Origin of the sequence: Aeromonas sp. R7-1, assembly GCF_040908115.1 — a bacterium.
Classification (GTDB): Bacteria; Pseudomonadota; Gammaproteobacteria; order Enterobacterales; family Aeromonadaceae; genus Aeromonas; species Aeromonas caviae.
In genome coordinates this window covers 1-55,979 of record NZ_JBFODD010000049.1, presented here as the reverse complement: position 1 = coordinate 55,979, position 55,979 = coordinate 1, and the positions used below count along the sequence as shown (strand labels likewise).

49 protein-coding genes and 5 tRNA genes (1 of these 54 running past the window's edge) are annotated in these 55,979 nt (G+C 62.4%); 28 read left to right on the top strand and 26 right to left on the bottom strand.

Features of this window, described 5'->3' with window-relative positions:
• Window positions 1-276, top strand: partial view of a monofunctional biosynthetic peptidoglycan transglycosylase gene (gene mtgA, locus AB5Y51_RS13225; protein ID WP_080767838.1) — the final stretch only. 432 nt of this gene lie to the left of the window's left edge; 276 of the gene's 708 nt are visible here — the last part of the coding sequence; its start codon lies off the left edge, out of view; the stop codon is at window positions 274-276.
• A gap of 284 nt (window positions 277-560) precedes the next feature.
• Window positions 561-884 carry an HI1450 family dsDNA-mimic protein gene (locus AB5Y51_RS13220; protein ID WP_010674643.1) on the top strand — a complete coding sequence of 108 codons (324 nt, stop codon included), beginning with the start codon at window positions 561-563 and terminating at the stop codon, window positions 882-884.
• A gap of 45 nt (window positions 885-929) precedes the next feature.
• Here the strand turns inward: AB5Y51_RS13220 and AB5Y51_RS13215 are convergent, their stop codons facing one another.
• A complete protein-coding gene (locus tag AB5Y51_RS13215; RefSeq protein WP_125117254.1) occupies window positions 930-1,241 on the bottom strand; it encodes a DUF1289 domain-containing protein in 312 nt (103 codons plus the stop codon).
• A gap of 1 nt (window position 1,242) precedes the next feature.
• Complete coding sequence (locus AB5Y51_RS13210; protein WP_042014378.1) at window positions 1,243-2,112, bottom strand: S1 RNA-binding domain-containing protein; 870 nt, start codon at window positions 2,110-2,112, stop codon at window positions 1,243-1,245.
• A gap of 271 nt (window positions 2,113-2,383) precedes the next feature.
• On the opposite strand from AB5Y51_RS13210, the gene AB5Y51_RS13205 reads away from it, so the two are divergent.
• From AB5Y51_RS13205 to AB5Y51_RS13190, 4 genes are all read left to right on the top strand, one after another.
• Complete coding sequence (locus tag AB5Y51_RS13205; RefSeq protein ID WP_039039097.1) at window positions 2,384-3,616, top strand: UPF0149 family protein; 1,233 nt, start codon at window positions 2,384-2,386, stop codon at window positions 3,614-3,616.
• 150 nt (window positions 3,617-3,766) lie between these two features.
• Window positions 3,767-4,237, top strand: a complete 471-nt coding sequence (locus tag AB5Y51_RS13200) for a MarR family winged helix-turn-helix transcriptional regulator (protein WP_010674639.1) — start codon at window positions 3,767-3,769, stop codon at window positions 4,235-4,237.
• Window positions 4,234-4,422, top strand: coding sequence for a DUF4250 domain-containing protein (locus AB5Y51_RS13195; protein WP_010674638.1), 189 nt, complete (start codon window positions 4,234-4,236; stop codon window positions 4,420-4,422). The genes AB5Y51_RS13200 and AB5Y51_RS13195 overlap by 4 nt, the downstream gene beginning before the upstream one ends.
• Window positions 4,423-4,583: 161 nt before the next feature.
• Window positions 4,584-4,763 (top strand): hypothetical protein, encoded by a 180-nt coding sequence (locus AB5Y51_RS13190; protein WP_041215220.1) that lies wholly within the window; start codon window positions 4,584-4,586, stop codon window positions 4,761-4,763.
• 95 nt (window positions 4,764-4,858) lie between these two features.
• Here AB5Y51_RS13190 and AB5Y51_RS13185 read toward each other — a convergent pair whose 3' ends face one another.
• On the bottom strand, window positions 4,859-5,446 hold the full coding sequence (locus tag AB5Y51_RS13185) for an FMN-dependent NADH-azoreductase (protein WP_039039094.1): 588 nt from the start codon (window positions 5,444-5,446) through the stop codon (window positions 4,859-4,861).
• Between the two features lie 226 nt (window positions 5,447-5,672).
• On the opposite strand from AB5Y51_RS13185, the gene AB5Y51_RS13180 reads away from it, so the two are divergent.
• From AB5Y51_RS13180 to AB5Y51_RS13165, 4 genes are all read left to right on the top strand, one after another.
• Window positions 5,673-6,563, top strand: coding sequence for a DMT family transporter (locus AB5Y51_RS13180; RefSeq protein WP_323890629.1), 891 nt, complete (start codon window positions 5,673-5,675; stop codon window positions 6,561-6,563).
• Between the two features lie 73 nt (window positions 6,564-6,636).
• The gene (purT, locus tag AB5Y51_RS13175; protein ID WP_368178569.1) at window positions 6,637-7,815 is read left to right on the top strand and encodes a formate-dependent phosphoribosylglycinamide formyltransferase; all 1,179 of its coding nucleotides are present in this window, start codon (window positions 6,637-6,639) and stop codon (window positions 7,813-7,815) included.
• Between the two features lie 128 nt (window positions 7,816-7,943).
• Entirely contained in the window at window positions 7,944-8,603 is a 660-nt protein-coding gene (gene hxpB, locus AB5Y51_RS13170; protein WP_010674632.1) for a hexitol phosphatase HxpB, read from the top strand.
• A 130-nt stretch (window positions 8,604-8,733) separates the two neighbouring features.
• Window positions 8,734-8,937: a CPXCG motif-containing cysteine-rich protein gene (locus AB5Y51_RS13165; RefSeq protein ID WP_005336871.1), complete on the top strand. Its 204-nt coding sequence runs from the start codon at window positions 8,734-8,736 to the stop codon at window positions 8,935-8,937.
• 78 nt (window positions 8,938-9,015) lie between these two features.
• On the opposite strand, the gene AB5Y51_RS13160 is transcribed toward AB5Y51_RS13165, so the two are convergent.
• Both AB5Y51_RS13160 and AB5Y51_RS13155 read right to left on the bottom strand, forming a co-directional pair.
• Entirely contained in the window at window positions 9,016-9,306 is a 291-nt protein-coding gene (locus AB5Y51_RS13160) for a YciI family protein (RefSeq protein WP_324033570.1), read from the bottom strand.
• A gap of 104 nt (window positions 9,307-9,410) precedes the next feature.
• Window positions 9,411-10,022 carry a riboflavin synthase subunit alpha gene (locus tag AB5Y51_RS13155; protein WP_368178568.1) on the bottom strand — a complete coding sequence of 204 codons (612 nt, stop codon included), beginning with the start codon at window positions 10,020-10,022 and terminating at the stop codon, window positions 9,411-9,413.
• 133 nt (window positions 10,023-10,155) lie between these two features.
• Between AB5Y51_RS13155 and AB5Y51_RS13150 the strand changes: the two genes are divergently transcribed.
• From AB5Y51_RS13150 to AB5Y51_RS13120, 7 genes are all read left to right on the top strand, one after another.
• A complete protein-coding gene (locus AB5Y51_RS13150; RefSeq protein WP_010674629.1) occupies window positions 10,156-10,362 on the top strand; it encodes a YaeP family protein in 207 nt (68 codons plus the stop codon).
• Window positions 10,363-10,513: 151 nt separating this feature from the next.
• Complete coding sequence (locus AB5Y51_RS13145; protein WP_029314480.1) at window positions 10,514-11,893, top strand: MATE family efflux transporter; 1,380 nt, start codon at window positions 10,514-10,516, stop codon at window positions 11,891-11,893.
• 194 nt (window positions 11,894-12,087) lie between these two features.
• Window positions 12,088-12,164 (top strand) — tRNA-Val (locus tag AB5Y51_RS13140).
• A gap of 11 nt (window positions 12,165-12,175) precedes the next feature.
• Window positions 12,176-12,252 (top strand) — tRNA-Val (locus AB5Y51_RS13135).
• A gap of 17 nt (window positions 12,253-12,269) precedes the next feature.
• A tRNA-Val gene (locus AB5Y51_RS13130) sits at window positions 12,270-12,346 on the top strand.
• A gap of 121 nt (window positions 12,347-12,467) precedes the next feature.
• Window positions 12,468-12,544, top strand: a tRNA-Val gene (locus tag AB5Y51_RS13125).
• Between the two features lie 39 nt (window positions 12,545-12,583).
• Window positions 12,584-12,660: transfer RNA gene (locus tag AB5Y51_RS13120), tRNA-Val, on the top strand.
• Between the two features lie 140 nt (window positions 12,661-12,800).
• On the opposite strand, the gene AB5Y51_RS13115 is transcribed toward AB5Y51_RS13120, so the two are convergent.
• Window positions 12,801-15,203, bottom strand: coding sequence for a DNA polymerase II (locus AB5Y51_RS13115; protein WP_368178567.1), 2,403 nt, complete (start codon window positions 15,201-15,203; stop codon window positions 12,801-12,803).
• A 243-nt stretch (window positions 15,204-15,446) separates the two neighbouring features.
• Here AB5Y51_RS13115 and AB5Y51_RS13110 point away from each other — a divergent pair, with 243 nt between their 5' ends.
• Window positions 15,447-16,325: a pirin family protein gene (locus AB5Y51_RS13110; RefSeq protein WP_201901598.1), complete on the top strand. Its 879-nt coding sequence runs from the start codon at window positions 15,447-15,449 to the stop codon at window positions 16,323-16,325.
• Between the two features lie 60 nt (window positions 16,326-16,385).
• Here the strand turns inward: AB5Y51_RS13110 and AB5Y51_RS13105 are convergent, their stop codons facing one another.
• The 4 genes from AB5Y51_RS13105 to AB5Y51_RS13090 form a co-directional block, all read right to left on the bottom strand.
• Window positions 16,386-17,246: a PA4780 family RIO1-like protein kinase gene (locus AB5Y51_RS13105; RefSeq protein ID WP_029314478.1), complete on the bottom strand. Its 861-nt coding sequence runs from the start codon at window positions 17,244-17,246 to the stop codon at window positions 16,386-16,388.
• 93 nt (window positions 17,247-17,339) lie between these two features.
• Complete coding sequence (locus tag AB5Y51_RS13100; protein ID WP_368178595.1) at window positions 17,340-18,335, bottom strand: lauroyl-Kdo(2)-lipid IV(A) myristoyltransferase; 996 nt, start codon at window positions 18,333-18,335, stop codon at window positions 17,340-17,342.
• A gap of 154 nt (window positions 18,336-18,489) precedes the next feature.
• Window positions 18,490-19,479: a lipid A biosynthesis (KDO)2-(lauroyl)-lipid IVA acyltransferase gene (locus tag AB5Y51_RS13095; protein ID WP_048207605.1), complete on the bottom strand. Its 990-nt coding sequence runs from the start codon at window positions 19,477-19,479 to the stop codon at window positions 18,490-18,492.
• Window positions 19,480-19,698: 219 nt separating this feature from the next.
• Complete coding sequence (locus AB5Y51_RS13090) at window positions 19,699-20,679, bottom strand: TDT family transporter (RefSeq protein WP_368178566.1); 981 nt, start codon at window positions 20,677-20,679, stop codon at window positions 19,699-19,701.
• A gap of 103 nt (window positions 20,680-20,782) precedes the next feature.
• On the opposite strand from AB5Y51_RS13090, the gene AB5Y51_RS13085 reads away from it, so the two are divergent.
• Window positions 20,783-21,667 (top strand): LysR substrate-binding domain-containing protein, encoded by an 885-nt coding sequence (locus tag AB5Y51_RS13085; RefSeq protein ID WP_039039086.1) that lies wholly within the window; start codon window positions 20,783-20,785, stop codon window positions 21,665-21,667.
• Between the two features lie 85 nt (window positions 21,668-21,752).
• On the opposite strand, the gene AB5Y51_RS13080 is transcribed toward AB5Y51_RS13085, so the two are convergent.
• The 4 genes from AB5Y51_RS13080 to AB5Y51_RS13065 form a co-directional block, all read right to left on the bottom strand.
• Window positions 21,753-22,730, bottom strand: a complete 978-nt coding sequence (locus tag AB5Y51_RS13080; protein WP_368178565.1) for a Gfo/Idh/MocA family protein — start codon at window positions 22,728-22,730, stop codon at window positions 21,753-21,755.
• 35 nt (window positions 22,731-22,765) lie between these two features.
• Window positions 22,766-23,623, bottom strand: coding sequence for a deoxyribonuclease IV (nfo, locus tag AB5Y51_RS13075; RefSeq protein WP_042880583.1), 858 nt, complete (start codon window positions 23,621-23,623; stop codon window positions 22,766-22,768).
• Window positions 23,624-23,803: 180 nt separating this feature from the next.
• On the bottom strand, window positions 23,804-24,853 hold the full coding sequence (locus AB5Y51_RS13070; RefSeq protein WP_323941443.1) for a sensor domain-containing diguanylate cyclase: 1,050 nt from the start codon (window positions 24,851-24,853) through the stop codon (window positions 23,804-23,806).
• Between the two features lie 254 nt (window positions 24,854-25,107).
• Window positions 25,108-27,144 (bottom strand): glycoside hydrolase family 3 protein, encoded by a 2,037-nt coding sequence (locus AB5Y51_RS13065; protein WP_368178564.1) that lies wholly within the window; start codon window positions 27,142-27,144, stop codon window positions 25,108-25,110.
• 231 nt (window positions 27,145-27,375) lie between these two features.
• On the opposite strand from AB5Y51_RS13065, the gene AB5Y51_RS13060 reads away from it, so the two are divergent.
• Complete coding sequence (locus AB5Y51_RS13060) at window positions 27,376-28,386, top strand: helix-turn-helix domain-containing protein (RefSeq protein ID WP_323931509.1); 1,011 nt, start codon at window positions 27,376-27,378, stop codon at window positions 28,384-28,386.
• Here the strand turns inward: AB5Y51_RS13060 and AB5Y51_RS13055 are convergent.
• Window positions 28,366-29,301, bottom strand: a complete 936-nt coding sequence (locus tag AB5Y51_RS13055) for a LysR family transcriptional regulator (RefSeq protein WP_048207600.1) — start codon at window positions 29,299-29,301, stop codon at window positions 28,366-28,368. The two genes, AB5Y51_RS13060 and AB5Y51_RS13055, sit on opposite strands and share 21 nt — an antisense overlap.
• A 130-nt stretch (window positions 29,302-29,431) precedes the next feature.
• Here AB5Y51_RS13055 and AB5Y51_RS13050 point away from each other — a divergent pair, with 130 nt between their 5' ends.
• A complete protein-coding gene (locus AB5Y51_RS13050) occupies window positions 29,432-30,190 on the top strand; it encodes an SDR family NAD(P)-dependent oxidoreductase (protein ID WP_010674615.1) in 759 nt (252 codons plus the stop codon).
• Window positions 30,191-30,285: 95 nt separating this feature from the next.
• Here the strand turns inward: AB5Y51_RS13050 and AB5Y51_RS13045 are convergent, their stop codons facing one another.
• The gene (locus AB5Y51_RS13045; RefSeq protein WP_041215229.1) at window positions 30,286-31,719 is read right to left on the bottom strand and encodes a glycoside hydrolase family 1 protein; all 1,434 of its coding nucleotides are present in this window, start codon (window positions 31,717-31,719) and stop codon (window positions 30,286-30,288) included.
• 163 nt (window positions 31,720-31,882) lie between these two features.
• On the opposite strand from AB5Y51_RS13045, the gene AB5Y51_RS13040 reads away from it, so the two are divergent.
• Together AB5Y51_RS13040 and AB5Y51_RS13035 are read left to right on the top strand one after the other, a co-directional pair.
• The gene (locus tag AB5Y51_RS13040) at window positions 31,883-32,800 is read left to right on the top strand and encodes a LysR family transcriptional regulator (protein WP_219604773.1); all 918 of its coding nucleotides are present in this window, start codon (window positions 31,883-31,885) and stop codon (window positions 32,798-32,800) included.
• Window positions 32,801-32,901: 101 nt separating this feature from the next.
• Window positions 32,902-34,476: a sensor domain-containing diguanylate cyclase gene (locus tag AB5Y51_RS13035; protein WP_139701062.1), complete on the top strand. Its 1,575-nt coding sequence runs from the start codon at window positions 32,902-32,904 to the stop codon at window positions 34,474-34,476.
• An 81-nt stretch (window positions 34,477-34,557) separates the two neighbouring features.
• Here AB5Y51_RS13035 and AB5Y51_RS13030 read toward each other — a convergent pair whose 3' ends face one another.
• Together AB5Y51_RS13030 and fdhD are read right to left on the bottom strand one after the other, a co-directional pair.
• Complete coding sequence (locus AB5Y51_RS13030) at window positions 34,558-36,855, bottom strand: FdhF/YdeP family oxidoreductase (RefSeq protein ID WP_368178563.1); 2,298 nt, start codon at window positions 36,853-36,855, stop codon at window positions 34,558-34,560.
• Entirely contained in the window at window positions 36,839-37,624 is a 786-nt protein-coding gene (gene fdhD, locus AB5Y51_RS13025; RefSeq protein WP_368178562.1) for a formate dehydrogenase accessory sulfurtransferase FdhD, read from the bottom strand. The genes AB5Y51_RS13030 and fdhD overlap by 17 nt, the downstream gene beginning before the upstream one ends.
• 160 nt (window positions 37,625-37,784) lie before the next feature.
• Here fdhD and AB5Y51_RS13020 point away from each other — a divergent pair, with 160 nt between their 5' ends.
• Window positions 37,785-38,663 (top strand): LysR family transcriptional regulator, encoded by an 879-nt coding sequence (locus AB5Y51_RS13020; RefSeq protein ID WP_368178594.1) that lies wholly within the window; start codon window positions 37,785-37,787, stop codon window positions 38,661-38,663.
• Window positions 38,664-38,762: 99 nt separating this feature from the next.
• Here the strand turns inward: AB5Y51_RS13020 and AB5Y51_RS13015 are convergent, their stop codons facing one another.
• Window positions 38,763-42,197, bottom strand: coding sequence for an ImpA family metalloprotease (locus tag AB5Y51_RS13015; RefSeq protein ID WP_368178561.1), 3,435 nt, complete (start codon window positions 42,195-42,197; stop codon window positions 38,763-38,765).
• A gap of 404 nt (window positions 42,198-42,601) precedes the next feature.
• Between AB5Y51_RS13015 and ytfQ the strand changes: the two genes are divergently transcribed.
• The 4 genes from ytfQ to yjfF all read left to right on the top strand — a co-directional run bounded on the left by ytfQ (window position 42,602) and on the right by yjfF (window position 47,176).
• Complete coding sequence (gene ytfQ / locus AB5Y51_RS13010) at window positions 42,602-43,561, top strand: galactofuranose ABC transporter, galactofuranose-binding protein YtfQ (RefSeq protein WP_010674607.1); 960 nt, start codon at window positions 42,602-42,604, stop codon at window positions 43,559-43,561.
• 85 nt (window positions 43,562-43,646) lie between these two features.
• The gene (ytfR, locus tag AB5Y51_RS13005) at window positions 43,647-45,155 is read left to right on the top strand and encodes a galactofuranose ABC transporter, ATP-binding protein YtfR (RefSeq protein ID WP_368178560.1); all 1,509 of its coding nucleotides are present in this window, start codon (window positions 43,647-43,649) and stop codon (window positions 45,153-45,155) included.
• 1 nt (window position 45,156) lies between these two features.
• Window positions 45,157-46,176, top strand: a complete 1,020-nt coding sequence (ytfT, locus tag AB5Y51_RS13000; protein ID WP_368178559.1) for a galactofuranose ABC transporter, ATP-binding protein YtfT — start codon at window positions 45,157-45,159, stop codon at window positions 46,174-46,176.
• Window positions 46,169-47,176, top strand: coding sequence for a galactofuranose ABC transporter, permease protein YjfF (gene yjfF, locus AB5Y51_RS12995; RefSeq protein WP_010674604.1), 1,008 nt, complete (start codon window positions 46,169-46,171; stop codon window positions 47,174-47,176). Before ytfT ends, yjfF begins: the two co-directional genes overlap by 8 nt.
• A 183-nt stretch (window positions 47,177-47,359) precedes the next feature.
• Here yjfF and AB5Y51_RS12990 read toward each other — a convergent pair whose 3' ends face one another.
• The 7 genes from AB5Y51_RS12990 to AB5Y51_RS12960 form a co-directional block, all read right to left on the bottom strand.
• Window positions 47,360-48,379: an MBL fold metallo-hydrolase gene (locus AB5Y51_RS12990; protein ID WP_258039822.1), complete on the bottom strand. Its 1,020-nt coding sequence runs from the start codon at window positions 48,377-48,379 to the stop codon at window positions 47,360-47,362.
• A gap of 816 nt (window positions 48,380-49,195) precedes the next feature.
• A complete protein-coding gene (locus AB5Y51_RS12985; RefSeq protein WP_368178558.1) occupies window positions 49,196-49,864 on the bottom strand; it encodes an NAD(P)H-dependent oxidoreductase in 669 nt (222 codons plus the stop codon).
• A gap of 252 nt (window positions 49,865-50,116) precedes the next feature.
• Window positions 50,117-51,277, bottom strand: coding sequence for an MFS transporter (locus tag AB5Y51_RS12980; RefSeq protein WP_236753651.1), 1,161 nt, complete (start codon window positions 51,275-51,277; stop codon window positions 50,117-50,119).
• A 386-nt stretch (window positions 51,278-51,663) separates the two neighbouring features.
• Entirely contained in the window at window positions 51,664-52,545 is an 882-nt protein-coding gene (locus tag AB5Y51_RS12975; RefSeq protein ID WP_368178557.1) for an SMP-30/gluconolactonase/LRE family protein, read from the bottom strand.
• A gap of 91 nt (window positions 52,546-52,636) precedes the next feature.
• Complete coding sequence (locus AB5Y51_RS12970; RefSeq protein ID WP_039039069.1) at window positions 52,637-53,110, bottom strand: DMT family transporter; 474 nt, start codon at window positions 53,108-53,110, stop codon at window positions 52,637-52,639.
• A gap of 14 nt (window positions 53,111-53,124) precedes the next feature.
• Complete coding sequence (locus AB5Y51_RS12965) at window positions 53,125-54,609, bottom strand: amidohydrolase family protein (protein ID WP_368178556.1); 1,485 nt, start codon at window positions 54,607-54,609, stop codon at window positions 53,125-53,127.
• A 167-nt stretch (window positions 54,610-54,776) separates the two neighbouring features.
• Window positions 54,777-55,927 (bottom strand): IS3 family transposase gene (locus AB5Y51_RS12960; protein ID WP_319903933.1). Its coding sequence is split into 2 segments (ribosomal slippage): window positions 54,777-55,690 and window positions 55,690-55,927, totalling 1,152 coding nucleotides; the frame shifts between segments, so codons are not numbered across the junction.
• Between the last annotated feature and the right edge of the window lie 52 nt (window positions 55,928-55,979).

The following is a 55,979-nucleotide window of genomic DNA, read 5'->3' as shown; positions in this document are numbered from 1 at the left end:
TGGGACAAGTCCCGCATTCTCGAGGTGTATCTCAACATCGTGGAGTTCGGACCCGGCATCTATGGCGCCGAGGCGGCCGCCAGGCACTACTTCGGCAAACCGGCGATACGCCTCACCCGTTACGAGGCCTCCCTGCTCGCCGCCGCCCTGCCCAATCCCTGGCGTTATCGGGTCAAGCCCCCCTCACCCTATGTGCAACAGCGCTCGGCCTGGATCCGTCGTCAGATGGGTCAACTCGGGCAAGTCACCCTGAACCGGGTACACGGCACAGAGTAGCGTCATCCTGCGGATCAGAGGCGGGTCCCAGATGGCCGCCAACGGTTTCCCGATGAAGGGGCAGATAGTGCCACCACCAGGTTTCGCGCCGCCGCTTGATCTGCCTTCTGTACTGTCGTCGCTTCATCTTGCCAGGCCGCCCCGTCACGCCGCCCCTGCTGGCGGCTCTGTTAACCTTATCCCCTGATCCCGCCATTTGACAGCACGGCGTCACCGCCCCCGGGCTGGCTGCCCATCCCAATACTTGTTAAAGTGGCGAACCTGGACGTATCTGGAGTGATTTCATGGAACAACGTAGCCCGGATCAGCTGGTCGAGTGGGCCTATGATCAGTTTCTGGAGCAGGCCGCCGACATGCTGGCCCCCGAACAAATCGTCGACATCACCCTCGAGTTCGAGCAACGTGGCGCGGTGGAGGCAACCCTGCCCAATGCCGACTGGTCAACCGAACTCGGCGAGCCGGTGGACATGGCACGTTGGGCCGAGGTCTGGGTCGGCTTGCTGGATCATCAGGACGAGTTCGAGGTGATCTACGCCACCTTCCTGCTCCCCCGGGATCAGAGCGAGCACGACGTGCATATCCGCTGGCACCGCCAGCAACAGGCATAAGAAAAGGCGCCCCAGGCGCCTTTTTCGTTTTTTGCGATGCCCGAGTCAGGGGCGTGCCGCGATGGCCTTGGCCAGACAGCGGCGACACCAGCAGGCGCTGGCATCGCTCATGGGCAACGCGGGAAGCTGGTTGCACCAGCAGCGCTCGATGGGTTCCCCCGCCGACACGGCGCAGAACGCCGGCTCGCCGCAGCCCGGGCAGGCATGAGTGCTCTTCGAGCCATCGAGCTCGGCCATGCGGGCCAGCTGGGCCTCGCTGTCCATGACGGACCACTGGCCTATCTCGGTCAGGGTGCGGCCACAACCGAGACAGAGCCCCTCCTTGGCCCGGCAGTCACCGATGCAGGGACTCGGCACCTTATTCGTCCCCTGCCGGCGTGTCGGAGCCCACGAGGCGGATGCTGTGCTCCTCGATGACGATCTTGCCCTGCTTGTAGAGGCCGCCGATCGCTTTCTTGAAGGTGCCCTTGCTCATGCTGAACATCTTGTAGATGACGTCAGGATCGCTCTTGTCTCCCACCGCAAGGCTGCCCCCCTGCTTTTGCAGACGCAGCAGGATGCGCGCACCGGCGTCATCCATCCGGGCCAGCCCCGGCTTTTGCAGGGTCAGGTCCAGCTTGCCATCTTCGCGCACCTGCTTGACCCAGGCGGTCAGCGGTCGGCCCGTCATCACGCGGCCGAACACCTCGTTCTTGAACAGCATGCCGGCGTACTGGCCATTGACCACGGCCTTGATGCCAAGGGGAGTGTGTTCCCCCGGCAGCACCGTCACCTCGTCACCGCTCTTGAAAGGAGGGTCGATGCGCAGGAAGCGCTCCAGACGGCTGGTGCCGACCATGCGCCCTTCGTTGTCCAGCATCAGATGCACCAGATAGACATGGCCCACCTGCATCGGCTTGTTCTGCTCGCGGCTTGGTACGAAGAGATCCTTCTTCATGCCCCAGTCGAGGAAAGCACCAATCTTGTTGGCGTTGACCACCTTGAGACCGACGATGTCCCCCACCATGGCGAAGGGCTTGTCGGTGGTGATCACCGGTTCGCAATCAGCATCCAGATAGAGGAAGACGGACACCTCGCTCTCCTCGGCGACGCCTTCCGGCAACTGGCGCCTGGGCAGCAGCAGCTCGCCGTATTCCCCCGCCGCCAGCCAGGCGCCGCGCTCCTCAATCTCGACGACGGTCAGGGTGTTCATCTTGCCAATCTGTAACATGGTGATCTCTTCTTTCAATATCCGGATGGGCCCATCTCATGGAAGACCCGTCATATAGAGGTGCATCGCCGCCGTCGGATGAGAGAGGACGGGGCCGGTTTATGTCATGCAGGCGCGCATGTTACCCCAGAGCGGCAGCAGGACCTAGCCCCTCCCCCCTGTGTCTGACCTCTTTTCCCGCTCCCGGGTGGCCAGATTGACGATATTAGCAGCATTCAGTTCCCCCTTTGCTGCAAATAACCCCACTTTTAGGTAGACTTCGCGGCCGTCAAATCCAGAGGAAGCGTCGATGAACCCAGCCACTCGTACCCGTCATCTCAATCAATGGATCCAGACCCACAGCCAGCAGGAGATGAGTTACCCCGCCCTGCACGGCTTCCTGTGCGCCCGTCTGACGGGGCCCGTTGCCCCCGACTGGCAAGATCCGCTGGCCGGCCTGCTGCCTCATGATGCAGCGCTGGACGAGAAGAGTGCCGAGGCGCTGCATCACCTGATCGCCGAGCTGGAAGCCCAGGCCGACGACGCGCAGCTGGCCCTGCCGAGCCAGTGTCGCCTCTCTACCGACAACCCGGAGCAGGTGTTTGACAAGCGCCATCCTCTGGGCCAATGGAGCTATGGCTTCAGTCAGGGGGTGGCCTGCTGGCCGGCGCCGACCGACCTGAACGATCCGGCGACCCGCCATCGCTTCAGCCTGGTGGCCGAGCTCTGCCTGTTTCGCGACAAGCCCATGGCCATGATGCTGCACCAGGCTGCGGCCAGCGAGCTCCCCTTCCTCGATTTTTGCAAGCGTCAACGCCAGCAGATGAAGACGGCCCTCAACCTACTGCTCGGCCAGGATCACTACGAGGCCGAGCCTGAAGAGAGCCCGTCCCTGGACAACGAGCAGACTCGCCAGTGGCAGCAGTGGTTCGAGCTGGCGGCAGAGAGCCGCGATCCCCTCCCTCGCCTTGGCTGGTTCGAGCGCATCATTGCCGATGCCAACCTCCTGTTCGATGAGGCATTCTGGCAAGCCCACGCGGGCCATGGCTGGCAGGTCCCCGAGGCACGCCCTCTGATCGCGGCCAGGGCCGGTCGAGCCGATTGCCTGCTGCGACTTGGGCAGCTTGGGCAGGCTCGGGATGAGTACCTGGCCCTGCTCGCACTCTGCCGCGCCGACGAGCCCGCTTGCCGCCACCCCCTCTCCACCCTCTATGCCTGGCAAGGGGAGTGGGATGCCCTGCAACAACTGCTGGTGCGCTTTGATGAAGCCTCCTGCTGGCTGCTCTACAACAAGGCCTTGATGAGCTTTGTCTGCGAAGGGGAAGCGGCGGCGCGCCCTCATCTGGCGGCGGCAATGGGGGTCAATCCCCATGTGCCCGCCACTTTGCTGGGCCAGCGCCGCTTGCCCAAGCAGGAGCCTCGCCGCTGGCAGGGAGGCAGCCGTGACGAGGCGGCGCTCTACGCCTTGCAGAGTCGCGAGGCCTGGCTGACCCACAACGCCTTGATATGGCTGCGAAAGAGTGCGGGCAAGCAGGCCAGTTGAGACCCCAATTGCCGATTCGATGACAGAACACGTGCGCAAACGCACATTTTTCTGGTGACTGGTCAGACAAATGCCCCTGTGTTACGTATCATCAAGGCCAAAGTATCAAGAGAAACTGCACCCGATGCAGCCGCCACAGCAGGATGTCATATGTCGAAGATCATTGAGCTGCTCGCGCACTACCCTCCTTATCAGCTGGTTCACGCCGCTGAGATGGTGCGCGATACCTTTGAACAGTTTTATCAGCAGCGGTACCAACTCACCGTGCCCCAGTGGCGCCTGATGATGGTGCTCGGCCCCCACTACCCCATCAGCCAGAAGGAGCTGGTGGAGGCGAGCGGCATGGACAAGGTACGGATCTCCCGCGAGATCCATCGTCTGGTGGAGAAAGGCATCCTGTTCACCGAGAACAGCGTGCAGGACAAGCGCATCAGCCTGGTCTCCTTCACCCCGGCGGGGCTCACCCTGTTCCAGCAGCTCAAGACGGAGGCGGGAAGCTGGCAGCACACCCTCACCGACTATCTGCCGGCCGAGGCGCGCCAGAGCATTCGCCTGCACCTGCAGAGCGTCAGCGATGCCATCGAACAACTTCACCTGCTGGACAACGAGCAACCCTCATGAAGCTGAACAACTTTGCCACCATGGATGTCAACATGCTGCTGAGCCTGGTCAACATGCAGCTGCGTGATCACTACGAGGATCTCGATGATCTCTGCCGGGCGCAGGATCTCGATCAAGAGGCCCTGGTTGCCAGGCTGGCCAGTGGCGATTTTCACTATCAGGAAGATCAGAAGCAGTTCAGATAGGGATCCGGATCACAACCCGACCCATGCCGCTGGCTCCGTCGGCAAAAGCTGCTAAGGTGGTGGCTACCCGGTCCGTTGATGTTCGCATGAGGTATGGATACATCTTGTTGTCACAGACCGCGGTTAGCCTCTCGTTCACCACCTGCAGCCAAGGATGACCCATGATGCGCCTCATTCGACCAACCAGCCTGATCACCCTCTGCACATTGCTGGTGATCAGCCTCTTCCTCCCCCAGGTCCCCAGCAGCGCCGAGCAGTGGCTCACCACCCTGCTGCTGGCCTCCCTGGTGGCGGTCTTTCTGATGGTCGGCAGCGGCTGCCGCCACTTCCTGCGCGAATAACGACGCCAGAGCGTGATGCCTGCCCAAAAACAACAACGCAGCCTGAGGGCTGCGTTGTTGTTTCAGGATACTGGGGGCCAAGACCCCGAGTGGCATCAGTAAGCCAGGGTTTCCAGCTGCTCCTTGGCCTGCTCGATCCCCTTGGCTTGCGCCTCCGGCCCCATGCCCATGCCTTCGGCATAGATGAAGTCCACTTCGTTGATGCCGATGAAGCCCAGCACGGTACGCATGTAGGGGGTCACCAGGTCGGTGGCATTGCCCACGTGCATCCCGCCACGGGGGCTGACCACCAGGGCGCGGGTGTTCTCCACCAGGCCGACCGGACCGGTCTCGGTGTAACGGAAGGTTACGCCGGCACGGGCCACCAGATCGATCCAGTTTTTCAGCTGGGTCGGGATGTTGAAGTTGTACATGGGGGCCGCGATGATCACCAGATCGCTCGCCTTGAGCTCGGCGACCAGCTCGTCGGACTGGGCCAGCACCGCTTGCTGACGCTCGTTCAGGTTCTCGCCACCACGCAGGCCCATGGCCAGCTCGCCGTCCAGCACCGGCAGGTTCAGGGTCGCCAGATCGCGTACCTGGATGGTGTCACCCTGGCGCTCGGCCAGGTAGCCGTCGATCAGGGCGTTGGATTGGGAATACTGGCCCAGGATGCTGGACTTCAGAACGAGGATATTGGCCATGGTGAAACTCCATTTGATTGTCAATTGAACAGCCAGGCTGTCGATGGAGGTCACTATAAAGACTGGCATTAAAGCCTGATAGCGAAAATAGATGCTCAAGTCATTCAAAAAATTTGATGCCTGTGCATTTCCTCGGCAGAGAGGGGCTCATCAAACTCCACACCCTTGGCATGACAAACGATTGCCGTTATGATCCGCCGCACTTTTTGTACGTGATCCGGATCTCATGACCTCCTCCCGCAGGCACTCCCCCTTTGCCGGCGCCGTCTGGATGATGGTGGCAGGCCTCTGCTTCGCCGCCGTCAACAGCCTGAGCCAGTATGTCAGCTTCACGCTCGGCCTCCCCTCGACCCAGGTCGCCTTTCACCAATATCTGATCGCCCTGGTCTGCCTGCTGCCCTGGCTGGTGCGCCACGGTCTGCGCCAGTCCCTGATGACGAACCAGCTGCGCCTGCACCTGCTGCGGGTCGCCCTTGCGGTGACCGGCATCCAGTTTTGGCTCTGGGCCCTGGCGGTCCCCGTCCCCATCTGGCAGGGAATCGCGCTCTTGATGACCTCCCCCCTGTTTGCCACCCTGGGATCAGCCCTCTTTCTCAAAGAGCAAGTGAGCCGGGCCCGCATTTTCGCGACCCTGGCGGGGTTTGTGGGCGCCATGCTGATCCTGGCACCCTGGACCGACGACTTCACCCTGGCCTCCCTGCTGCCGGTGGCGGCCGCCCTCTTCTGGGCCGGCTACTCCTTGCTGGTGCGCTATCAGGCAGCCAGCGAGTCGTCCCACACCATCGTCGTCTACCTGCTCGTCTTCAGCACCCCGTTCAACGCCATGCTGGCGATCCCTGAATGGCAGTGGCCGAGCGAAACCCAGTGGCTGCTGGTGGCCGCCTCGGGCGTACTGTCGGCACTGGCCCAGATGTCCATCGCCCGCGCCTACAGCGTGGCGGAGGCCTCCTTCGTGCAACCTTTTGATTTTGCCAAGCTGCCCATGAACGTGCTGGCCGGCTGGCTGGTATTTGGCTGGGCGCCCCCCGGTCGCTTGTGGCTGGGGGCGGCCATCATCATCGGCGCCATCACCCTGCTCACCCATCTGGAGCAGCGCGCCCACCCACCCACTTCCTGAGGTACGCCATGCGTGCCTCTTTTTTTGCTCACCCGGATCAGCCCTGCTGACCACCGACCTCAGGAGAGATCAGATGTTTGGAACCGCCACCCGCCCCACTGCGACCCGCGCCCTGCTGCTGGGATCAGGCGAACTCGGCAAGGAGGTCGCCATCGAGCTGCAGCGGCTCGGTATCGAGGTGATCGCCGCCGACCGCTATGCCAACGCCCCCGCCATGCAGGTGGCCCACCAGGCCCGCGTGCTGGACATGCTGGATGGTGCCGCCCTGCGCGCCCTGGTGGCCGAGGTCAAGCCCGACCTCATCATCCCCGAGATTGAAGCCATCGCCACCGACACCCTGGCCGCCCTCGAGCAGGAAGGGGTCAAGGTGGTGCCCAATGCCCGCGCCACCCAGCTCACCATGAACCGGGAGGGGATCCGTCGCCTCGCCGCCGAAACCCTGGGGCTGCCCACCTCTGCCTACCGCTTTGCCCAGAGCAAGGAGGAGTTTGTGGCCGCCGTCGAGGCCATCGGCCTCCCCTGCGTGGTCAAACCGGTGATGAGCTCCTCCGGCAAGGGGCAGAGCCTGCTGCGCGATCTCGCCAGGCTGGATGAAAGCTGGACCTATGCCCAGGAGGGGGGCCGTGCCGGTCGTGGCAAGGTGATTGTCGAAGGCTTCGTTCCTTTCGAGTACGAGATCACCCTGCTCACGGTGCGCGCGGTCGATGGCATCCACTTCTGCGAGCCTATCGGCCATCGTCAGGAGGATGGCGACTACCGCGAATCCTGGCAGCCCCAGGCCATGAGCGAGCTGGCCCTGGCCCGCTCCAAGGAGGTGGCGGCCAAGGTGGTCGAAGCCCTTGGCGGCTACGGTCTGTTCGGGGTCGAGCTCTTCATCAGGGGTGACGAGGTGTGGTTCAGCGAAGTCTCCCCCCGCCCCCACGACACCGGCATGGTGACCCTGATCTCCCAGGATCTCTCCGAGTTCGCCCTGCACGTGCGCGCCATCCTGGGGCTGCCCGTCGGCACCATCACCCAGTACGGCCCGAGCGCCTCTGCCGTGGTGCTGCGGGAAGGCCACAGCCAGGATATCCGCTATCAGGGGATTGGCGAGGCACTGGCCCTGGTGCCGGGTGCCCAGCTGCGTCTCTTTGGCAAGCCGGAGATCGCCGGTCGTCGTCGCCTCGGGGTGGCGCTCGCCCGTGGGCAGAATTGCCAGGAAGCCGTGGAGCAGGCCAAGACGGTGGCAGCCCGGGTAGAAGTACTGTTCTAGGCAATTCGCTTTACCACGCAAAAACAAACGTTTATCTGCGTGATCCGGCGCAAGGGGCAGGTGACTGCCCCTTTCCCATTGAAGCACCGGGCTTATAATCCCCCCTTCACCTATGTCAGGAGTACAAGATGTTAACTGCCGTGATCTTCGATATGGATGGTGTTCTGATCGACTCGGAACCCTTCTGGCAACGGGCACAGATGGCCGTCTTCGCCGAACTGGGCCACTTCCACACCGAGGAAGATTGCAACTCCACCATAGGGGTGCGCATCGATCAGCTGGTGGCCCACTGGTACCGGATCCGCCCCTGGAGCAGCCCCAGCCAGGAAGAAGTGGTACAGCGTATTCTGGATCAGGTGATCGCGCTCATCCTGCAAGAGGGGCAGCCCAAGGCCGGGGTGCTGGAAGCGCTCGACCTCATCGAGGCCCAAGGGCTCAAGATCGGGCTCGCCACCTCCTCCCCGTTTGCCATGGTCGAGGCGGTGCTCGGCAAACTCGGTATCCAGGACCGTTTCATGGCGGTCCACTCCGCCGAGGTGGAGCGCTTTGGCAAACCCCACCCGGATGTCTATATCCACGCCGCCGAGAAGCTCGGCGTCGAGCCTGTGCACTGTCTCGCCATCGAGGACAGCTTCACCGGCCTGCTGGCAGCCAAGGCAGCCTCCATGACGGCGCTGATCGTGCCGGACCCGGCGCTGGTCGGCGATCCCCGTCTGGCCATCGCCAACCACGAACTGCGCTCTCTTGCCGAGCTGAACGCAGAGATGCTGGCCGGCTGGGTCAAGTAGGCAGCACGGACTGACCTCCTGCCTCCCTTGAGCCCGCTCATAAACGTGCGCTTGCTCGCGGTTGCGCCGCCTTGTGGCGACTAGAATCAGCAGGAGCACAGAGACGGCCCACGGGCCCGAGGAGGTCACCATGATCGAATACACCAGCAAGCGTATCGTCTGCCCCCACTGCGGCCACCACACCCGGGTCGAGCTGGATGCCAGCCAGGGGGATCAGGAGTTCTACGAGGATTGCATGGCCTGCTGCAACCCCATCCACCTGCGTCTGCACCGGGATGAAGCCCGTGACTGCCTGCAACTCTTCGTGGATGCCGACGACGAGCAGCTGTTCTGAATCCCCCTGTCCAGACACAGACAAAAACAAACGGGACCCTGTGGGTCCCGTTTGTTCTGGTGCCATCGTCAGGCTGGATCACGCCTCCCTCAAGCACGCCGCCTTCGCCGACGTCATGGTCGGAACAAACTCCACCACCTGATAATCGGCCGCCTCTGCCTGCTTGAAGGGATCCTCTGCCAGCATCGCCTCCAGGGCGTCTCGGCTCACGCCCTGCGCCAGTATGACCCCCCCGATCCGGGGTACCCGACGCCCGGATGCCAGAAAATGGCCTGCGGCATACTGCCGCTCCAGCCACGCAATGTGGGCCGGGATCAGGGCATCGATCTCCGCCAGCGGTTTCACATAGGTCAATGTCACGACAAACATACAGAGAAGTCTCCAAGGCCCTGGGGCGGCGCCTCTTCCACAAGAGGGCGCCTTTCCCGTGATGCCGCCCTCCTCTTCGAACCCTGGGGGCAGCGCTCAGGTGGTTACTGGCGCGCCGCCAGCACTCGCTCCACCGTGTCGACGATGGCCTGGGTCTGGGGGTCAATCTCGATGTTGGTCCGCCAGCCGGCCTTGACCCAGCCCAGGTTGGTGCGGGCCAGGGTCTCGGGGATCAGGTTGACGCAGAACTCGCTGGCGCGCACCTCGCCCACGGTGAGGCTGATGCCGTCGATGCCGATGTAGCCCTTGGTCAGCACGTACTTCATGAGCGCAGGATCGAGGCGATACCACACCTGGCGGTTGTTGGGGATGTCGATGACCGAGGTCACCTCGGCCGTCCCCATGATGTGGCCGGACATGGCATGGCCGCCAATCTCGTCCCCAAAGCGGGCGGCCCGCTCCACGTTGACCTTGTCACCCACCACCAGTTGCCCAAGGTTGGTGAGGCGCAGGGTCTCCTGCATCAGATCGAAGCTGACCAGCTCCCCCTCCACCCGGGTGACGGTCAGGCAGCAGCCGTTGTGGGCCACCGAGGCCCCCAGGGCCAGCCCCTCGCCCCAGGCCGGGCTCGGCATGCGGATCACGTGGGTGCGAAAATTGGGCAGTGAATCGATGGCCACCAGTTCGGCGGTCCCTTGTACGATGCCGGTGAACATGAGTCTCTCCAGGCTGTGAAAATTGTCGGCAGGTTACCCCCGGCCACCTTGCAAGACAAGGGTGCCGGCTGACAAGGAGAGGCGCGATCGCTATAGTGACCCCAATCAATCCAGACTGAACGAGGAAACAAAAATGCAGGTATATCAATGCTGTGAAGCCATTCGCATCGCCTACAACCAGATTGGCTCCGGTGAGCAGGGTTATGTGCCCCAGGCCATTGCCGCCAGCATACGGGCGCTCAACGCCGTGGCCTCCGACGAGCGGGTACCGGCGGATCTGCGCGAGCAGGCGGCCTATGCCGCGGCCAATCTGCTGATCAGCGATCACGAAGACGCCTGATCCCGGCTACAAATCTGCCGCCGACCTTCCCCGTTGGCGGTTTTTCAGGCTAGAATGACACCCCCGCATTTTGTCTCCTCAGGACGAGGAGGCAAAAGCCCATCTCTCTTGCCCGCTCTTTCTCTTTTATCTGATCCACTCGGAGGTGTCAGTGCAACGTTATTGGTCCGAGGCGAAGCAGCTCGTTCGTCTAGCCAGCCCCATTCTGGTCGCCCAGGTGGCCCAGATCGCCATGAACTTCGTCGATACCGTGATGGCGGGACAGGTGAGCGCCGTGGATCTTGCCGCCGTGTCGGTGGCGTCCAGCTTCTGGCTGCCGATCATCTTGCTGGTGCAGGGCATCATCATGGCCCTCACCCCCATCGTTTCCCAGCTCAACGGCGCCCGCAAGCAGGACGAGGTGCGCCCCGCCGTGCACCAGGGCTTCTGGCTCGCCCTCATCGTCACGCCCATCGCCATGGTGGCACTCTACTTCAGCCCCCTGGCACTGCAATTCATGGACGTGGATCCCGTCATGGCGGCCAAGACTGCCGGCTACCTGCACGCCATCCTGTGGGGCCTGCCCGCCTTCGTGATGTTCCAGGTGCTGCGCAACTTCAGTGAGGGGCTCTCCCACACCATGCCGACCATGGTGATCGGTTTCGTGGGGCTTGCGGTCAACATCCCCGCCAACTACATCTTCATTCACGGCCACTTCGGTATGCCGAAACTCGGCGGCGTCGGCTGCGGCGTGGCCACTGCCATCGTGCTCTGGGCCATGCTGCTGGCGATGATCGTCTATGTGAAGTGTTCTGCCCACTTCAAGCGCATCAACCTGTTCGCCCAGCTGGCACGCCCCAACGGCAGCCGGATCTGGCGCCTGTTCCGCCTGGGGTTTCCCATCGCCATGGCCATCTTCTGCGAGGTGACCCTGTTTACCGTGGTCGCCCTGATGCTGGCCCCCTTCGGCGCGGAGACGGTGGCGAGTCACCAGATTGCGCTCAACTTCTCCAGCCTGGTCTTCATGCTGCCCCTGTCCATTGGTGTCGGTGTGACCATCCGGGTCGGTCACAACATAGGGGAAGGTCAACCGGATCAGGCCAGGGTCGCCGCCCGCACCGGCCTGATGCTGGGCATGGGCGTCGCCGCCGCGACCGCCGCCCTCACCGTGCTGCTGCGCGACCCCATCGCGGGGATCTACACCGACGACCTGCAGGTGATCGGCCTCGCCGCCACCCTGCTCTTCTTCGCCGCCATCTACCAGATCTCCGATTCGGTACAGGTGGTGGCCGCGGCAGCCCTGCGCGGTTACAAGGATACCCAGGCCATCTTCTACGTCACCATCGTCGCCTATTGGGGGCTGGGTCTGCCCACCGGCATGATCCTGGGGCTGACCGACTGGGTGGTACCGCGCATGGGCCCGCAGGGCTTCTGGATAGGCTTCATCGTCGGTCTCACCTCCGCCGCCCTGATGCTGGGCGCACGGCTGCGCGTCATCTACGGCCGCTTCGCCAGCCCCGCGGCCTGCACCGCCCTCTCCCGGGCGCAATAGGGCGCGGCCAGGGGCACGGGGAGCCGCACTTTTGGGACGGCTCGCCTGTAAAATCAACAGGCTGCACAAGAACTGGGCAAACAGTCTCCTTTGTGCATGTCCCTTGTTGACAGCCTTGGGGGCCATGGGTAGTATGCCGACCACGCCAGCAGTGCTGGCGGGATAAAACGGGTTTTCAACCCGGTTTATGAAGTGGGTTTATAGCTCAGTTGGTTAGAGCACTACCTTGACATGGTAGGGGTCGTTGGTTCGAATCCAATTAAACCCACCACTTTTCGTGATGCGTCCTTAGCTCAGCTGGTTAGAGCACCACCTTGACATGGTGGGGGTCGGTGGTTCGAATCCACTAGGACGCACCATCACGAAACCCTGTTATGCGTCCTTAGCTCAGCTGGTTAGAGCATCACCTTGACATGGTGGGGGTCGGTGGTTCGAATCCACTAGGACGCACCATAACAGTTTGAATAAATTGCAGATATGAATTTGATGTGGGTTTATAGCTCAGTCGGTTAGAACAGTACTTTGACATGGCGTAGGCAATGTCGTTGGTTCGAATCCGGTTGAACACAGATGTGGGTTTATAGCTCAGTTGGTTAGAGCACTACCTTGACATGGTAGGGGTCGTTGGTTCGAATCCAATTAAACCCACCACTCCCCTGCAATGACACACAAAGTCGCCTTGCGCACCCTGCGTCCTTAGCTCAGCTGGTTAGAGCATCACCTTGACATGGTGGGGGTCGGTGGTTCGAATCCACTAGGACGCACCAGATTTGAAAAGCCCGCTTGATAGCGGGCTTTTTGCATTGCTCGGCTCTGACACCCGCTCTCCCCCGTCATCTGCCTCCTGTCCCCTCTGGCACGCGGGCCGCCATTGTTGTGCCATGGCCGCCGCGTTTACCTCGTGTTGTCAGAAGAGATCGAGCTGCTGGCCGCAGATCCGCTCGAACGACTCCCCCACAAAGGGAAGGATGGCGTCGGCGATGGGCCTGAGCTGCTTGTCAATGTAGTGCTCGTAGTCGACGGCGCTGCGCCGGTACTCCAAAGGCTCGGGGCCGTTCAGGGTCATCAGGTAGGCGATGGTGCCCCTGTGCTGATAGCGCTGGGGCAGGCCGCGGCGCAGATTCTCCTCATCCGCCAGGCGCGCCGCCCGCACATGGGGCGGCACGTTCTTCTGATACTCCTCGAGTTTCTGGCGCAGCCGCTTGCGGTAGATGAGCAGATCGTCGTGACGGCCCGCCCGGGTCTCGTCCACCATGGTGCGCACATAGCTGCTGGGATCCTGGTCGTGGAATACCATTTCGTAGAGCCGGGTCTGGAATGCCTTGGCAAGGGGGGTCCAGTCGGTGCGCACCGTCTCCAGCCCCTTGAACACCAGGTGCTCCCCTTCCCCTTCGCCCACCAGTCCCGCATAGCGTTTCTTGCTCCCCTTCTCCAGCCCGCGAATAGTGGGCATCAGGAAACGGCGGTAGTGGGTCTCGTACTGGATCTCCAGATGGCTCGGCAGGTCGAACTCCCGCCTGATCAGCGCGGCCCAGTTGTCGTTGATCATCTTCGCCAGTCGCTGGCCAATCTCGTCCGCCTGTTCGAGACGGATATCGCTCCCCAGGTGCACGAAGGTGGAATCGGTATCCCCATAGATCACCTCGAACCCTTCTGCCTCTATCCATTCCCGGGTCTGCTGCATGATGCCGTGGCCCCGCAAGGTGATGGAGGAGGCGAGCCTCGGGTCGTAGAAGCGGCAGCCCCCCGACCCCAGCACCCCGTAGAAGGAGTTCATGATGATCTTGATGGCCTGGGAGAGGGCCTTGTTACTGGCGGCCTTGGCCCGATCCCGCGCCGCCCAGAGGGTGGCGATGAGATCCGGCAGGAAGTGACGGGTTCGGGAGAACAGGGCGCCGCGAAAGCCTGGAATGGCGTTATCCGGGTGTTTGAGCCCCTCCACCAGCCCCATGGGGTCGATGCAGAAGGTGCGGATGATGCTGGGATAGAGGCTCTTGAAATCGAGCACCAGCACGTGGCGATAGAGCCCCGGCTTGGAGTCCATCACATAGCCGCCGGGGCTGGCGAGCCCGCCGTCTGCCGGCAGGTTGGGCGCCACATAGCCACCGCGGTGCAGCCGTGGCAGATAGAGGTTGGTGAACGCCGCCACCGACCCCCCAACCCGGTCGAGCTCGAGACCGGTGAGGGAGGCGCGCTCGATGGCGAAGGGGATGAGGTGGCAGAAATCGAAGATCTCCCACACCAGCCTGCAATCTTCCAGGTTGTAGCGGGCCAGCGCCTCCTTGTCGGAGTGGAACAGCTCGGTGATCTTCTCCCCCCGGTTGGCCACGTCCTCGATGTCCTTGCCCCGCCCGAGCAGCTCGCTTGCCACCGCATCCAGGCTGTAGCTCGGGAACTGCCAGGTGGCGCTCTTGAGGGTATCGATGCCGTCCAGCACCATGCGCCCCGGGATGATGACGTTGCCGCTCTGGGGGTCGTTTCGGGACGAGCGCCAGAAGCAGAGCTCCCGCCCGCGCCCGAGCCGCAGCCGCCGCTTGTGGAGTTCGGTGCGGCGCAGCAGCAGGCGAAAGTCGAAATTCACCACGTTCCAGCCGATGACGAGATCGGGATCGTGCAGGCTGAACCAGCCCTCCAGGGCACCGAGCAGGGCTGGCTCGTCCGCCACCCACTCGACGGGGGTCTCCCAGTCCTGCGAGCCCGGCTCCGGAGCACCAATCATGATGACCCGCGCGTCCTCTTCGCTATGGAGCCCCACCGAGAAGAGGGTGCCATCCATGGCGCACTCCACGTCCAGGGAGACCCAGGAGAGGGTCGGCGTCACCGCCTGCGGCGCACAGCGCGCCTCGTTTACCTCCCAGTAACCCTGCCTGCCCCCCTTTCGCCTCGCCTTGCCGTCAAAGCGCATCCCGGCGGTGATGAAGCGCTCCATGAGAAAGCGCTCGGGCAGGCGGATATCCGCCTCGAAGTGCTCCAATCCGCGGATGAGCAGCAGCTCGATGGCGCGGTGAAAGGCGCTCAGGGTGGCAAAGTAGCAGCCCACCACCCGGCTCCCCTCGAAGGTGTGCATGGGGAGGCGGCGAAAACGCCCCCTCACCCCGGCCCCCTTGAAGAGCTCTGCCGCCTCCTCCAGGTGGCGTTCCGGCAGGAAGAAGACCGGCTCCTGCCCCGGCACCACCACCCGTACCGGTCCCTGTGCGCTCCAGAGCCACATCACGATCTCGGTACGCCCCTGCACATCCCGACCATGGCGGGTCAGGATGAAGCCGTCGAGCGGCGGGGTCACGGGAGGGAGGGGCTGGATATCGGTCATGCAGGTGGTCGGGCTCAAGAGTGGGATGGGACTATTGTACGTTCATACAGTACCCGGCTGCAATTGCCGGGCGGGGCCCTCAGGGCAGGCGCTGTGCCCCGTCTTTGCCATCCGGCGCCGGATTGGGGCATAGTAACCTCGGCATCACTCACCGGCACCGGGCGAGACGGCATGTCCGTCCCCCTGCAGACGCTGCAACCTGCGCGCGCGTGCGCCAACCTTTTCCTCGACAAGGAGCACCCCATGACACAACAGTGGCAACGCATTGCCTCCCGCCTCACCGATGTGGGCGGCATCCCGGTGGCTCGCGCCATCCCGGTCAAGGAGCGGCGCACCATCGGGCCCTGGTGTTTTCTCGATCATATCGGCCCGACCCGCTTTGCCCCCGGCGCACCCGGCATGGATGTGGGGCCCCACCCCCACATCGCCCTGCAGACCTTCACCTGGATGCTGGAGGGGGAGATCCTCCACCGGGACAGCCTGGGCAGCAAGCAGGTGATCCGTCCGGGCCAGGTGAACCTGATGACCGCAGGACGGGGCATCGCCCACACCGAGGAGTCGGTCCCGAACCAGCCCGATCTGCACGCCGCCCAGCTCTGGATAGCCCTGCCCGAGGCGGATCAGCATACCCCGCCCCGCTTCGATCACTACCCGACGCTCCCCCGCTGGCAGCAAGGGGAGATCACCCTCACCCTGCTCATCGGCGAGCACGGCGGCCGGCGCGCCCCCACCCTGCACTTCTCCCCCATTCTGGGGCTGGATCTGCACGCCCCCGAGGGAGGCGAGATCACCCTCCCCCTGGATCCCGCCTTCGAGCACGGCCTCTTTCCTCTCGCGGGGGAGACCATCGTCGCAGGGGAGGCCCTGGCCCCGGAGCAGCTGCTCTACCTGCCCCCCGGCAACCGGGAGGTGGCGCTGACCCTGCGCCCGGGTGCCCGGCTGCTGCTCATCGGCGGCGAGCCCCTGCCCAGACCGCTGCAGATCTGGTGGAACTTCGTGAGCGTCGACAAGGAGGCCATTCGCACCGCCGCCGCCGACTGGGAGAGCGGTCATCCGCGCTTTGGCGAGGTGACGGGTTACCAGGGGCCCCGTCTCAAGGCGCCGCCCCTGACCGGGCTCTGAGCCAGGGTTCCAAAACAAAAGAGCGCCCATGGCGCTCTTGTTGACTGGGATGAAGGCCCGTCAGGACTCCTCTTCCTGCTCCGCCTGCAACCTGGCCCGACGGGCCATGGCCTCCTCCTGGGCACTCTCTATCTCGTGCAGCACGCCATCCAAATCGATGGCCTCCCGGCTCTCTTCGAACAGGCCGGTGAGCTCGGTCTCGGGGCCCAGCTTGCCATCCTCGAACAAGGACCACATCTCCCGGGCATACCGGGTCTTGAGCAGCTCGGGGGCATACATGCCGTAGTAGTTGCGCATGTTGTCGACATCCCGCTCCAGCATGGCCCTGGCCTGGTTGTTGGCGGCGGCATCCACCACCTGGGGCAGGTCGATGATGACGGGCCCCTCTTCGTCCACCAGCACGTTGAACTCCGAGAGATCCCCGTGAATGAGCCCGGCGCAGAGCATGCGCACCACGTAGCGGATCACCTTGCCATGATCCACCAGAGCCTGCTCACGGGTCAGGGCCACGTCGTTGAGACGGGGAGCGACGTTGCCGTCGGCGTCGGTGATGAGCTCCATCAGCAGCACGCCATCAAGGCAGACATAGGGCCTGGGCACCCGCACCCCGGCCGCCGCCAGCTTGAACAGGGCATCCACCTCGGTGTTCTGCCACACCTCTTCGTGCTGCTTGCGACCGTACTTGGAGCCCTTCTCCATGGCGCGGGCATCGCGGCTGCTGCGCACTCGCCGCCCTTCCTGATAGACCACGGCCTGCTTGAAGCTGCGCTTTGACGCCTCTTTGTAGACCTTGGCGCAGCGGATCTCGTCGCCGCAGCGCACCACATAGACGTCGGCCTCTTTGCCGCTCATCAGCCGGCTGATGACATCGTCCACCAGGCCGTCATCAACCAGAGGTTGGATTCGATTTGGAATTTTCATGACCGCCCTTTTACCCTATTTGCACCTTGTTTGCACCTGTTTGCTGGTGGCCTGCCACCCCTGTCAGAAACGGCCCGCAAGGGGCCGTGTCGATCAAGGTTCCGGTGGCAGCCCCTGGCGGATGCGGCGGATCCCCGCCTCGTAGAGACCGTCTTCGCCCTGATCGTGCTCCTGGGTTTCGAAGATCTTGAGAAACCACATGTACTGCTCGGGGAAGCGGCCAAGCTGCTGCTCCACCATGCGGTTCATCTGGTTGACGTCCGCCACCAGATCCGCGGTGGGATAAGGGTCGAACGGCGCCTCGATCTCCAGCCGGTAGCACCCCTCGTCCTCGTCGTAGCAGGCCAGAATGGGCACGGCGCGGGCACCGGTCAGCTTCACCAGCTTGGGCAGGGCCGGCAGGGTCGCCTTGGGGTGGTTGAAGAAGGGCACGAAGAGGCTCGCCTCCCGGCCGTGATCCTGATCCGGCAGGTAGAAGAAGCTGTCGCCGCTGCGCAGGGCCTTGATGGCGGGCTTGATGCCGACGCTGCGCTCGTAGACACGCCCGCCCTTGCTGCGCTCGCGGTTGATGTACCAGTCGAACACCGCATCCTTGGGGCTTTTCATCATGGTGCACATCTTGATCCCCTGGAGGGGGAAGTAGCGGCCAATCATGTCCACCGCCCAGGTGTGGGGCACCACGAAGATCATGGGGCGACCGGCTGCCCGCTCCGCCTCCACGTGCTCCCAGCCGCTCACCTTGGCGCGCCCCTTGAGGAAGTCGGGGCTGCGCCAGGTCAGCTCGCCAAAGCCCAGGAAGGTCTTGAGCCCCACCCGGATGGATTTCAGCAGCAGGGCCTGACGGCCCGCCTCGTCGAGATGGGGGAAGCAGATCTTGAGGTTGGTGTCGGCGATGTAGGCCTGCTTCCTGGAGACGCGCAGCAGCAGGGGGGCCAGGTAGTCGGCCAACTTGTCCCGTGCCCTTGCCGGCACCCAGGCCAGCAGGGAGAGCAGGGCGACGGCCAGCCAGCTGCCCCACAGACGGGGGTGCAGCAGGCGCGGATGAAAAGAGGTATCAAACACCGGATCTTGTGCGGACATGGTCGCCATCGAATCATCAAAACAGACCGTCATTTTAGTGATCCTGACAACTTTTTCTACCCTGCCCTGCACAGCGCCCCCGCGCCAAGTCACTGATCAGACAAGTTAGAAATAAAAAGTGGCCCGCTTGGGGCCACATTTTTGCACCGGGTGAGCGCAAGGCTCAGGGGTGAGGAGCAAGGCCCCGGCGGATGCGCCGGATCCCCTCTTCGTAGAGGCCATCCGGCCCCACCTGATCCTCACGGGTGTCGAAGATCTTGAGGAACCACATGTACTGGCCCGGGTGGCGGCAGAGCTGGCGCTCCACGCTGTCGTTCATGCGGCAGGTATCCGCCATCAGATCCCCGCTCGGGTAGTCGGCGTAGGGAGCCTCGACCTCCAACCGGTAGCCGTGCGCCTGCTCGTCATAGCAGGCCAGCACCGGCAGAGCCTGGGCACCGGTCAGCTTCACCAGCCGTGGCAGGGCCGGCAACGTCGCCTTGGGGTGGTTGAAGAAGGGGGCGAACAGGCTCGCCTCCCGGCCGTGATCCTGATCCGGCAGATAGAAGAAGCTCAGGCCGGATTTCACCGCCTTGATCACCGGCTTGATGCCGGCGCTGCGCTCATAGACGCGGCAGCCGTGCCGGGCCCGCGCGCCGTTGATGTGCCAGTCGAACACCGGGTTGCGGGCGCTCTTCATCATGGTGCACATGGGCAGGCCCCGCTGGGCGAAGTAGTAGCCCGCCGCATCGATGGGCCAGCTGTGGGGCACCACCAGGATCACCGGTCGGCCAGCGGCCTGCTCCGCCTCGATATGTTCCCAGCCGCTGACCTGGATCCGCCCCATCACGTGGGCGGGGCTGCGCCAGGTGAACTCGCCAAAGCCCAGCAGGCTCTTGAGGCCGACCCGGATGGAGGTCATCAGGATGGCCTCCCGCTCGGCCTCGCTCTTCTCCTTGAAGCAGATGGCGAGGTTGGTCCTGGCGATGTAGATCTGCTTCTTCGAGATGGCGCATACCAGGGGCGTCAGAGCATCGGCCAGGCGATCCCGCCAGCGCGGAGGAACGAAGGCGAGCACACCGATGGCGCCGAGGGCGAGCCAGCTCAACCAGTAACGGGGGTGCAGCAGACGAGGCTGGAATCGGGCGTCAAACACGGGATCAGATGAGGACATGGGCACGACAAAACAGTGGGAAGATAAAGTGGCGCGCATCGTGACAGGTATTACCAGTTAACGCCAACTGAATGTCGCCTGTATGGGCAACTATTTAAGCCACTTCACGGATTGACAAAATTAATCTGCTTCATTTGATTCCCCTCTGTGTCACTGCATCACGAACGGCAGACCCCGCATGGGCGGGGTCGATGACAAGGGGGGATGAAAACCTTGTGCCTAGCGGCGTGCGGGCTGCCCCGGCAGGTCATCCTGCACCGCCGGCAGGAAGAACATCAGGTAACGCAGGGCCACGTAACCCACCACCAGGGTGGCCACCCCCAGCTCCAGATAGGCCAGCTGATGGAGCTGCTCGGCATAGCGGGCCGCCTGTGGCCACTGCGACAGCAGGTGACTCACCTTGAACAGGGCGGTGGCCCCGATCACCAGGGGGAAGGTGAAAGCGGCGTAACCCGGCGAGAACGGCAGGCGCAGCAGCTTGATGAAGGCCAGGTAGATGATGCCGGTCATCAGCACGGCGATCCCGAGCAGCACCGCCACCAGCAGCAGGGAGGGGTCCTGGCTCACGGTGAGGTAGCCGGCCAGCGACAGGCTCGCCGGGGCGGCCAGGATGGCGATGGTGGGCTTGGCGGCATCCGGCACCTCGTGGCTGAAAATGAGGCGATAGAGCATCAGCGGCAGCATCAGGCCATAGCAGGCCATGCCGAACCAGAGCAGGCCGGTGGCCAGGGATGCGAAGGGACCGCCCGGGTAGGCCACGTCAGCCACGATGATCCCCACCGGCGGCACGAACCAGCTCGGCACCATGTGATGGATTTCAAACGCTTTGGCCCTGTGCCAGACGAAGGTCGCGAGGAAGACGAGGTGGATGATGACCGCAAACAGCCAGAGCCCATGCCCCAGGGTCGGGGCGAGCAGGCCGACCGCCTTGGAGACCACCATGGTCCCCATGGCGTAGGTGGGCACCACGCTGCCCACCACGGGATGGGCGAGATCCTGCCACAGCAGGCGCGGGTGGATCAGAAACTTGAAGGTCAGGACGAGGAGCAGCACGGCGGCGATGGCGGCCCCCAGCAGTTGCAGACGGCCATCGAACTGACCGGCATTTTCCCAGCACCAGCCGAGGCTGGCGATCCCCAGAGCTAGACCGGCCATGGGGGTCGGGGCGGCGGCCAGGGAGCGGCGGGTTCTTGCGATCATGGCGAATACCCTCTTGATGATGACGATGGGCATAGGATAAAGGGGGTCTATCGTTTACGATATCTAAATGAATTGAACTTAGCGTTTAGGAAAATCAAACGATATGAAGCTCACCCTGCAACAACTCAAGGTGTTTGCCACCATCGCCCGCCACGGCAACCTGGGGGGCGCCGCCAATGAACTCTGCCTGAGCAAGGGGGCCGTCTCCCAGTCGCTGCAGGAGCTGGAGCGCCAGCTCGCCACGCCCCTGTTCGACCGGGTGCACCCGAGGCTCCAGCTCAACAGCGAGGGGCGCCTGCTGCAACCGGCCGCCGAGGAGCTGCTGACCCGGATGCAGGAGATAGAGCAGCTCTTCAGCCCCGATGCCGAGCCAAGCGGCCAGCTGCACCTCGGGGCCAGCCAGACCATCGGCAACTACCTGCTGCCCGCCCTGCTGGCGGAGGGGGCCCAGGAGCTGGGGGCCGCCCCCAGGGTCACCATCGCCAACACCCACCTCCTGTGCCATGCCCTCGCCCACTTCGAGCTGGATCTCGCCCTCATCGAGGGGGAGAACCACCACCCGGACCTGGTGAGCGAACCCTGGCTGGAGGACGAGATGCTCATCATCGCCGCCCCCGGTCACCCCCTGGCGGATCAGCTCGAGCTGCCCCTGCGCCGGCTTGCCGGGGAAACCTGGGTGCTGCGCGAGGCGCAATCCGGCAGCCGCGAGCAGTTCGAGCAGCAGCTCCAGCCTCACCTGCCCCGCTGGCAGGCGGGGATAGAGCTCAATACCCTGGAGGCGGTGATGCTGGCGGTGGAGAAGGGGCTCGGCATCTCCTTCATCTCCCGCCTCGCGGTGGCGGACCGACTGGCACAGGGGCGCCTGGTGGCCCTCACCCCGAGTCGCCGCTTCCCACGCCAGCTCTCCCTCGTCTGGCACAAGCAGAAGTTCCACTCCGCCGCCCTGCGCCGCTTCCTGGCCTTCTGCCGCGCCCAGACCCTGGCGTGAGAAGCCCTTCGGATACGACAAGGGCGCCATTGGCGCCCTTGTCGTTCAGCCGATGCTCTCCCCGGCCATCAGCCCTTCCCCGGCCTCAGCCGGCGAGTCCCCCTTCAATCCAGCCGAGCACCTGCCGGGTCACGGCCTGGGGCACCCAGGGGGAGTCCAGCAGCCGGTGGCGCAGGCAATCGGCGAAGTGATCCGCCTCGTGCTGCATGCCGCCCCCCTCCACCGGCAGATAGATGTCCGCCGGCCAGATGACGGGGGCAGGCCCCCCTTGCCAGCGAATGTGCTGGGGATTCCACCACTTGCCCTCGATGACCAGGCGCCACCCCTCCCCGGACAAGGACGCTTCCCGCTCGAGATCCTCGATGATGGAGGCCCCGAGTTCGGCCCGAAACGGCTCATCGAACGTGAAGCTGGCGGCGAGATCCACCTCCCCCGGCGCCCGCGTCAGCGTCACCTCGGGGGCGGGGCAGCCCAGCCCCAGCCGATGGCAGAGGGCGGCATGGAGCCAGAGGGGATAGACCCCCACGTCCCAGGCAGCGCCGCCATCCAGCGCCGGATCGAACAGCTTGCCCACCTTCGGCTGGGCCGAACCGAACGCCGCCCGCAGCTCGCGCGGCGGCGGCAGCAGGGGCAGGCGCTGCAACAGGGCGCGCATGGCGGGGAAGCACATCACCTTCATGGCCTCGAGCAGCAGCAGGCCCCGTGCGTGGGCGAGCGCCACCAGGGCGTCCCAATCCGCTACCCGGGTCACCGCCGGTTTCTCCACCAGTACGTGCTTGCCCGCCAGCAGCATCTGCCTCACCAGGCCCGCGTGCTCCGGGTGGATGACCGCCACATAGACGGCCTCCACCTCGGGGCTGGCGGCCAGGGCCTCATAGCTGCCATAGGCGTGGGGCAGCCCCAGATCCCGGGCGAACTCGTCCGCCCGTCCCTGGTCCCGGGCGGCGATGGCCACCACCTCGGCTCCCCTGGCGTGCCCGTTCACATCGCGGCAAAAACGCCGGGCGATGGCCCCCGCCCCGGCAATGCCAAAGCGCAGGGGCGCCCTTATCTCGTCGTGCATCGTCTCTCCTTGCTACCCAATGGTGGACCCCGGCATCACGCCGGGCGCGGGCTCCCGGCCAGGCTGCGCAGCCAGCTTATCTCCTCGCCCCAGATGGACTCGTCGATGGTCTCGAGGATAAGCGGGATGCCGTCAAATCGGTCGTCGTTCATGATGTGGTGGAACACCGCCTCGCCGAGGTTGCCCTCCCGCAGGCTGTGGTGACGGTCGACCCGACTACCGAAGGTACACTTGGCGCCGTTGATATGCATCCCCTTGAGGTACTGGAACCCCACGATGCGGTCGAAGTCGGCAAACACCGCCTCGCACCCCTCGGGGGTACGCAGATCGTAACCGGCGGCGAAGGCGTGGCAGGTGTCAAAGCAGACGCCGACCCGACTCTTGTCCTCTACCCCGTCGATGAGGGTGGCCAGATGCTCGAACGACCAGCCGAGGTTGGTGCCCTGGCCGGCGGTATTCTCGATCACCGCCGTCACCCCTTCGCTGCGCTCCAGCGCCCAGTTGATGGACTCGCTCACCAGCTTGAGGCTCACCGCCTCGGGGATCTGCTTGAGGTGGCTGCCCGGGTGGAAGTTCAGGTAGCACAGCCCCAGTTGCTCGCAGCGCTTCATCTCGTCTAGGAACGCATCCCGGGACTTGGCGAGGGCATCGGGGTCGGGATGACCCAGGTTGATGAGGTAACTGTCGTGGGGCAGGATCTGCTCGGGGCGAAAGCCCTCCTTCTCGCAGGCGGCCTTGAAGGCGCGAATGCTGGCCTCGGAGAGGGGCGCCGCCTGCCATTGGCGCTGATTCTTGGTAAACAGGGCGAAGGCGTTGGCCCCGATGGCTTTGGCCCGGGCGATGGTGTTTTCCACCCCGCCCGCCGCACTGACGTGGGCTCCGATAAATTTCATCTCATCTCCTGTGCACTGTGACCGGGTGCCTGCCGCGCTGGCCACCGCACCCGTTGCCGGGGCGCCATTATGCCCAAGCCAACCCCTTGCGCCAAACCGGGATTGTCGATGGGGGCAATGGAAAAGGCGCCCGAAGGCGCCCAGGGACACTCTCTTCCCTGCCCTCGCCGGGCCTTCGCACTAGCCGGGAGTGAATTCCACCCGGTTGCGGCCCCGCCGTTTCGCGGCGTAGAGGGCATCATCCGCCCGCTTTAGAAGGGTGCTGAGGGCGCCGTCTTCAGGTGACGAGGATGAATACCCGATGCTCGCGGTCAGCCTGATGGACTCGCCCTCGTACTCGATCACCTGGGCCTCGATGAGGGCGCGAAGGCGGTCGAGCACGGAAAACGGGGGCTCGCTGTCACCCCCCGTCATGATCATGGCAAATTCCTCTCCCCCGATGCGGGCGAAGATATCCTCCTGCCTCATGTTGCGCTTGACGAGGCTGGCCACCGCCTTCAATGCATGATCCCCGGCGACATGACCATATCGGTCATTGAGACGTTTGAAATGGTCCAGATCCAGAATGGCGATGATAAAAGGGGTGTCCGTCAGCCTGGACAATATCAGCCGCCGTTCCCCCTCATTCATGAAGGCCCGGCGATTGGCGGTCTCCGTCAGATAATCCGTGCAGGCCTGCTGCTCCATGTCGGCGATTTGAAGGTGCAGCTGGATATTGAGGGCCAGCCAGTTCGCCAGACATTGCAATACCATGGCGTGGTCGGCGGTGTAATAGCCCTTCTCGTGGTGGGCGACATTCAGGGTCCCGATACTGACCGTTCCCTGAATCATGGGGGCATCCATGCAGCAGCCCATGCCGTGCCGGGAGAGCATCTCGCAATCGAGATCCGCGGACTGGGCCAGGTCGTCGCATATTCTCAGCATGCCGGTCGAAAATACCCGGCCCACCATGGTCCCTTGAATGGGCACCAGAAAATCCATGGGAATGGCATTGTTGCCCATCACCGAATAGAGCGTCAGGGAGTCTTCATTCTCCTTGATGGTGATGCTGACCCGTTCGGCAGAAAAAAGATGGAATATCCACTTCGCCATCACGTTCAATACATCCTGAAGGGACGCGGCCCTGGTCAGGTCCTGAATAAAGGTGACCGGGATGGTGATTGTCTTGCCGGGCCCCAGGCTGGACAAAAAATCTGGATCAAATATTTTTTCGTTATTGTGATGGTGCATAGCTACCTCGCCCATTTTTATTATTGCCGCCCACGCTGTCCGATATGCCGGCCGCCAGGTGTCCAGATATTATTTGCCAGTGCCCCTCTCATAGGTGCCCCAGAGTATAACAACCGGGCTGGTTCTGAAATGCTCCTCATCTGGACCACATACTCTCCCACCAGCAGCGCTGGCCAACAGGCGTGGCCATCACCACCGCCCCATGAAAAAGGCGCCCGAAGGCGCCTTGATGAGAGACAGAACATCCCTGTCCGTCAATAGGCCAGACCGGCCCCGTAGGGATAGAGCGGGCTTTGTGAGTCCTTGGCCACGTCCGGGGACTGGGCCAGCACCGCCTGCCAGCTCGAGGGCAGCTCGAAGGGGAGCTTGCCGCGTGCCTTCTGGGTGCCGCTCATGACATCGAACAGGGCCTGATCCAGGGCGCCGAAGTTGGCGAGCAGCACCCGGGCCGCCGGGGCCACCTCGGTCAGGATGGCGGGCCTGTCCAGATAGACGGAGAGCACCAGGGGCACCCCGGCCTGCTCGATGGCCTGGATGGCGGCATAGTCATCCGCGCCGCGGTAGACCCCTTCGTGGGCCGTCTCCTGCACCACCTGATCATTGCTGGCAAAGCCGAGCTGGCCGAAGTGGATGCTGCCAAACGGGAAACGGGGATCCTGCTCACCCGGGGCGTTGACCCGCACGATGGCAAGCTCCGCGTCGGCCAGGTTCGTCACCACCGTATAGCCGTTGGCCCTGGCCACCTCGGCGTTGACATTGTGCAGATAGACCCGCTTGCCGTCCGCCTTCAGCGGCAGCAGGGCTCCCTCGTTCTTCAGCAACACGTGAGACGCGGCCTGGGCGGCCTGGGCCTCTTGCTGGAACTCGGTCTTGCCCACCAGGGCCACCGCGGCCTCGGCATCCACATAGGGGTTCTCGAAGAGCCCGAGGGCAAACTTCTGTTCCAGGATCCGCTCGGCCGAGGTGGTGATGGCCGCCTCGGTCACCAGGCCGCTCTGCACCGCCGCCAGCAGGGGAGCCGGATCTTCCACGCCACCGAACTGATCCACCCCGGCGTCGATGGCCTTGGCATAACGCTCGGCCTTGGTGAGCTTCTCCACGCCCCAGGACATGCCAAAGGGCACGGTCCAGGGGCTCACCCCGGCATTGACTTCATCCTGGGTCAGCCCCTGCTCGCAGCGGCTGTCACAGTCATTGACGATGCCCCAGTCGCTCAGCACCACGCCGTCAAACTTGAAGTGACCCCGCAACAGATCCGTGATGATCTGGCGGTTGAAGCCAAACCCCACCTCCTCGACGGGCTGCCCATCCTGGGTCAGGCCCAGGGGCATGGCGTAATAGGGCATCACGGCGGCTACCCTGGCCTCGAAGGCGCCCTCGAAGGGCACCAGGTGGTAGGCAAACTGGCCGCCGGGGTAGATCTGCTCCTTGCCCCAGGGGTTGTGGGCATCCAGCCCGTCCTTCTGGGGACCGGCCCCGGCGAAGTGCTTGACCACGGTGACCACGCTCTCCTTGCCTATCCCCTCGCTCCCCTGCTGGAAGCCCTCGATGTAGGCCTTGACCAGGGACTTGGCGAGCAGGTTGTCTTCCCCGAAGGTGCCGTTGATGCGCCCCCAGCGCGGCTCGGTCGCAAGATCCGCCTGGGGCGAGAGGGCCTCGTGGATGCCGACGGCCCGGTACTCCTGACGGGCGATGTCGCCAAAGCGCTGCACCAGGGCGGCATCACCGATGGCGGCCAGCCCCAGGGTTTCGGGCCACTGGGAGAAGGCCCCGGCACCGATGCTGGTGGCGTTGGGATCATGGGTGAAGTGGTTGCGGGGATCCGTGCTCACCGTCATGGGAATACCGAATCCCACTCCTTCCAGCAGGGCCTGCAGGGTGTTGTTGTCCGCAGCGATGGCCGCCGGATCACCGGCCATGCGGGTGATGAAGGTGTTGACCCCGTCCTCGCGCAGCATCTTGTCCATGGCCGCGAGGTTCACCCGCCCTGCCCCGTCCAGCACCAGGGTGCCGTGCATCATCAGCCCTGCCTTCTGGGCCAGGGTGAGCCTGCCCACCAGATCCCGGGCTCGCTCGGCGGCGCCGAGGCGCCAGTCCTCGTAGGGGGTCAGGGTGCCGCTGCCATCGAGATCCTTGAATTGCAGGCCGTCCTGCTCGATGAGGGTGACGGTGCGGTGGCCCAGAACCGGCTGCTCGGGCTTGGGGGTGGAGTCGTTGTCGTTGCACCCTGCCAGCAGCAGGGCCCCGATGGCGAGGGCGACACGGGTTCGGGAGAGCGAGTGGTGTTTCATTGTTGTTATCTTCCTTGTGTGTGTAGGAGTCGCCACTCTATGCAAAAGCGGCCCCTCTCACTTGCCCGTCGGGTGCAGGAAGTTGCCGGTTGGGAGCAGGATTGAAAAGTGTGAAAAGGGTTGCAGGGTTACCCTTGGTTACAAATCTGAAACATGAAAGCGGCGCTGGCTCACGGCAATCCGCCGCCGTTGGCCGATGATGGTGGGCCACCGCTGACAAGGATTTTTGCCGTGAAGACCGTCTCCAACCGGATTGCCCTGCACTGCCTCAACCACTGGCAGGCCCGCGGGCGGGATCCTGCTGCCCTCCTGCACCCCTGCGGCATCGCCCACGAAGAGCTGCTGATCCCCCAGGGGCGGCTCGACACCGGGCGCCACTTCCGGCTGCTGGCCGGGGCAGCCCCCCACGTGGATCTGGCCCTCGACTGGACGCCCCCCGCCCTCCCCGGCCTCTTTGCCGACTTCATGTCGCTGGCGAGCCTGTGCTGCAACGCCGCCACCCTTCGCCAGGCCCTGCACTTCTTCCTCGCCTACCGCCCCCTCATCGGCGAGAGCGACGAGATCCGCCTGCAAGAAGAAGAGGGACAGGCCAGGATCAGCTACCACTCGGAGTCCGATCACCCGGACGTCATCGCCCTGAGCAGCCTGGCCAACCTCTGCCACCTCTATGCCCTGCTCCAGTTCTACCACCCGGGCCAGGGGCTGCTGGTGCTGCCCACCCCGGTACGCCCCAGGCTGTGGCGTGAGCTGGCAGGCTGGCTGGAAGGGCGGTTGCAACAGGGGGCGGCCTTCGAGCTACGCTTTCCCGCCGCCTTGCTCGATCTCGCCCACGGGCAGTGCAACCTGCCCCTGCAACCCCTGCTGCTCGGGGAGCTCGACCGGCAGATGGCCCAGCTTCGCCCCAGCAGCCGCTACCGGGACAGGGTGATGACACTCATTCGCCAGCAGCTGTGGCAAGAGAGCACCGAGGCCTCCTCTCTGCTCGATGGGGTGTGCGAGCACCTCAAGCTGACCCGCTGGACCCTCAACCGCCATCTGCGGGAGGAAGGGTGCCACTTCTCGGGCCTGCTGGAGCGGGTGCGCCGGGAGGAGGCCTGCCGCCTGTTGCAGGATCCCGCCCTCCCCCTGCAGACAGTGGGGGAGCGCCTGGGTTTTGCCCGCCAGAGCAGCTTTACCCGCTTCTTTCGCGAGGCGTTTGCCCTCTCGCCGAGGGAGTTTCGCTCAAGGCGCAGCCGCCTCTGAGGCGCCCCCGAGATGGGCGGCGAGCAACCCCGCCAGCCAGTGGATGAAGAGCTGGACCCTGGGGGCCAGTTGGCGGCGATGGGCATAGAGGGCGTGGATGGGGAGCGGCGGCGGCTGCCACTGGGGCAGGATGCTCACCAGCTCGCCCCCCGCGAGCAGGGATTCGACCCCCACCCGCGGCATCTGGATGATGCCCAGCCCCGCCAGCGCCGCCGCCAGGTAGGTCTCGCTGTCATTGACCATGAGGGCCCCCGCCATGGGCAGCAGGGCGCGGCGGCCATCTTCCGCCAGGTATTCAAAGCCGGGCTCGCTGCGCCCCTGCCCGGCACCAAACCCGGGACCATAGTGCACCAGCCGGTGGCCCGCCAGATCCCCAAGGGTGCGGGGCACCCCGTGGCGAGCCAGGTAGCCTGCGCTGGCACAGTTGATCTGGCGATAGTGACCAAGGGGCCTGGCCACCAGGCTGGAGGGCTCAAGCGCCCCGACCCGCACCACGCAGTCAAACCCCTCGCGCACCAGATCCACTCGCCTGTCCGTGCTGCTCAGCATCAGTTGCAGGGCGGGATGCTGCGCCAGAAAGTCCGGCAGGGCCGGGATCACCAGGTGGCGGGCCATCCGGCTTGGCATGTCGACCCGCAGTTGTCCCGAGATCTGCCCCCCCTGGCGAAACAGGCCGTCAAACTCCTCCATGTCCGCCAAAAGCTCCCGGCATCTGGCATAGCAGAGCTGGCCGTCCGTAGTGAGCTGCACCCGCCGCGTGGTACGCAGCAGGAGCCGGGTCCCCATGCGCTCCTCCAGCCGGCGGATGGCGGCAGAGAGGGTCGCCTTGGGGATGCCCGTCTGCTCGGCGCAGCGGGTAAAACTCTCCAGCTCGGCGACACGCACGAAGGCTCTCATCGCATCCAGTTGATCCATGGCCTGATTGTCTCGATAAACGGAACAGTGATTCTATTATCACGCTATTTATCCAGTTTAAAAGGAACAATACAGTGATCCGGTCGGCTCGTATCGAGCCTGTGTCCGCCACCCTGACAGGAGTCATACCATGACCAGACCCATCGCCCTCATCACCGGGGCCAGCCGCGGCCTTGGCAAGCACGGGGCCCTGGCCCTCGCCGCCAAAGGCGTCGACCTCATCATCACCTACCGCAGCCAGGCCGCAGAGGCGGAGGCGGTGGTGACCCAGGCCCGCGCCCTCGGCGTTCGGGCCCATGCCCTGGCACTGGACGTGGGCGAGAGCGCCACCTTCGCGGCCTTTGCAGAGGAGGTGACGCAACTGCTCGCCCGGGAGTGGCAGCGCACCCATTTCAACTTCCTGGTCAACAACGCCGGGATCGGCATTCATGCCAGCTTCGAGCAGACCACGGAGCAGCAGTTCGACACCCTGCTCAACATCCACCTCAAGGGGACCTTCTTCCTGACCCAGGCGCTCCTGCCCCTCCTGGCAGACGGCGGTCGCATCCTCAACCTCTCCACCGGCCTCACCCGCTTCGCCATGCCGGGTTATGCCGCCTACGCCGCCATGAAGGGGGGCGTCGAGGTGCTCACCCAGTATCTGGCCAAGGAGCTGGGCCCCAGGGGCATCGCGGTCAACGTGCTGGCCCCCGGCGCCATCGAGACCGATTTTGGCGGCGGCGTGGTGCGCGACAACAAGGGAGTCAACGACTTTCTCGCGAGCCAGACCGCCCTTGGCCGGGTAGGTCAGCCCGACGACATCGGTGGTGCCATCGCCGCCCTGCTCTCCGATGACTGCCGCTGGATCACCGCCCAGCGCATCGAAGCCTCGGGCGGCATGTTTATCTAGGCGGTCATGGTTGCCTACTGCACAAACAAGGAAGGCCCCCTCCGACGAGGGGGCCTTCCGGCATTGGGCAGACGAGGTGCGGCGCACCGGGCCCGTTACAGAGTCTTGCCACCGCTTGCAATGACCTGGCTGTACCAGTGGAAGCTCTCTTTCTTGATGCGACGAAGAGACCCTCCCTGCTCGTCCCTGTCCACGTAGACAAAGCCGTAGCGCTTCTGGTAGCCGTTGAGCCAGCTCAGGATGTCGGTGAAGGACCAGGCGCAATATCCAATCAGCTCGACCCCGTCCTGCATCGCCTCCTGGCACGCCTTGAGGTGGCTGTGCAGATAGGCGATACGGTAGTCGTCGTTCACCTTGTCCCCGGCTTCCAGCTTGTCGAACTCCCCCAGGCCGTTCTCGGTGATCATCAGCGGCAGGGCGTAGCGGGAGGAGAGCCGGCGCAGGGCGATGCGCATCCCGGTGGGATCGATGGCCCAGTCCCAGTTGCTGGTCTCAAGGTGCGGATTGGGGGCCGTCTTGTAGAGGCCGGGAATGCCGCTGGAGGGCGTAGTGCCCTTCTTGCCCGTGGTGTTGATGCGCTGCATCGTCTGGCCGCCGAGGGGGTTGTCGGTGAAGGTCAGGGTGTAGTAGTAGTTGACCCCGATGTAGTCGGGGGTGCCTTCGCGCAAGAGCTCGAGATCGCCCGGCAGGATCTCCGGTGCCTCGCCGGTCTCCCGCAGATAGGCGAGCGCTGCCTGGGGGTAACGGCCGAAGCAGTAGGCATCCAGCCACCAGAGGTTGGTGAACTCCTCGGCATTCTCGAACGCCAGCATGTCGCTCGGGGCGCAGGAGGCAGGATAGGCGGGGGAGTACGCAAAGCTCGGCCCAATCAGGCCGTTTGGCACGTGCTGGCGAAACGCCTTGATGACCCGGGCGTTGGCGAGAAACGCGATGTGGTTGGCGGCGAAGAAACGCTTTCTGTCCTGCACGGCGGGAGGATGGGTGCCAAGCTGGTAGGCGTTGGTCAGGTTGTAGTTCTGCTCGTTGAGCGACACCCAGTACTTCACCTTGCCGGCGAAGCGCTGATAGAGGGTCACGCAATAGCGCTCGAAGTCGTCGATGATCCGCCTGTCTTCCCAGCCGCCGTACTCATCCTGCAGGGCCTGGGGGAGATCCCAGTGATAGAGGGTCAGCACCGGCTCGATGCCATGGGCCAGCAGGGCGTCGATGAGCCTGTCATAGAAGGCGAGCCCCGCCTCGTTCACCTCGCCACGCCCCGTCGGGTAGATGCGCGGCCAGCTCACCGAGAAGCGATAGGCCTTGAGCCCCATCTCGGCCATCAGCGCCACGTCCTCTTCCACCCTGTGGTAGTGATCCACCGCCACGTCTCCGTTGCTCCCTTCAAAGGTCTTGCCCGGTAGCTTGGTGAAGCTGTCCCATACCGAGGGGCCCTTGCCCTCCTCGTTCCAGGCTCCTTCCACCTGATAGGCGGCGGAGGCGGCGCCCCAGAGGAAACCGTTCGGGAAGTCGTTGAACTTGTGATGATGCATCTGGTGTTGCTCCTTCTGCGCGGATGGCGGGGGCCATCCCGTGATACGTCGACCCCGTACAGGGGCCCGAAATGAGTTGGCACCAGCATCCAACACTTCTAGAATTCCGTCCAATGACAAATATGGCCACCTATCATTCCTATCTGGAATCAAGCGAGGCACCATGGAGTTGAGAGACCTGAAAGCCTTCGTCACCCTGGGGGAGGTATTGCACTTTGGTCAGGCGGCGGCGCGCCAGCACGTCACCCAGTCGGCCCTGAGCAAGCAGATCCGCCGGCTGGAGGCGGACCTTGGCGGCGAGCTGTTCGAGCGCAACGCCGGCAGCACCCGGCTGACGGTGCTCGGGCGCGCCCTCTACGCCGACGCCTGCACCCTGGTGGCCCAGAGCGAACAGCTCGCCCGCAGCGCCCGCGACGTGCTGGCGGGCCACGCGGGTACCCTGCGCATCGGCTTCGGGGTCGCCACCAAGCTGCTGGTGCCCGCCGCCATCGCCCGCTTTCGGGACAGCCGCCCCGGGGTCGCCATCGAGCTCAACGATCTCTCCACCCATCACCAGTTGCTGGCGCTGGCGGAGGGCCGCCTGGATCTCGGCTTCTGCCGCCTGCCCGCCCCCAAGGGCTGGCCGGTGCTGCCCGTGGTGCGCGCCCATTTCGTCGCCGTGCTGCCCGCAGGCTATCAGGGAGTGGCGGGGCTCGCCGATCTGCAGGAGAAGCCGCTCGCCATCCTGCGCCGGGACAAGGCCCCCTCTTTTTACGATCAGTTCATCCATTACCTCGCCCAGAGCGGCCTGCGCTTTCAGGACATCCAGTACGTGAACGACTTCGCCGCCGGCATCGCCACCGCGGCAGCCGGCATCGCCTGGACCCTGGTCCCCTCCTCCACCACCATTGAGCATCCCGATGTGCTGACCCTGCCCCTCGGGGAGGCCGACGCGAGCTGGATCATCGGGCTCATTCGCCCGCCGGGCAACGACAATCCCCTCGTCGCCCCCTTCTGGCAGACGGTGGCGGAGCTGGCGGATCCCGCCCTCACCGGCCTCATGACGGCAGGGAACGGGGCACCCACCCGGGACACCCCATGAAAGGGAACCATTCGAGAATCACATTAACGATGGCATTGGGCGGACACCCCCCTTAAAATTGCCGCACTGCCCCGACGCCACGACAAGGATCCGTTTCGTTCATGCACTCTCACTGGCTGCTGAGGTTTGATCTGCATCGCCTCATCCTTGCGCTGGCCGTCATCGGCGTGCTGGCTACCTTTGGCAACAGCTTTTACGCCATCTATCAGGCACAACGGCAACTGCTCATCGACAGCACCCTGGAAGCAAACCGGGTCTATGCCACCAAGCTCGCCGCCTCCACCGAGACCATGTTGCGCTCGGCCCAGGGACAGCTGGCCTATGGCGCGGCCCGGCTCGCCCCCTTGCTGCAGGGCAACGACCTTCATGGACTCGAGGAGGTGGCAGGCCAGTTGCGCCAGCAGACCAACACCTTCAACTCGGTGGCCATCGTGAACACCGATTCCGTCATCGTCGCCGTCTCTCCCGAGGCATTGCATGTGAAAGGGGTCAAGCTCACCTCGGCCAATGCGAGCCGGACCCTGGCAAGCCAGCAGCCCCTCATCGCGGATCCCTTGGTCTCCCTCACTGGCAACTACCTCATCAGCCTCTCCCACCCCATCTTCTCGGCAGACAAGCGCTACCTCGGCTATGTCGCCGGCACCATCTATCTGGAGTCCGCCAGCGTGCTCTCCAGCCTGCTGGGGCAGCACTACTACCAGGATGGTTCTTATCTTTATGTGGTGGACCGCCAGCGCACCCTCATCTACCACCCGAACCCGGAACGCATCGGCCAGAGGATTGGCAAGAACCGGGTGGTGGATGCGGTGCTCAAGGGGCAGGATGGCGCGCAAAGCGTGCTCAACTCCCGGGGCAGCGAGATGCTGGCAGGCTTTGCCCCGGTGGCAGACGCAGGCTGGGGGATAGTGGCCCAGCGCCCCCGCAGCGCCACCCTGGCCGGTCTGGATGAACAGATGCTGGAGATCCTCAAGGGGATGATCCCGGTCACCCTCTTCATTCTCTTCGTCATCTGGCTCTCGGCCACCATCATCGCCAGACCCTTGCGGCAACTGGCCAACCGGGCCGGGCTCATGGATCAGCAGGGGGCCGCCACCAGCATCTCGGGGATCCGCGCCTGGTATTTCGAAGCGGCCCAGTTGAAGCAGGCCATCCTCAAGGGGCTGGGGCTGCTCAATACCAAGATCGACAAGCTGCACACCGACAGCCACACCGATCCCATGACGGGCCTGTTCAACCGCCGGGCCATGCAGCAGATGCTGGACGAGTACGAGGCCGAACGTCAGCCCCTGACGGTGATTGCCCTGGACATCGATCACTTCAAGGCCATCAACGACCGCTTCGGTCACGACGTGGGGGATGCCGTCATCGTCTCCCTCGCCACCCTGATGCAGCAGGATCTGCGTTCCGATGCCGCCTTGTGTCGAAGCGGCGGCGAGGAGTTCCTGCTGCTGCTGCCCGGGGTCTCCCTTGCACAGGCGCAGAAGATCGCCGAGCGCCTGCGTACCCGAGTGGCGAGCCACGACATGGAGGTAGCTGGCCACATCACCATCTCCCTCGGCGTCGCCCACTGGGGGGCGGATGCCACCAGCATCGCCGCCGTGCTCAAGGAGGCGGACAAGGCGCTCTATGATGCCAAGAGCCAGGGCCGAAACTGCGTGGTGGTGGCCCTGGGCTGATCGGCCCAGGCTTTGCCGGACACCGTTCGGCCATAAAAAACCCCTGCCATGGCAGGGGTCGGACGGTATCCATATGAAGAATCAGAGCGTGACGGCCAGGCTCTCGACCGAGGCGGCGCTCGGGGTCACCAGTACGGGCACCGATTTGGAGGTGGGGGTGAAAGAGCCCTCCCCTATGCTCTCGATGGCCACCAGGGGGTTGGTCTCGGGGTAGTAGGCGGCGATGTTCCCTTTCGGGATCTCGTAGAAGATGACGCTAAAGCCCCGCACCACCCGCTCGCGCCCGTCGTTGCACACCGCACTCATGTCCACCCGCTGCTCCTCGGCGAGCCCCAGCCTCCTGGCATCCTCCTCGTTCATGAAGACCACGTTGCGTCGCCCCTTGATGCCGCGATAGCGGTCATCCATGCCATAGATGGTGGTGTTGTACTGATCGTGGGAGCGCAGGCTCTGAAGCAGCAGCACGGGCTGGTCCACCATCTGCTCCGCGTGGCTGGTGCACTCGGGCAGGATGGAGTCCGGCAAACGGCTCGCCCTGAATTCGGCGCGCCCGCTCGCTGTGTTCCAGCGCAGCAGGGCGGCGCTGTTCTCCAGATGGAAGCCGCATGGCTCCTCGATGCGGCGGTTGAAGTCGCCAAAGCCCGCGATGGTCTCCTCGATGAGATCCCGCAGCAGCCCGTAGTCATCCCGCAGCGCCAGCCAGTCCACCCGCTCGCTGCCGAGCGTTGCCTCGGCCATGCGAGCCACGATGTCTATCTCGGAGAGACAGAGCGGCGAGACCGGCTCGTTCATCCCGGTGGAGGCGTGCACCATGCTGAAGGTGTCCTCCACGGTGATCTTCTGCACCCCGGTGCGCTGCTGATCGAGCTCGGTACGGCCCAGGCAGGGCAGGATAAGAGCATCTTTTGACACCATGAGGTGGCTGCGGTTGAGCTTGGTGCTGATCTGCACGTTGAGCTCGCTCCTTCGCATCGCTTCATAGGTGAACTCGGTATCCGGCGCGGCGGCTGCCAGGTTGCCCCCAAGGCAGATGAGCACCTTGCTCTTGCCGCCATGAAGGGCTTTGAGGGCCTCGTAAACGTTGTGCCCCGGCGTGCGCTTGAAGCCCACCGGGAAGCGGCGCTCCAGGCGATCGAGGAAAGCGGCATTGGGTTTCTCGTTGATCCCCATGGTGCGGTTGCCCTGCACGTTGCTGTGACCGCGCACCGGACAGAGTCCGGCCCCCGGCTTGCCAATCTGGCCGCACATCAGGTGCAGGTTGACGATTTCGCGAATGGTGTCGACCGAATGTTTGTGCTGGGTGATCCCCATGGCCCAGCAGCTGATCACGCTCTCGCTGCTTGCGAAGATCTGCGCCGCCCGTGTGATCGCCTCCCGACCGAGGCCGGATTGCGCCTCGATCTGCGTCCACTCCGTGGCCTTCACCTGGGCCAGGTAGTCGTCAAAGTGCGCGGTGTGCTGCTCGATAAAGGCGAGATCGATGCGCCCCCCCTCCTCTTCCAGGATGTATTTCGCCATGCCGCGAATGGCCGCCATGTCACCGCCAAGTTTTGGCGTGAGGTACTGGTGGCTGATGGTGGTGGCCGCCGGGGTCAGTAGCTCCGCCGGGCTCTGGGGGCTCGCGAAGCGCTCCAACGCCACCTCTTTCAGGTTGTTGAAGGTGACTATCTGACAGCCCTGGCGCGCCGCCTTGCGCAGGGCATTCATCATGCGCGGGTGGTTGGTGCCCGGGTTCTGGCCAAAGACGAAGATGGCTTTGGCGGCGTCGAAATCATCGAGCACCACGGTGCCCTTGCCCACCCCGACGGACTGGATGAGCCCCACCCCGCTCGCCTCGTGGCACATGTTGGAGCAGTCGGGGAAGTTGTTGGTGCCATAGAGGCGGCCAAACAGTTGATAGAGATAGGAGGCTTCGTTGCTGGCGCGTCCCGAGGTGTAGAACTCCACCTCGTCGGGGCTGGCCAGACTCTTGAGTTTGTCGGCGATGAGGGCAAACGCCTGATCCCAGCTAACCGGCTCGTAGTGATCGGTGGCCGGGTTGTAGCGCAGGGGCTCGGTCAGTCGCCCCTGGTATTCGAGCCAGTAGTCGCTCTGGGTGGCGAGGCGACGCACCGAATGCTCGGCGAAGAAGGCGGCCCCCACCGTCTTGCCGGTGGACTCCCAGGCCACCGCCTTGGCGCCGTTCTCGCAAAACTGGAAGGCCCCCTGCTTGTTGTCCCCCCAGGCGCAGCCCGGGCAGTCGAAGCCGTCGGTCTGGTTGACCCGCAGCAGGTTCTTGATGTTCTGCCGGGTCTTCTGGCTGCGCAGCACCTGCTTGAAGGTGGACTGCAGGGAGGAAAAGCCGCCGGCCTTGGCCGGTTTTTCAATATGACTGGACATGGGAGTCTCCGAACTGATCCTGGAACCGGGGGCTGGCATAGCAGACCGGGGCATCGGATCTGGGCACATGAATGAGGGTCAGGTTGTATTTTTGGGCCAGTTGCACCGCGAGCTGGCTGGGAGAAGCAAGGCTGATGAGGTGGGCGGCGCCAAATTGCACCGCCTTGTGAATGAGTTCGCTGCCGCAGCGGCTGGTGATGACCAGCGTATCGGCCTGCGCGGGCTGGCGCAGCTGCATGCCGATGAGCTTGTCCAGGGCGTTGTGGCGGCCGATGTCTTCCCGGCAGGCCAGGATCTCGCCGCGGTCATTCAGCGCCAGGGCCGCATGAAGGGCCCCGCTCTGGCGGGCCTTGCTCTGCCAGGGGGTGATGCGCTCGCGCAAGTCCCGCAGACGCTCGATATGGAAGGGGGCACCCGCGGTCAAAGGGGTGAGTGCGGGCAGCGCATGCTCGATGGCCTCCACCCCGCAGATGCCGCAGCCGCTCGCCCCGGCCAGGCGACGCTTGCGTTGACCCAGTACAGCCAGACAGCGATTGGCAATGGTGATGTCGAGCACCACCCCCTGCGTGGACGGCGTGCTCTGGATGTCGTGCACATCGTGATTGCCCCCTATGATGCCCTCGCCAAACAGGAAGCCGATGGCGAAGTCGTCGAGATCGTCCGGGGTGGCCATCATGACCGCGTGGTTGATGCCGTTGATGTTGACGGACACGGCCACCTCTTCCACCAGCTCATCCAGCCTGGGCAACCGTGAATTGAATGGGATCATGCGAGACGCTTATAAGCTGTATTCGGGCCTCAAGTTTAGATAAGTCGCGCTCCCAAAACCAATGAAACAAATCTATTCGCCGATAGACAACCTCTATTGCCTTGGCGATGTCGATTGATTAACTTTGTCAGCCATTCTCCACGTCAAACGCCCCTCTTCAATGAACATCAAGCAGTTGCACTATTTCTACGAGCTGGCCCAGCACAAACACTTCGCCAAGGCGGCCAAGGCCTGCTTCATCACCCAGCCGACCCTGTCCGCCAGCATCACGGCGCTGGAAAAATCCCTCGGCACCGAGCTGGTGGTGCGCAACAGCCAATTTGTGGCACTGACCCCGGCGGGGGAAGTGGTGCTGCACCACGCCGAGCGCATGCTGCTGGAGCAGGACGCCATGCACCAGGAGCTGAGCCTGTTTGGTGGCGCCCTCTCTGGCACCCTGCGCATAGGCATGGTGCCCCAGTCGAGCATCGACATCATGCCGCTGCTCAAGCGCTTCCACGACGCCTACCCCAAGGTCAGCCTGCGCCTGTCGGTGATGACCCACGCCACCCTGCTCGAGCAGCTGGATCTGCACCAGACTGACATCGGCCTCGGCTTTGACGAGCTGCTCACCGAGCATCAGCGCCGGGCCCTCGACGTCCAGTTGCGCCACCCCAACCCCATGGCCCTGCTGGGTCCCCTGCCCCCGCACCTCTCCCCGAGTCAACCCCTGAGGCTGGCGGACTTGCAGGATCTCCCCCTGATCCTGCCGAGCAGCACCATGCAGTTTCGCCGCTACCTCGACGAGGCCGCCGCCCGCCAGCAGCTCAGCCTGCGGGTGGTGCTGGAGACAGACTCCCTGTTCCACCTGGCCAACGGAGTGAGCCACGGGCTCGGCTGCGCCGTGGTCAGCGCCGGCATCGCCGCCACCGCCCATCAGCTCTTCAAGCTGCCCTGCCACCCCCTGAGCGATGCAAGCGCCGGCACCATCGCCTTCATCACCCGCAAACACAGTGTCACCCCCGCCATGAAGGCGTTTCTCGGTCTGCTGAAGGCGTGAATCTCCCCGCAGGGCTACGAGGCTCAGCGCGAGTACCGCCCTTCTCCGGCTGGCCTGCGCTGACCAAGAAAAAACGCCCCTGAGGGCGTTTTTTCTTTATTAGGGAACAGGACAGCTGGCCGGCGATCCCTGGTCGCGAGGCCAGAGGGTGCTGCCATCCGTCTCGGAGAGGGGCAGGAATGTCAGCCCCTCGCTCATGTTGACGGGCGGGAGATCGTCCTCCAGCACGTACATCCCCATGGGCAAGGCGCCCGAGGGCTGGTTCGCCTCCACCTGAGCGGCGGCGAGCGTCGAGTAGCGCAGACCCAGCAGATCGAAGTGGCTGCGCCAGTCCAGGCCGGTGAGCCTGCCGAGGGCGACCAGCATGAAGTCGTTGCCCGGTATGTCTCGCACCTGTTTGCCGCCATAGACCCCATGCCCCTGGAAGGGGAAGAGGCCAAAGCCGAGCCTGTCCCTGTTGGCATTCCAGTCGTTCTCGTTGTCGGCAACGGCGCCGAAGATCCGTGAATGCTGGTAGAGCAGGGTGAAGATATTGAAGCCGTTGCTCAGGCGGGTGCCGTCCGCCAGCCTCATACCGTGGGCACGCAGCGCCATCTGGATATAAAACGCCATACGATAGCCATTGTTCACCGCATAGGCATTGCTCCGCCAGGGCGCCTCGTAGCGACTCTCCCCCGCATCCAGCACCTTGCAGTTGGCCCCCAGCACCACCCGGTTGCCGCTCTTGTCCGTCACCCCGGCCGCGTCGGACATGAAGGCATAGAACAGATCCTTGTGATTCATGTGACCATCTTTGATGGGCGCGCTGTTGCCATCGCGCAGATAGTGGGCCTGCCACTTCACCACATAGGGGAAGATGTTGTTGGAGTTCTCCCCGGCGCGGCTGCCATAGCCGCGCCAGTTGTCCGTATCGCTGGCGGCAGCATAGTGCACATTCAGGCGCTGGGTTTGCAGGTTGTGCCCCAGCTCGTGATTGTCCAGCCAACCGGTCGGGCTGATGCTGCCGGAAGAGTCCCAGGGGTTGCCGCTGCAGCCGACCCCGCAATGGGCATTTTGGTCGTAGTTGGCATGCTGGATGATGGTGCGGGTATGCAGTGACTCATCGAGACACAGATCCCCCAGCAGCGCGACACAGGCGCGCCGGACCTCGCCTGGCAGCGACTCCTCCAGGCGCTTGCCCTGGATCTTGAAGCCCGCCAGGGTATAGACGCTGTTGATATGATCCCGGGAGATGCTCTCCAGCAGGGCATCGGTGTCGGCAATGGCCCCCCCGATGGCCCCGGTGAAGCGATCCCGGCGCAGATGCTGCTCGGCGCCATCGGCCCTGAGATCGACATGGGGCAGCTCGGTCTGCTCCAGCCGCTCGTTGAAGTCCCGGATCTGCTGCTCGTCACTGAAGTCCAGGATGGCCGGATGGCGGGTCACGCCGGTGGCGGTCACCTCCACTTGCAGCGCCCCGGCTCCCCCCTCCAGGTGGAGATAGACAGGGCCCCCATAGGGCGAGGTGAAGCTGACGCTGCCGCCCTTGTTCAGGGGAAGCCGCCCGCTGGCCAGCTCCAGCGGCGCCCGATAGACCTTCTGTTCATAGGCCCGGTTGGTGTTGGGTCTGTGGTAATTGAGCCGCACGGTAGCGGAAACATCCTCAGTATCCGTGCGACTCAGGGTGATACGCTGCCCCGGCAGGGCATACCAGCCCGTCGAGGTCCACTGCCCGGAATAGGGCACCGAGATGCGGCGGCTGTCGCTGATGACGGCGGGATAGGCGTAATGGGCCTGATCTCCCTTGAACACCTGGCTGCGATCGACGACGTACTCCCCCAGATCGGGCTGGGCCGGGTTGCGAACACGGGCATAGCTCACCAGCCAGTCGGCAAACATCGCCCGCTGCCAGGCCTGATGCTCGTCCCAGGCGATGGGGTAATCGATGGCGACGCGGTATTTGTCGGCCAGCAGCAGGCTGGCCGGCAACAGCGCCAGGCCGCCGCGGGAGAAGGGGCTGATCCCCGCCTTGTCCAGGGTGATGGCGGCATTCCTGAGCCAGTCGGCGCCATTCTTGAACTGCACATTGAACTCATCGACGCCGCCGCAGTTGAGGAAGTTGCCGCTGCAGGCATCCAGCCATTGGGTGCTGAAATACCCCTCCTTGAGGTTGCTCAGCAGCGTATCGACCGCCATCAGCTGGGGATCTGGCGCCATGATGGTGCTCACCGCCAGATTACTGACCTTGAGCTTCGACCAGTAGTTGCCCCAGGTCACCAGCCCCATCTCCAGATAGAGGGGCGCCAGCAGGGGGCTCGCCTCTCGCCGGTAGTTGGAGAGCAGCAACGGGATCCCGGCGGCCTTCGCCTTGGCGATGGCCTGGGCTATGCCCTGGTATCCCAGCCCCTGGCGATCGAGGTCGCTTATCACGATGAGATCCGGCGCCATGCGGTCGATGCAGGCGTCGAGGGCCTGATAATCGCACTCATCGGCCTGGTTGATGCTGTGCGCGTCCGGATACATGGCCTTGAGCCAGTCCCGGATCCCCTCGTTATGGGGGAAATACCAGCTGTCGGCGCGACTCGGCACCTGGGCGGTCAGGATGCGAAGGCCATCGTCATCACTGTCCCTCCCCCGGGTCAGCCAGCCGATCAGCCCCTTGAGCAGCGCCTCGCTCTGGGGGGTGCGATCCACCGCAAACAGGTTCGCCCCCATGGCTGCCCGGCGATACTCATCCTGCTCGGAGACCATCACCAGGCCGCGGATCTCGCTCTCCCCCTTGCCATTGATGTTGGAGGGAAGCAGGGTCAGGGTGTTTTCGGGCTGGAAGCTGGAGAAGGTGATGGAGTCGTGGCTCGGGTTCCAGCTGATGGCCCCCAGACCCTGATAGAGGGTGCGAACCAGCTCGGTGCGACGCGCCTCGCTGTCGGCGATGGCGCCACGGGCATGGGCGATGAGCTCAACGTCGCTGGCGAGGGCGTGATCCTCACGGGCAATGGCATGGGCGGCATGCTTGATAAAGCGCGCCGACACCTGGCAATCGGCGCCCATGGGGCCCGTGATGTAGTCGTGCCCCTGCAGGGTGCCGTCACAGCCCTCTATGCGCTCCAGCACGAAGCCGGCGTCGGGCGCGACGGTGAAACGCCCCCGCTCACCGGCGCTCAGGCGCAGGCTGACCGGGCTCAGCCGCCCACCCTGGCTGCTCTGGGTGGTGGCCTCGAAATAGACGGGGGCCGTCTCCTGAGTGAAGCTCGCCGAGACCTGGCAATCGCCGCGCATGGGGCCCGTGGTATAGGTGAGGCCGTCCAGCGTCCCCTCACAACCCGCAATCTGCGCCAACACATAACCGGCGTCGGGTGCTACGGTGAAACTGCCCTGCTCACCGGCGCTCAGGCGCAGGCTGGCCGGGCTCAACTGCCCACCCTGGGTGCTCTGGGTGGACGCCTCGAAATAGGTTGTTATCGTGGGGGGAATGGCATCGTCTTTCCCGCCTTCTCCACCCCCGCATCCATTCATGGCAAAGGCCAGCAAGGGTGTGAGAATGACTCTTCTCATCTTCTATCCTCCTCTCTACCAGGCTGTTTGGGGCGGGCAGTGTAGGGGGCGTGCGGCGTAATTTCAACCCTGAACGAATCCCATTTTAAGCTCCGATTAGCCGGGATCGCCTTCCCTCGCCTGGCGGCACTTCACTCCCCCGGGCGGTCGACCCCGCAAGAGAATGGCAGCCCCTTCCATAGAGGGCCAGACACTCTGGCTTGTGGAATAAATATGCAGAAAAATCAGCATAATCCGCGCGCCATATATGAACTTGTCTGCTGTTTGTATGAAGCATCGTGCTGCTGAAAATTTTCTGTGAGCCACCTCCCGCCGTTTAATTCAAGAGCCTATAACCTTGACCCGTACAATAAAAACCTGACGTGTTCCGGTTTATTTCACCATGCATCACAAAGGAGTGTCATATGTATAAAAAAGTGAAACTGGCGAGCATTATCAGCACCCTTATTCTCTCGGCCACTGCATATTCTGCAGAGATGACCGTGGGCTTCTCGCAAATTGGTTCTGAATCCGGGTGGCGAGCTGCAGAAACATCGGTCGCCAAGAGCGAAGCCCAAAAACGCGGCATCATCCTGAAAATTGCCGATGCCCAGCAGAAACAGGAGAACCAGATCAAGGCCATTCGCTCCTTTATTGCCCAGGGGGTGGATGCCATCTTTATTGCCCCCGTGGTACAGACTGGTTGGGAGCCAGTATTGCAGGAGGCGAAAGAGGCCGAGATCCCGGTCTTCCTGCTGGATCGCAATATCACGGTAAAAGATGACGGTCTCTTCATGACCGGGGTCGCCGCCGACAGCGTCCACGAAGGGGAAGTGGCAGCCCAGTGGCTCATCAAGCAGCAGGATGGCAAACCGTGCAACGTGGTGGAATTGCAGGGCACGGTGGGTGCCAGCGTGGCGCTGGATCGCAAGAAGGGCTTCCTCGACACCGTCTCGGCCGTGCCCACCATCAAGATCATCCGCACCCAGTCCGGCGACTTCACCCGCAGCAAGGGCAAGGAGGTGATGGAGAGCTTCATCAAGGCGGAAAATAGCGGCAAGAATATTTGCGCCGTCTACGCCCATAACGATGACATGGCCATCGGCGCCATCCAGGCCATTAAAGAGGCCGGGCTGAAACCGGGCAAGGATATCAAGATCATCTCCATCGATGGCGTGCCGGATATTTTCAAGGCGATGATCGCAGGCGAAGCCAATGCCTCGGTGGAGCTCACGCCGAATATGGCGGGACCGGCCTTCGATGCCCTGCTGGCCTATAAGAAAGATGGCACCCTGCCCCCCAAACATATCAAGACGGAGTCCAAACTGTTTGAGCCCGGGAGTGCCGAGGCGCAGCTCGAGCTGAAAAAAGACATGGGTTATTAATCCCGCTCCCCCGCCAGACTGTCACATAGCGCGCCATATAAGTGATTGAACTTGTATGGCGCGCTATATCGGAGAGCCAATGTTCATGTCAGAGAACACTCACGATGTCGTATTGAATGCCCGCGGAATATGCAAGGCGTTTCCCGGAGTACGAGCCCTGCATCAGGTGGACTTCTCCCTGCGCCGGGGAGAGATCATGGCGCTGCTCGGCGAGAACGGGGCCGGCAAGTCCACGTTGATCAAGACCCTCACCGGTGTCTATCAGCGAGACGCCGGCCGTATCGAACTCGATGGCGTCCCCATCTCCCCGACGGACACCGCCCATGCCCAGCGTCTGGGGATAGGCACCGTCTATCAGGAGGTCAACCTGCTGCCGAACATGTCGGTGGCGGACAACCTCTTCATCGGCCACGAGCCACGCCGTTTCGGCTTCATCGACCGGGGCGCCATGACCCGGCAGGCCAGCGCCATCATGGCCAGCCACGGCTTCGAGATGGATGTCACCCTGCCCCTCGACCACTACTCGGTCGCCATGCAGCAAATCGTGGCCATCGCCCGGGCGGTGTCGCTCTCCGCCAGGATCCTGATCCTGGACGAGCCCACCGCGAGCCTGGATGCCAGCGAAGTCCAGATGCTCTTCTCCCTGATGACGCGCCTGCGGGATCAGGGGGTGAGCCTCATCTTCATCACCCATTTTCTCGATCAGGTCTACGCCATCAGCGATCGCATCACAGTGCTGCGCAACGGCGAGCTGGTCGGCACCCGCGACACCCAGGCACTGCCACAACTGGAGCTGGTCAAGATGATGCTGGGACGCGAGCTGGACGACAATGCCCTCAAGCGGGCGGGCAAGACACTGCGCAGCAACCAGCCCATGGTGTCGTTCAGGGACTATGGCAAGCGGGGAGTTATCGCCCCCTTCGGTCTCGACGTCATGCCCGGGGAGATAGTGGGCCTCGCCGGCCTGCTCGGGTCCGGTCGTACCGAGACCGCCGAGCTGATGTTCGGCATAGTGCCGAGCGACAGCGGCGAGTGCCGGGTGCGGGACAAACCGGTCACCATCCGCTCTGCACGCCAGGCGGCCGCCAACGGCTTTGGTTTCTGCCCGGAGGATCGCAAGAGCGCCGGCATCATCGCCTCGGCCTCGGTGCGGGAGAACATGGTGCTGGCCCTGCAAGCCCAGCGGGGCTGGTTGCATCCCCTGTCTCGCAAGGAACAGGACGAGATCACCGCCCGCCTCATCGAGCAGTTGGCCATCAAGACCCCGGGACCGGAGCAGCCCATCCAGTTTCTCTCCGGGGGCAACCAGCAAAAGGTGCTGCTCGCCCGCTGGCTGCTCACCAAACCCCAGTTCCTGATCCTGGACGAGCCTACCCGGGGCATCGACGTGGGGGCCCACGCAGAGATCATCCGCCTCATCGAATCCCTCTGCGCCAACGGGCTGGCCCTGCTGGTCATCTCCTCCGAGCTCGAGGAGCTGGTGGGCTATGCCGATCGGGTGATCGTCCTTCGTGACAGAAAACAGGTGGCAGAGCTTGCGACGGACGCCCTGAGCGTCCCTGCCATCATGAACGCCATTGCATGTGAGGCCTGATATGACGTCATCCATCCTCCCCCTCGCCAAGGGGCCCAGCCCCCGCAGACCCTGGCCCACGGGCTCGGCCCAGTGCGCCGCCCTGGTGTGTGTGCTGCTCATCAACGCCCTGGTCGCCGACAACTTCTTCGCCATCCACATCCAGGATGGGCGGCTGTTTGGCAGCCTCATCGACATCCTCAACCGCTGCGCCCCTGTGGCCCTGCTCGCCCTCGGCATGACCCTGGTGATCGCCACCGGCGGCATCGACCTGTCGGTGGGCGCCGTCATGGCCATCAGCGGGGCCACCATGGCCAGCCTGGCCACCGGCGGTCACAGCCTGTCGGTCATCTTCGCCGCCGTCATCGGGGTGGGCCTTCTGTGTGGCCTGTGGAACGGCCTGCTGGTGGCGGTGTTCAAGATCCAGCCCATCGTCGCCACCCTGATCCTCATGGTGGCGGGCCGGGGCATCGCCCAGCTCATCACCGAGGGGCAGATCATCACCTTCAACAACGACGCCCTCGCCTGGATCGGCAGCGGCTCCCTCTTCTATCTGCCCACCCCGGTCATCATCACCCTGGGCATGGCGCTGCTGCTCTGGCTGCTGACCAAGCGCACCGCCCTCGGTCTCTTCATCGAAGCGGTGGGGATCAACATCAAGGCCGCCAAGAACGCCGGGCTCAACACCCCCATGGTGGTGATCGCCACCTACCTGTTGAGCGGCATGATGGCCGCCGTCGCCGGCATGATAGTCGCCGCCGACATCCGGGGTGCCGATGCCAACAACGCCGGGCTCTGGCTCGAGATGGACGCCATTCTGGCGGTGGTGATAGGAGGCACCTCCCTGATGGGGGGGCGCTTCAACCTCGCCCTCTCCCTGATCGGCATACTGATCATCCAGGGGGTGAACACCGGGATCCTGCTCTCCGGCTACCAGCCCCAGTGGAACCAGATCGTCAAAGCCCTGGTGGTGCTGGCGGTGCTGGTCATGCAGTCACCGGCCCTCAACCACCTCTTCCAGCGAGGGACTCGCCATGTTTAAACGCAACCTCCCCCTGATGGTGACCATCATGGTCTTCGTGCTGGGCTATCTGCTCTGCCTGGCCTCCTTCCCTGCCTTCATGTCCACCCGCATCATCTGCAACATCCTGACGGACAACGCGTTTCTGGGAATAGTGGCGGTGGGCATGACCTTCGTCATCCTCTCGGGGGGCATCGATCTGTCGGTGGGGGCTGTCATCGCCTTCACCGGCGTGCTGCTGGCAACCCTCATCGGGAAGCTGGGGGTCAGCCCCGTGCTGGCCATCCCTCTGGTGCTGGTGCTCGGGGCAGGCTTTGGCGCCCTCATGGGCTGGCTCATCGACACCCTGAAGATCCCCGCCTTCATCATCACCCTGGCGGGCATGTTCTTCCTGCGGGGGGCCAGTTTTCTCATCTCCGAGCAGTCCCTGCCCATCGATCACCCCACCTTCACCTACCTGTCGAGCCTGTCGTGGAAGATACCGGGGGGCGGTCGCCTGAGCCTGCTGGCCCTCATCATGCTGGCGGTGGTGGTCTTCGGCATCCTGCTCGCCAACCGCACCCGCTTTGGCAACAACGTTTACGCCATCGGCGGCAACGCCACCTCGGCGGCCCTGATGGGGATCTCGGTTCGCCACACCACCATTCGCATCTACCTGCTCTCCACCACCCTGGCGACCCTGGCAGGCATCGTGTTCGCGCTCTATACCTCGGCGGGCTATCCGCTCGCCGCCGTCGGGGTCGAGCTCGATGCCATCGCCGCCGTTGTCATCGGCGGCACCCTGCTGAGCGGCGGGGTGGGCACCGTCTTCGGCTCCCTGTTCGGGGTGCTGATCCAGGGGTTGATCCAGACCTACATCAACTTCGACGGCACCCTCAGCTCCTGGTGGACCAAGATCATCATCGGCCTGCTGCTGTTCAGCTTCATCGCCCTGCAGCGCCTGCTGATCCTGGTCTCGGAGCACCGCAAGGCCAACAAGCCAGGTCCTTTCAAGCGCCAGGTTGCCGCCCAGCCCGAGTGAGGTATCAGCAAGACCCCGGTGGCAGAAGATAACGCGGGCAAGGCGCTCCCGTGCGCCCTCCCCGCCCGGTCATAGCTGGCCCGGCACAGAGGATGGGGAGGCAGCGGGGGCGCTCACAGGGCCCGGCCCCAACCTCCCGCACGCCCCTTTGAGGGGTGACACCGTCTTTGGAGGGCACTCAGGTCAATCGCGCCACCAGGGGCTGCCCTCATGGGGGCTCAGCACCTCCAGAGGCTCCCCCATGACAGGCGTGGTCAGGGGGATCTGTTGCTCGGCAGCCAGTCGGGCAATCTGCTCAAGCGGGTCGTTCCAGCGGTGCATGGCCAGATCGAAGGTGCCGTTGTGCACCGGATAGAGCCATTTCCCCCCGAGATCGTGAAACGCCTGCGCCGTCTGCGCCGGGAGCATGTGCACCAGCTCCCAGCGCTTGTCGTAGGCCCCGGTCTCGAGGAAGGTCACGTCGAACGGACCGTAGCGCCTGCCAATCTCCTTGAAACCGTCGAAGTAGCCGCTGTCACCGCTGAAGAAGAGGTTGACCCCCTCGCCGCGAATGACCCAGGAGGCCCAGAGGGTCTGGTTGCCGTCCCCGAGGCCACGGCCGGAGAAATGCTGGGCCGGGGTCGCTACCAGGGTGACACCGCCCACTCGGGTCTGCTGCCACCAGTCCAGTTCGCGGATCTTCTCCTTCGCAATCCCCCAGGCCATGAGGCGCGCCCCCACCCCGAGGGGCGTGATGAAGTGGTCGACCTTCTCCTGCAGCGCCAGTATGGCCCCGTGATCGAGATGGTCGTAGTGATCGTGGGAGAGGATCACCCCCTCGATGGGGGGCAGCGCCTCCAGGGTGATGGGCGGTTGATGCCAGCGCTTGGGGCCGAACCACTGCACCGGTGAGGCCCGCTCGCTGAACACGGGATCCGTCAGCCAGAACGTGCCCTGCAACTTGAGCAGCAGAGTGGAGTGGCCGAGGCGCCACACGCTGTTGTCCGGCGCCGCGATGAGCCCCTCCCGGGTCATGACCTGTACCGGAATGGCGCGATCCGGCACCGTGCCCTCAGGCTTGGCGAACAGGAAGTCCCACCAGAGCCTGGCCCCTTCCCAGAGGCTTCGCGCCTGTGGTGTCACGGCATTGTTGAACCGGCCCCCCTGATATTGCGAGGAGTCCGGGTGTTCGGGCAGGCCCGGTTTGAGTAGAGATGCGATCATGCCAATCATCAGGGCTCCTTTGAGCAACCACAGAAAACGGCGCCCCTCAGGGGCGCGAAAAGAGGCTGACGGGGTCTGCATTCATGCCACGCCTGTCAGCCTGGTCTCTGGTGAGTCGAGAGCAGCCCCTGCACGGGGCCGCACCTTCCATAAAACAGAACGGGAGAGCCGCACGGTATGAAACCGGTTCCCGGCGTCTCCAGTAACGGCAAGATAGCCTGCCCGGGCTCCCGCCACCAGAGGGGTTCGCGTTGCCGCGTGACCCCGGCATGGTGTCGCATCAAGCGCATGGCCTCACCTGCTCTGCCGGCGCCAACAAAAGGAGGCGTCAGATGGCGTACTGCAAGAGCTTGCAGTGCTGAAAGTCAGAAGATGGCTGGGCCATAGAGGCCACGGGAGGTGACTGAGGGAAAGCATAATCTCAAGGGGACAGTGACGCGGTCTGAAGCCTGATAAACGCCCATAGGGCACAGGTGTAGTGGTTTAATCATCCCGGACACCATTTAGGTGGTACAGTCGCCACCATGATCAGAGGTGTTCAATGGCAAAACAATGTTGTTTATTCACTGCCAAGTTCAAGCAGGAAGCGTGTCCTAGATGCTCGACCAAGGCTGTTCCGTCTCCGAAGCCAACAGTTCTCTGGACGTTGGCGAAACCGTGCCTCGTTGATGAATTCAGAAGAGTCCATCCAAACGAATTGACTCAACTCCTATTATCAAGTCTCTGACCCTTGGATACCGAATTGCAGTTTCGCCCTATCTTGATTTTGCCAAAAGGGAAAAGTAAAGCCCTGTAAGGGCTTTACTCTAAATAAGCTTAAGAAAATAAAGCCGTGAGATGATTGATGAAACGCTTTGTTTCATTCTCTACATCCGGATTTTTTACCACATCATTTGTGATAAAGGTGGGTAGTGCTTTCATGCCCAAAAACTGATTTGCCTTATGGAAATGCAGGTATACCCCATCCACTCCCTGGCCTTCAAAGAACTGTTTAGGATCATTAAATGCCTCTAATGGTGCATTCCATGTAAGAGAGAGCATGTATTTTTTGTCCTGAACAAGACCGCCTGAGCCATATTTTTTTGACATATCGGAGCGAGTTCGGCCATCACTTTCATACAGAGAGCCATGACCCTCTGTAAACACATCATCGATCCATTTTTTAACGGTCCATGGTTCCCCCATCCACCATCCCGGCATCTGATAAATCAGTACATCGCTGTTGAGAATTTTTGCTATCTCGCTTGGAGGATCAAAATCGCTATCAGCATTGGTAACAGATACCGTGTGCCCAAGGTGGTTTAATATCTCACAAGCGACATTGACATAATGTTGGTTTAACTCACCTTTGGCAAAACCATAACTTTTGGCGCCATTAACAATCAGAATGTTACTCATAAAATCACTACCTTTTTCAGATTGCAAGAGGCTGGGCGCACTAGAATCTTTGAGTTTTTCCAGGCGGCCCCATCTCGATTCAAACATGCTCACCAGCATTTTTAATAAAAATTCGACATATGATAATGCTCGGCACTTATCAGTAACAGTTATTACCCCCCGGCAGTTAATAATATAAAGCAGGGAGGCTAATCTTAAAAACTGTCTGGAGAAATGAATGTGGCCATTCGCAAGATATTTTCTGCAGCATAAAATGCACTGCAAATCCCTGGAGATGGTGACAACCGTCTTTCAATCATCAGGGGAGTATTTCCTTTTCCTACTGGCGGACGTCAAGATTCAGTTCAGCGACGATGCGGGTTCCAGGTGCACATTGCGTCCTGCAGCCATTCCAGTACAAGCGCCAGCCACAGCGAGCGCAGCAGTCACCAACAGTGGCACAGTCCAACTACCGGACCAATCGTGCACTTGACCCAGCAGCAGCGGTCCCATTGCCGCCATCAAATAGCCGACACACTGCGCCATTCCTGACAGGGCTGCAGCATCGCCAGCATTTTGTGTGCGCAAACCGATGAAGGTCAGACCCAACATCATGCTCGCACCTGAGCCAAACCCCAGAATAGCGGCCCACAGCATTGCCAAATCGGGCGCATAGGCTATTCCCATTAGAGACAGTGCCGTCAGCAGACTGACCACGACGGCCAATAGCCTCTGGTCTTTCAGGCGGCGCAGCATCGCTGCCAGTATTATTCCGGGAATAGCCGTAGTTAGCTGCAGCATTCCGTGCACGGCACCAGCTGTTGCAGAGGAGATACCATGGTCCGTCAGAATCGCTGGCAGCCAGCCTACCGCAACATAAAAGGGCATTGCATTCAGCCCCATAAACAACGTGACCTGCCATGCCAGAGGGGATTTCCAAACCTCGACAGTTGTTGTCTTTTTCGTAACTGATAGCTGTTGTTGATGGTGTTTTTTAAGCTGTGGCAGCCATAAAGTAAGCGCAAGTAGCGGAGCTACCACTATCAGCGCCAAAGCAATATTCCAGCTCCAAAACTGCGTCAGCGGAATGATAATTGCCGAACCGATAGCACCTGCCGCCCCCATCGTAATGGAATAAGCACCTGTCATAGATGCCATGTTTGAAGAAAAATCACGTTTGATCAGGCTAGGCAACAATACATTCCCCAGAGCGATCCCTGTTCCAATCAGGATCGTGCCCACGTACAACGCCCAAATACTTCCTGCGGAACGGAGTAGAATCCCTGCTGAGATAATAACCATTGCGCCCAATAGGGTTCGCTCCAGTCCTAATCTCTGAGCAACAGGGGCGCTCAACGGTGAAAATGCTGCAAAGGCAAGCAAGGGTAATGAATTGAGCAACCCTACTGCGGTGATACTGAGTTCAAACTTGTCTTGGATTAATGGTAAAACCGGTGCGATAGCGGTGAAAGGAACGCGCAAGTTCACGGCAATAAAAAGGATTCCCATCACAAGTGCCATGGTATGCCACTTGTTTTTTATGTTTGACATTTTCTATGTTATCTCTGATAAAAAGAAGAGTTTAAAATGCATGTTGATTGCAAGATATAGAAAACAAGACAGCATGTTTCTAAATTATGCCAAAGCACTAAACATGTTATGTCGCCAGAGGCGATTGAAACCGTTTTCCTCTAGGGCCACCCTGCTCTGTCATTCGATATCAAATACACCATTTTTGAACATATTGTACGGTAGGACTTCCATCATCCAGCCCTAATATGGCCACGAATTGTTATGACAGATTGGTGGACTATATAGTGGTTGAGTCGAGGAAAGACGAGGTCGCCATGAAGGGGAGCACTTGGTTGTTCGGATTAAAGCCCCATGGTCCCCCTTATGGGTGACAGTCAGATGAAGGTCATATCTCCAGAGACCACTGATGCGGCAAATCGATTTTCTGGCAAGCCGGCGATGGCGTTTGATCTGGCCTTTAATATCGCACCGTCATGTCGTGATGGCGCGGAAAGACCAATACGTGCACTGGTGCAGTATAGGGTTGTGAATGCCTCACCTGCCAGCGTTGGGCATGTGCTCTGAATAGCAGGGGATGGAAGAACGCAGTCAATTGTTCCGTCCGGACAATAGCGCACAATCCGATTGCCTCCCCATTCTGCATTCCATAAGTAGCCCTGCGCATCCACACAAGAACCATCTGGTACCCCACCTCCTTCTATTTCAGTAAACACGCGTTGATTTTCGAAGGAAGGGTAATCACAGCAGAAAATGCGCCCTTGCATCGAGTCGCAGTAATACATGGTGCCACCATCCGGGCTGAAACAGATGCTATTGGGAATAGCCACTTCGGAAAGAGGCAACGTCTCTATATCAAGCGTCGCGGCATTCAGTCTGTGGAATTTTCCGATACTCTGTAACGGGTCTCCATCATCCATGGTGCCGAAGACATAATTGCCTGAACGATCGCAGCGGCCATCACCTATTCGCGTTCCGATCTCCCCCGGAGAGGAAACCAATTCAGTAAAACTGCGAGTATTCAGGTCATAGAAACCGATCCGAGATGCCAATCCCATCAGCAGAACGTCTGTCTTTTCGGTGAGTGCGAATGAGCCGAGGCGTTCAGGCAAAGACCAGCGCGTTACCGCGTTACTATCTCCTTCAAAGGCGAGCAGCTCGCTACCTTCAATGTCCGTCCAGAACAGCCTGCGGGTTTTATCACACCAAAGGGGGCACTCTCCCAGTGTGTTCCTGGCATCTACTGCAATTGAAAACATGTTAATCCTCCTGGCACTTTCATAAGGTATTGGCGAACGTCTACCCCAGGGGCAGACGTTCGTGAAGGTCAAAAATCAGAATGCCGCTTCATCAGTGCATAAGGCGCTCAGCTAACCGATCACCGAACAGCATGATGACGAGCCCGGTCAGCATGACCAGCATTCCACCCAGCTTTATCAAAGATACCGGACGCTGGATGGTGCCAAGCAGACCAAAATGGTCGATGACCTGGGATGAGAGCAACTGTCCGACGATGGCCAACCCAAGCAGGGCTGAAAACCCGATTTTCGGTGCGAGCACGACATAGCTGAACAACGCGCAAGCACCGATCAGGCCGCCAGCCAGACTCCACAGAGGCTGTGATGGAATGGCCGCAAGCGAGGTGAATAATCCGCCACGCAGCAGCGAGAAGATCCCAAGGCTGAATGCACCGGCCGCGAAGGAGAACAATGCTGCGGTGACCGAATCGCCCCCGAGTCCTCGTGCCAGCTGACTATTCAGAGTCGTCTGCAGCGTGATCCCGAGACCTGCGGCAAAAGCGATGACGTAATACAGCGTGCTCATGGGTTTCATACCTGTCAGTGTGCCTGTGCCAGCGGCAGGAAGGCGTCAGCAAAAATGTCAGGCTCATACCCGGCGGCGGCAAACAGATGCTCACGGGACTCATCAATGGCGGCGCGAAGGCGCGTGCTGTCTACGCCCAGCACCTTGCCATGCTGCTTGACGATGCGTCCACCGATCATGACGGTATCAATGTTGCTGCGCTCTGTCGCATGCACCACGGTGCCAAAGGCATTGCCGGACGGGTAGAGGTTGATGTCGCCAGCATTGATCAGAATGAGATCCGCCTGTTTTCCTGGTGTCAGGCTCCCTACCTTGTCCAGCAGCCCTGCACAGGCAGCACCATCGACAGTCGCCGATTTGAGGAGTTGGGCAGCCGGCAGCGTGGTCAGCGAGTGGTCGGTGCCGCAGCAATGCTGTTGATGCATGCCCATCACCCGTTGCAGGTAAAATGCCACGCGCATTTCCATAAACATATCAGTGCTGTAAGAGGTTTCATTGTCGACGCTGAGGCCAGGGCTGATGCCATGACGCTGCGCTGCCTGGATGGCAAACATACCGTCCTCGATGCCATAGTGCGCATCGGAGCGCGGGCAGACATTCACCCGGACACCGGCTTCTCGCAGGATCTTCCATCCCTCATCTGGCAGTGACGTGCAGTGATTGAAAATATTGTCCGGGCCGAGCAGACCGCGCCGATGCAGTGACTCCAGCTCAGACGCCATAAAAGAACCAAAGAATTCAGTGACGATCGGCAGTCCCAGCCTGCGAGCCTCGGCCCACAATGCAGGCTCCAGCTGGGCCATGACAGCAAGGGAAACCAGGCTCTCTGGGTTGTCCTTGAAATATTTCTCTTGCAGGCGTTGCCAGTTACCCGGCCAATGAGCCTTGTCCCATTCCCCCGATACCGGTGCGCCGGAGGCGTGTATGGCACGGATCCCTGCATCCAACAGGGCCTCGACGGCGGCGTCCGAATGAGCTGCGGTGCGGCTGTTATGGGAATTGTCAATGACGGTGGTGATGCCTGCATCAATGCAGCCCAGTGCCGTCAGCAGGTTGCCGATATACATATCGGCAGGGCGATAGTACTTGGCGAAAGAGAAGTGCGTGGCGTTGCTGTAGTCTTCCAGACAAGTGGCATTCGGATTGATGCGGCGCAGTTGTCCCTCCCAGGAGTGGCGATGAGAATCCACCATCCCCGGCATGGCGATCATGTTCGTAGCATCGATGACACGGGCACCATTCGCCTCCAGATTCTCGCCTATGGCCGTAATGGTTGAGCCACTGATCAGAATGTCTCCACGTTCAATGTTACCCACGTTCTCATCCATGCTGAGGATCGTGGCTCCCTTGATCAAGATTGAATCTGGTCTTACATCTTGATTATTAACAATATTTCTAAGGTATCCGGTCATTTCAAGAGCCTCTTTTCTAGCCAATGGCGAAAAGATACGGCACTCTATTACCCTGAAAAAGATGACCAGACTGGTTTCATAATTCATGATCTTCGAATAATCATGGGAACTATCGGTAGAGGTATCGTCTCAAGGGAGAAGGGCTGTGGATCGTATTCAGGCTATGCAGATCTTTATTCGGGTTGCTGAGACCGGAAGCTTCGTGCGGGCAGCAGAGACCCTCTCACTGCCTTCCTTGAATCGCCCCTGGTTTTCTAGACACTTTGTTGCTGAAAAATAAACTGCCTTTCAAACTCTACCGGCGACAGCCCATCATTGGAACCATGACGCCTGATTGGGTTGTAAAACATCTCGATATAATCAAACACATCGCTGCGGGCTTCGTCTCTTGTCGCGTAAATCCTGCGCTTGATCCGCTCCCGTTTGAGCAACTGAAAGAAGCTCTCGGCGACCGCGTTGTCGTGACAGTTACCCCGTCGGCTCATGCTGCAACGCAGGTTGTGGGCCTTCAGAAAGTCCTGCCATTCACCACCGGTAAACTGGCTGCCCTGATCCGAATGCACCAGTACCGGCTGCTTGGGTTTACGCCGCCAGACGGCCATCAATAACGCATCAACCGCCAAGTCTGCCGTCATGCGTGACTTCATCGCCCAGCCGACGATCTGGCGAGAGAACAGGTCGAGCACCACCGCCAGGTACAGCCACCCTTCTTGAGTGCGAATGTAGGTAATGTCAGTCACCCAGGTGATGTTGGGGGCTGGCACCTTAAACTGACGTGCCAGCGTGTTTGGGGCAGCTTGCGTGCTCTTGCCTCCATAATGCCCCTTGCGGCGTTGATAGCCCGTTTGCGAACGCAGTCCCTCCCGCTTCATTAATTTGGCCACACGGTGCTTGCCGCAGGCTTCCCCTGCGTCACGAAGGTCGCGATGGATCTTGCGATAACCGTAGACAGCACCACTTTCCAGCCAGGATTGCTTGACCAATCCGGTCAGTCGTTCGTCCTCCTGCTGTCGTGGCGATGTGGGCTGTTTCAACCACGCGTAGAAGCCACTTCGGTGAACCCCCAGGGTTTGGCACAGGGTAACGACACTGTACCGGTCGAGTCGGGAGGTTATGAACGCGTACCTTTCCTTGACTCGCTGGCAAAGTACGCGGCGGCCTCCTTTAGAATATTGCGCTCCTCGGTGACCTGGCGCAGTTCAGTTTTCAGGCGGCGGATCTCGGCTTGCAAGGCAGACTCTTCTATTTGCTGGTCAGCAGGCTTACCGTACTGCTTGAGCCATGCATACAGGCTGTGGCTGGATACCCCGATGGCACGTGCAACGTCAGCCACCGGCCGCCCGCGCTCGGTGATTTGTTTAACGGCTTCGATTTTGAATGTTTCTGGATAACGCTGACGGGTCATAACACCTCCAATAGTTGCCTCATTTTAAGGCTGTGAGGTGTCTAGGGAACTG

What these genes read in the sequence shown, in the direction of transcription:
- AB5Y51_RS13205 (WP_039039097.1), top strand. Translation starts at nt 2,384, where the DNA reads ATGAACCCAGCCACTCGTACCCGTCATCTCAATCAATGGATCCAGACC.
- AB5Y51_RS13190 (WP_041215220.1), top strand. Translation starts at nt 4,584, where the DNA reads ATGATGCGCCTCATTCGACCAACCAGCCTGATCACCCTCTGCACATTG.
- nfo (WP_042880583.1), bottom strand. Translation starts at nt 23,623, where the DNA reads ATGAAATTTATCGGAGCCCACGTCAGTGCGGCGGGCGGGGTGGAAAAC.
- AB5Y51_RS12990 (WP_258039822.1), bottom strand. Translation starts at nt 48,379, where the DNA reads ATGATCGCATCTCTACTCAAACCGGGCCTGCCCGAACACCCGGACTCC.
- ytfR (WP_368178560.1), top strand. Translation starts at nt 43,647, where the DNA reads ATGTCAGAGAACACTCACGATGTCGTATTGAATGCCCGCGGAATATGC.
- hxpB (WP_010674632.1), top strand. Translation starts at nt 7,944, where the DNA reads ATGTTAACTGCCGTGATCTTCGATATGGATGGTGTTCTGATCGACTCG.
- AB5Y51_RS13200 (WP_010674639.1), top strand. Translation starts at nt 3,767, where the DNA reads ATGTCGAAGATCATTGAGCTGCTCGCGCACTACCCTCCTTATCAGCTG.
- AB5Y51_RS13065 (WP_368178564.1), bottom strand. Translation starts at nt 27,144, where the DNA reads ATGAAACACCACTCGCTCTCCCGAACCCGTGTCGCCCTCGCCATCGGG.
- AB5Y51_RS13070 (WP_323941443.1), bottom strand. Translation starts at nt 24,853, where the DNA reads ATGCACCATCACAATAACGAAAAAATATTTGATCCAGATTTTTTGTCC.
- AB5Y51_RS12985 (WP_368178558.1), bottom strand. Translation starts at nt 49,864, where the DNA reads ATGTTTGAATCGAGATGGGGCCGCCTGGAAAAACTCAAAGATTCTAGT.
- AB5Y51_RS13180 (WP_323890629.1), top strand. Translation starts at nt 5,673, where the DNA reads ATGACCTCCTCCCGCAGGCACTCCCCCTTTGCCGGCGCCGTCTGGATG.
- AB5Y51_RS13100 (WP_368178595.1), bottom strand. Translation starts at nt 18,335, where the DNA reads ATGGCGACCATGTCCGCACAAGATCCGGTGTTTGATACCTCTTTTCAT.
- AB5Y51_RS13110 (WP_201901598.1), top strand. Translation starts at nt 15,447, where the DNA reads ATGACACAACAGTGGCAACGCATTGCCTCCCGCCTCACCGATGTGGGC.
- AB5Y51_RS13050 (WP_010674615.1), top strand. Translation starts at nt 29,432, where the DNA reads ATGACCAGACCCATCGCCCTCATCACCGGGGCCAGCCGCGGCCTTGGC.
- AB5Y51_RS12975 (WP_368178557.1), bottom strand. Translation starts at nt 52,545, where the DNA reads ATGTTTTCAATTGCAGTAGATGCCAGGAACACACTGGGAGAGTGCCCC.
- AB5Y51_RS13045 (WP_041215229.1), bottom strand. Translation starts at nt 31,719, where the DNA reads ATGCATCATCACAAGTTCAACGACTTCCCGAACGGTTTCCTCTGGGGC.
- ytfQ (WP_010674607.1), top strand. Translation starts at nt 42,602, where the DNA reads ATGTATAAAAAAGTGAAACTGGCGAGCATTATCAGCACCCTTATTCTC.
- AB5Y51_RS13040 (WP_219604773.1), top strand. Translation starts at nt 31,883, where the DNA reads ATGGAGTTGAGAGACCTGAAAGCCTTCGTCACCCTGGGGGAGGTATTG.
- yjfF (WP_010674604.1), top strand. Translation starts at nt 46,169, where the DNA reads ATGTTTAAACGCAACCTCCCCCTGATGGTGACCATCATGGTCTTCGTG.
- AB5Y51_RS13185 (WP_039039094.1), bottom strand. Translation starts at nt 5,446, where the DNA reads ATGGCCAATATCCTCGTTCTGAAGTCCAGCATCCTGGGCCAGTATTCC.
- AB5Y51_RS13090 (WP_368178566.1), bottom strand. Translation starts at nt 20,679, where the DNA reads ATGATCGCAAGAACCCGCCGCTCCCTGGCCGCCGCCCCGACCCCCATG.
- AB5Y51_RS13085 (WP_039039086.1), top strand. Translation starts at nt 20,783, where the DNA reads ATGAAGCTCACCCTGCAACAACTCAAGGTGTTTGCCACCATCGCCCGC.
- AB5Y51_RS12980 (WP_236753651.1), bottom strand. Translation starts at nt 51,277, where the DNA reads ATGGCACTTGTGATGGGAATCCTTTTTATTGCCGTGAACTTGCGCGTT.
- AB5Y51_RS13195 (WP_010674638.1), top strand. Translation starts at nt 4,234, where the DNA reads ATGAAGCTGAACAACTTTGCCACCATGGATGTCAACATGCTGCTGAGC.
- AB5Y51_RS13115 (WP_368178567.1), bottom strand. Translation starts at nt 15,203, where the DNA reads ATGACCGATATCCAGCCCCTCCCTCCCGTGACCCCGCCGCTCGACGGC.
- AB5Y51_RS12970 (WP_039039069.1), bottom strand. Translation starts at nt 53,110, where the DNA reads ATGAGCACGCTGTATTACGTCATCGCTTTTGCCGCAGGTCTCGGGATC.
- AB5Y51_RS13055 (WP_048207600.1), bottom strand. Translation starts at nt 29,301, where the DNA reads ATGGATCAACTGGATGCGATGAGAGCCTTCGTGCGTGTCGCCGAGCTG.
- AB5Y51_RS12965 (WP_368178556.1), bottom strand. Translation starts at nt 54,609, where the DNA reads ATGAATTATGAAACCAGTCTGGTCATCTTTTTCAGGGTAATAGAGTGC.
- AB5Y51_RS13095 (WP_048207605.1), bottom strand. Translation starts at nt 19,479, where the DNA reads ATGTCCTCATCTGATCCCGTGTTTGACGCCCGATTCCAGCCTCGTCTG.
- AB5Y51_RS13155 (WP_368178568.1), bottom strand. Translation starts at nt 10,022, where the DNA reads ATGTTCACCGGCATCGTACAAGGGACCGCCGAACTGGTGGCCATCGAT.
- AB5Y51_RS13160 (WP_324033570.1), bottom strand. Translation starts at nt 9,306, where the DNA reads ATGTTTGTCGTGACATTGACCTATGTGAAACCGCTGGCGGAGATCGAT.
- AB5Y51_RS13020 (WP_368178594.1), top strand. Translation starts at nt 37,785, where the DNA reads ATGAACATCAAGCAGTTGCACTATTTCTACGAGCTGGCCCAGCACAAA.
- AB5Y51_RS13015 (WP_368178561.1), bottom strand. Translation starts at nt 42,197, where the DNA reads ATGAGAAGAGTCATTCTCACACCCTTGCTGGCCTTTGCCATGAATGGA.
- AB5Y51_RS13030 (WP_368178563.1), bottom strand. Translation starts at nt 36,855, where the DNA reads ATGTCCAGTCATATTGAAAAACCGGCCAAGGCCGGCGGCTTTTCCTCC.
- AB5Y51_RS13220 (WP_010674643.1), top strand. Translation starts at nt 561, where the DNA reads ATGGAACAACGTAGCCCGGATCAGCTGGTCGAGTGGGCCTATGATCAG.
- fdhD (WP_368178562.1), bottom strand. Translation starts at nt 37,624, where the DNA reads ATGATCCCATTCAATTCACGGTTGCCCAGGCTGGATGAGCTGGTGGAA.
- ytfT (WP_368178559.1), top strand. Translation starts at nt 45,157, where the DNA reads ATGACGTCATCCATCCTCCCCCTCGCCAAGGGGCCCAGCCCCCGCAGA.
- AB5Y51_RS13105 (WP_029314478.1), bottom strand. Translation starts at nt 17,246, where the DNA reads ATGAAAATTCCAAATCGAATCCAACCTCTGGTTGATGACGGCCTGGTG.
- AB5Y51_RS13080 (WP_368178565.1), bottom strand. Translation starts at nt 22,730, where the DNA reads ATGCACGACGAGATAAGGGCGCCCCTGCGCTTTGGCATTGCCGGGGCG.
- AB5Y51_RS13035 (WP_139701062.1), top strand. Translation starts at nt 32,902, where the DNA reads ATGCACTCTCACTGGCTGCTGAGGTTTGATCTGCATCGCCTCATCCTT.
- AB5Y51_RS13165 (WP_005336871.1), top strand. Translation starts at nt 8,734, where the DNA reads ATGATCGAATACACCAGCAAGCGTATCGTCTGCCCCCACTGCGGCCAC.
- AB5Y51_RS13150 (WP_010674629.1), top strand. Translation starts at nt 10,156, where the DNA reads ATGCAGGTATATCAATGCTGTGAAGCCATTCGCATCGCCTACAACCAG.
- purT (WP_368178569.1), top strand. Translation starts at nt 6,637, where the DNA reads ATGTTTGGAACCGCCACCCGCCCCACTGCGACCCGCGCCCTGCTGCTG.